Here is a 55364-nt window from a genome sequence, read left to right as displayed (position 1 = left end):
GCCGACGCAACTGCTCGCCGCGGCGGTATTCGACAAACAGGGCGCGCGCAATGCCTACACGCAGCATCCGGTCCCTTACACCGGCTATCTGGACGTGCCCGGCTACGGCGACCACGTGCGCGCCCAGCTGCGCGAACTCATCGCCGGATACCACCCCGACCTGCTCTGGGCGGATGTCGGCGGGCCGGAAGCGTATTTCCGCGGCAACGACATCATCGCCGAGTTCCACAACCAGGCCGCGACCTTCAACCCCGACGGCGTCCTCGTGAACGACCGGTTCGGCGACCACACCACCCACTTCGACTATCAGGTGCGCGAGCAGGCGAGCCTCTACCAGATCCCCGCCCGCGGCGCGGTCGGCGTACCGGTCGAGGTGGCGCGCGCCATGGGATTCTCCTGGAGCCACAATGTCGCCGACATCCTCGACCCCGCCGAGAAATTCATCGGCGAACTGATCGCGGCCGTCGCGGACGGGTCCAATTACCTGCTCAATATCGGCCCCCGCGCCGACGGCACCATTCCGGAGGAGATGGTCGACCGGCTGCGGGTGGTCGGCGAATGGCTGCGCGTCAATGGCGAAGCCATCCACGGCACCCGCCCCTGGCATCAACCCAGCGCCGAATCCTCCTCCGGCACGGTCTATTTCACGATGACCGACACTGCGGTATACGTCCTCGCGACCACATGGCCGGGTGCCGAACTCACGGTGCGGACGGCTCTTCCCGTCGGCGCGGACACCACCGTCACGCTGCTCGGCGCGGACCGCGCGCCCCTGGCCACCCGGTCGGTCCCCGGCGGCGTCACCATCGCGCTGCCCGACGGCGGCAATCCCGCCGCCACGGCCAGTCGACACGCGTACGCACTGCGCATCACCGGCTGAGACGCGGCCATACTCCGTCATCGGTCATGGCGCGAACCTTCTCGACCGATGAATTCCCTTGCGGCGAAGGCGAGTTTGTCCTCGGCGGCGATGGTGCGCAGCGCGACCACGCGATCGCCGTCGAGTTCCAGGGTGAGAATCGCGCCGAGTGCGCCGTCGTCGAAGACCAGTAGGGCGGGCGCGCCGTTGACGGCCGCCACAGCGGTGGTGATGCGGGTGGCCTCGGGGCGGCGGCGGATACCGAGCAGATAGCGCAGCACCCGCTCGCGGCCCTCGATGGGGCGCCGCGCCGCCGTCGCGCCGCCGCCGTCGATCCACGACACCACCTCGTCGGCCAACAGCCGACGGAGCCGGTCGGCGTCGCCGGAGCGGGCCGCGGCGATGAATTCGACGACCATGCGCCGATGCTGGGACTCGCTGGCCGCGTACGTGTTTCGCCGACCGCGCAGATGCGCGCGGGCACGGTGGTGCAGCTGACGTGAATGCGCGGGATCGATATCGAGGATCTCGGCGATCTCGCGGTGCGGATAGTCGAACGCCTCACGCAGCACGAAGACGGCGCGTTCGGCGGGCGTCAGACGTTCGAGCAGCACCAGCAAGGCCAGGGAGACCGATTCGCGCTGCTCGGCGGTCTCCAACGGTCCGAGCGCCCCGGACTCGGTGAGCACCGGTTCGGGCAGCCACGGTCCGGGATAGGTTTCGCGCCGCGCCCGCGCGGAGGTGAGCTGGTTCAGGCACAGATTCGTGACCACCTTGTTCAGCCACGGCCCGGGCGCATCCACCCAGTCCGCGTCGTGCCAGCGCAGATACGCGCTCTGCACCATGTCCTCCGCATCCGTCGCGGAGCCCAGCAGCCGGTACGCCAGCCCGAACAGGCGCTGCCGATGTTCCTCGAACACGGCGGCGCGTGCGGCGCGGTCGGTGGCGGTCGAATCCATGTCTCGCGACACTATGTCACCCGTGCCGCCGCCCGTGCCGCTGCGAGCCGCGTCACACCCGCCCGCGTCCTGTCACATTCGCGGCCGCTGTCCGGTTCTGAACTCGTGAATCGACCACCACCGCGGAAAGAGGTCAGTATGAGAACAGTGTTGATCACCGGCGGCACCGGGAAACTGGGCCGGACCGTCGCGGCCCGATTGGACAACGGGCAGTCCGAAGTTCGGGTGCTGAGCCGACGCCCGGCCCCGGGCCGCGTCGTGGGCGACCTGCGCCGGGGCACCGGACTCGATGCCGCCGTCGCCGGAGTCGACGTCGTCGTGCACTGCGCCACCACCTACGGCCGCGGCGATGTGGCCGCCGCCCGCCACCTCGTCGACGCGATCGGCCGCACCGGCGGCCGACCACATGTGGTGAACGTGTCCATCGTCGGCGTGGACCGGATCCCGCTGCCCTACTACCGCGCCAAATTCGCGGCGGAGCAGACGATCTCGACCAGCGGCCTGCCGTGGACCATCCTGCGCGCCACCCAGTTCCACGACCTGCTGGCCACCATGTTCGCGAGACCACGCTGGCTGCCGTTCACCCTGGCCCCCGCCGGATTCCGCTTCCAGCCCATCGACATCCGCGATGTCGCCGACCGGCTGGCCGCCCTCGCCACCGCCGAACCCCTCGGTCGCACAGTCGATCTCGGTGGCCCGCAGGTGCGCGACGTGCGCGAGCTGGCCCGCGTCCACCACGCGATCACCGGTCGCCGCCGCCCGGTGCTCTCGCCCCGCCTGCCCGGCGCGATCGCGCGCGGATACCGCGAAGGCCACCACCTGGCGCCCGAAAACCCCGGCGGCACCATCACATTCGAGCAGTTCCTGCTCGACCGTACCGACAGCGCATCATGACCGGCACCCGAGCGCGTGTGGTGCGCGGCGGCCTGGCCTTCTTCGCCGCCGTCTCCGCTGTCCTGGGCAGCTGGATTCTCGCCGCCCCCGAATCGTTCTTCGCCCTGTCCTGGGTCAACTTGGGCATGCCCTACAACCCCCACCTCATGCTCGACTACGGAGCCATGAACCTCGCGGCGGCCATCCCACTCGCCGCGGCCGCGGTCGCCGCGAGCCCGTTGGTGGTGCGCAGCGCACTGGCCTCCTACGCGGTCTGGACCACCGCCCACCTCGGCATCCACCTGCGCTTCCACGACCACCTGGCCGCCCACACCTCCGCGACCAGCGCCAGCCTGCTGCTCGCCGTTCTGGCGGCCGGAGCGCTGCTCGCCCTGGCCCTGCTGGCACTCTCGCTGACCTCGGCCGCTACGAAATGATCCGCAGCGACTGCGGCAGCGGATCCGGACGGTCGGGTTCGTCCGGATCCGTATCCGGCGGGTCCGCATCCGGATCGGGCCGGTGGGTGTGGCGGCGCGCGCTCCACCACCGCTTGATCTGCGCCCAGCGGGTATCTCGGGCGGGCCAGAACTCCTGGACGCTGGCATTGAACTCGGCACCGAGAATGACCGCGAAGCCCAGGAAGAACGTGAACAGCAGAAAGGCGATGGGCGTGGCGAGCGCCCCGTAACTGATACCCGTCCGGGTGATCCAGGACAGATAGCGACGCAACCCCTCACTGGCCGCCATGAAGAAGACACCCGCCACCAGCGCGCCGCCGAAGAGCCGATGCCAGGGCAGCGTCCGATGCAGGGCCAGCTTGTACAGAGTGGTCAGCCCGACGATGAGCAGCAGCGCCGTGCCCGGGTAGTAGAAGCTGTCGATGAGGCGCAGCCCCGGCTCGCGCCAGCCGTCGGGCAGCGCGCGCCCCACGATGGACGGACCCAACGCCACCAGCGGCAGAATCAGCACCGCCGCGATGAGGAATCCCACGTACAGCAGCAGCGCGAACAGCCGCTGCCAGACCGGATGCCGGGCATCGGCCTGCCCGTGCGCCGCCGTGATCGCGTCCACGAAGGTGGCCATGGCCGAGGACCCCGCCCACAGCGACAGCACGAAGCCCACCGACACCACGCCGCCATGACCCTTCTGCAGCACATCGGTGACGGTCGGCGCGATCAGATCGTCGACCACGCTGGGGCTGAACAGCTTCCGACTGAAGCTCACCACCTTGGACTCCACGATCTGCACGGTGTCGGGCCCGAACAAACCGCCCACATAGCCGAGCGCGCCGAGCAGACCCAGCAGCAGGGGCGCGAGCGAGAGGGTTTGCCAGAAGGCCGCCGCCGCCGATTTGGCGAAAATGGAGTCGTCCCACGCCTTCACCGCCACATGGGCGATCAATTCGCCGATCCGCCGCAGCTTGGCCCGCCCCCGAGCGATACGGGTGGGCGAGGTCACCTCGCCGGAGAAGGCGGGAGCGGTCGGGTCGCGATCGTGGTCTTTCATCGTGGGTACAGCATCGCGGACGGGTAACTCGCGTGCGCGGCGACCAGCCATTGTGTCGTGAGCCACTTTTCGATGCTGTGTCGGATTGGTGCGCGGTCGGTCGGCATCGCTACTCTTCTTCGAGTGACTTCGGGTGGTGGCGGTTCGCTTCGTGCATGGCAACGCAGAGCTCTCACCAAGTATCTGACGACCAAGCCACGAGACTTCCTCGCCGTCGCGACCCCGGGTGCCGGTAAGACCACTTTCGCGCTGCGCATCGCCGCCGAACTGCTCAACGACCGCACCGTCGACCAGGTGACCGTGGTCGCCCCGACCGAACACCTGAAACACCAGTGGGCCGAATCCGCGCAGCGCGTCGGCATCCAGCTCGACTCCAACTTCTCCAATTCCACGGGCTCCACCTCTGCTGACTTCCACGGTGTGGTCGTTACATACGCGCAGGTGGCCTCGCACCCGTTCAAACACCGGGTGCGCACCGAGAATCGGCGCACGCTGGTCATCTTCGACGAGATCCACCACGCCGGTGACGCCAAGAGTTGGGGCGAGGCGGTCGAGGAGGCCTACGGTGACGCCACCCGGCGACTCGCGCTCACCGGTACCCCGTTCCGCAGTGACGATTCCAAGATCCCGTTCGTCACCTACGAGCCCGACGAATCCGGCTTCGAGAAGTCGCGCGCCGACCACGCCTACGGCTACGCGGAGGCCCTGGCCGACGGCGTCGTGCGGCCCGTGGTCTTCCTCGCCTACTCCGGTGAGGCGCATTGGCGCGACAGCGCGGGCGAGGAGTACACCGCCCGGCTGGGCGAACCGCTGAACGCCGAGCAGACCGCCCGCGCCTGGCGCACCGCCCTGGACCCGGCGGGCGACTGGATGTCGAAGGTGCTCACCGCCGCCGACACTCGACTGCGGCAGCTGCGCGCCACCGGTATGCCGGACGCGGGCGGTCTGGTCATCGCCACCGACCAGGACAAGGCGCGCGATTACGCCGAACTGCTCGAACACATCTCGGGCTCCCGGCCTACCGTGGTGCTCTCCGACGATCCGGGCTCCTCCGACCGCATCGGCGAGTTCAGCCGCAGCACCGATCCGTGGATGGTCGCGGTGCGCATGGTCTCCGAGGGTGTCGACGTACCCCGCCTGGCCGTCGGCGTCTACGCCACCAGCGCCTCCACCCCGCTGTACTTCGCCCAGGCCATCGGGCGCTTCGTGCGTGCCCGCAGACCCGGTGAGACCGCCAGCGTCTTCCTGCCGTCGGTGCCGGTGCTGCTCGACCTCGCGGCGCAGCTCGAGGTGCAGCGCGACCACGTGATCGGCAAACCGCATCGCGAGAAGAGCGATCTCGACGACGAACTGCTCATCGACGCCAATCGACAGAAGGACGAACCGGGCGAAGAGGAGCGCAAATTCGTCGCCCTGGCCGCCGACGCCGAGCTCGACCAGGTCATCTACGACGGCGATTCCTTCGGCACCGCCACCTTCGCGGGCAGCGATGAGGAGGCCGACTATCTCGGCATCCCCGGCCTGCTCGACGCCGACCAGATGCGCGCGCTGTTGCGCGACCGCCAGACCCGCCAGCTCCAGGACCGCAGCGCCGCCGCGGCGGCGGGCAACCGCACCGAATCCGGTGCCGGGGTCCTCGCCGCCACCGAACGCGCCGCCACCGCCGACCGGCTCGGTGAACTGCGCCGCGAACTCAACAGCCTCGTCGCCATGCACCACCACCGCACCGGCAAGGCGCACGGCGTCATCCACGGTGAGCTACGTCGCGAATGCGGCGGCCCGCCAACGGCTCTGGCCACCGCCGACCAGCTCGAGCAGCGCATTGCCGCGCTGCGCCGCATGTGATTCACACCGCCGGGCCGCATGTGATTCCCACCCCCGGCTGATGCGAGTTTGCCGCCCGGTTGCCCTTACGATTGGCCGGTGACAGAACCGAGCACCCTGCGATCCGGTGCGCTCTCCCTCGCCTCCAGCGTCGTCATCGGCGTGGCCTCGACCGGACCGGCCTACAGCATTACCGCCACCCTCGGCCTGGTGGTCGCGGCGGTCGGCCTGCAGGCCCCGATCATCGTGGTGCTGGCGTTCGTGCCCATGCTGCTCGTGGCCATCGGATATCGGGATCTCAATGCGGTGGAACCGGATCCGGGCACCACCTTCGTCTGGGCGACGCGCGCCTTCGGCCCGTTCACCGGCTGGATGGCCGGATGGGCCATCGTGGTCTCGGATCTGCTCGTCATGGCCAGCCTGGCGCAGATCAGCTCGCAGTACACCTTCCTGCTGATCGGCGCGCAGGGCATCGGCGCGGATCCCACCAGTCCCTGGGTGCTGTTGCTGGGAATTGTCTATCTGGTGGTCATGACGTTGGTCGCGGTCGCTGGCATCGATGTGTCGGCGCGCTTGCAATCCTGGCTGCTGGCGGTCGAATTCCTCATGCTGGTGCTGTTCGCCGTGGTCGCGCTGGTGCGGGTCGTCTTCGGGAACGTGTCCACGGGTGCGGGCCTGCCGACCTGGGAATGGTTCAACCCCTTCGCGATCGGGTCGTTCAACGACTTCGTCACGGCCCTGCTGCTCATGGTCTTCATCTACTGGGGTTGGGATTCGGCGGTCTCGGTGAACCAGGAGACGGTGGACCCGAGGCGCACGCCAGGCCGGTCCGCCGTACTCTCCACCATCACCCTCGTCGCGCTGTACCTGCTGGTGACAGTGGCGGCGCAGGCCTTCGCCGGAATCGGCGAGGAGGGTTTGGGGCTGGCGAATCCGGCCCATGTCGACGATGTCCTCGGCGCGCTGGGCACCGCGGTGTTCGGCGAAGGGCCGATCGGCTCGGTGCTGGTGCATCTGCTGTTCCTCATGGTGCTCACCTCCGCCGCGGCCTCGACGCAGACCACGATTCTGCCGACCGCGCGCACCACCTATTCGATGGCGCTGCATCACGCCCTGCCCCAGGCGTTCGGCCGCATCGACCCGCGCTTCCGCACTCCGGTCTTCGCCACCGTGGTGTTCGGCGCGCTGTCGGTATTGCTCTATGTCGCATTGAATTTCGCGTCCGGCGGACGGCTCATCGCCGACGCCGTGACCGCCATCGGCATCTCGATCGGCGTCTACTACGGCCTAACCGGGCTCAGCTGCGCCTGGCTGTACCGGCGTCAATACGCCTCAGACACAAGGGCTCTCGTCATGAAGGGCATCCTGCCCGCACTGGGCGGCTGCATGCTGCTGTTCGCCGCCGCCTGGATGGCCGTGGCCTCCTGGCAGGCGGATTACGGTGACTCCGCCTGGCATCTGCCGTTCCCGCCGCATTGGGCGGTGGGCGGGGTGTTCCTGCTCGGCGTCGGCACGCTGCTGCTCGGCATACCGCTGTATGTCCTGCTGGCCAAGGCCATGCCGCCGTTCTTCCGCGGAGAAGTGCTGGCGCGCAAGCTGCCCCAGCCCTCGGAGCGCATCATCGAATCGGATGCCCTGCCGCGCGGCTGATCACGCGGGCCACGCCGACAGGGCGGTGTCGATCGAGCGTCCCAGCTCCTCGAGCGACGCGCCGTCGCGGGCCTGAATCGACAGGCCGTACAGCACCGTGGTGTAGAAGGACGCGAGGGCGGCGGTATCGGTCTCGGCGGGCAGATCCCCTTCGGCCACACCGCGTTCCAGGCGTCGGCGGATGTCTTCGGTTGTGCCCTTGCGCATCTCGACGAGGAAGTCGCGAATGGCGGTATTGCGGGTGGTGTAGCTGGACCCGGCCAGCACCACCATGCAGCCGTGCGGTTTGTCCTCGGCGGTGTAGACGAGCGCGTTGTCGCGCAGCATGGCCTCGATACTGGCGCGCGCGGTCGGCTCCTCGCGCAGCGCCCGCGCCGTGAGGCTGCCGTCGGTACGTCCGTAGAGCTCGATGGCCTCCCGGAACAGTGCCTCCTTGCCCCCGAACGCGGCGTACAGGCTGGGGGAGTTGATGCCCATGGCTCCGGTGAGATCGCTCATGGACGTGCATTCGAACCCGTGCTCCCAGAACACCTCCATGGCCCGTCGCAGTGCCTCGTCGCGATCGAAGGCGCGGGGCCGTCCGCGTTCCGCCATGGCCGACTCCTTTCTGTGTCGATCGTTAAATATACCCCTTGACGCGACCGGGGATCTCTGCTTGGGTTATTTATGTATTGATTGACACAAAATTGTGAGGAGTTCCGATGTCGGATCTGACGGGCAAGGTGGCGTTGGTGACCGGTGGCAGCCGGGGGATCGGCGCCGGGATCGCCCGAGCCCTCGCCGCGGCGGGCGCGGATGTGGCGCTGACCTACCAGAACAACGAGGACTTGGCGAAGTCGGTGGTCGCCGAGATCGAAGCGCTGGGCCGTAAAGCCGTTGCGGTGCGGGCCGACAGCGCGAACGCGGAGGAGGTGATCGCCGCCGTCGACCGCGCCGCGGCCGAGCTGGGGCGGCTGGATGTGCTGGTCAACAACGCGGGCATCTTCCCCGCGAAACCGTTCGAGGACTTCAGCGTCGAGGAGATCGACAACGCCCTGCACATCCACGCGCGCGCCGCGTTCGTGGCGGCGCAGACCGCGGTGAAGTACATGACCGACGGCGGCCGCATCATCAGCATCGGCACCAACCTCACCGATCACGCGCCCTTCGGCGGCCTGGCGCTGTACAACCTCAGCAAGTCGGCGCTGAACGGTTTCACCAAAGCCCTTGCGCGCGAACTCGGTCCGTGCGGCATCACCGTCAATCTCGTGCAGCCGGGCTCCACCGACACCGATATGAACCCCGCCGATGGCGAGCACGCCCCCGACCAGGTCGGCTACACGGCGCTCGGGCGTTTCGGCGCGGTGGACGACATCGCCGCCGCCATCACGTATCTGGCCGGACCGTCTGGGCGCAGCGTCACCGGCACTTTCCTGACGGTCGACAGCGGCACGAATGCCTGATCAGCCGAAGTAGCGTCCCGGCGACACGCCGACCTCGCGGCGGAAGGCCGCCACATAGGCGCTGGGCGTGGCATAGCCGACCCGTCCCGCGATGCGGGCGATCGGCATGCCCGCCGCCAGCAGGGGCAGCGAGGCCGCCAGCCGGATCTGGGTTCGCCACTGCCCGAAGGTGATTCCGGTGTCCTCGCGAAACAGCCGGGCCAGGGTGCGGGGACTGGTGGCGACGGCGGCGGCGAACGCGCCGAGCGTGCGGTCGTCTGCCGGATCGGCGAGCAGGGCGTCGGCGACCTCGCGGGCGCGCGCATCCGTGGGCGGCGGCGCGCCGATGGGAATCACGTCCACCGGTTTCAGCAGGTCGAAGACCACCGCCTCGGCGCGGCCGCGCTGGTCCGGGGTGGTGGTGTCGGCGGTGAGATGGTCGAACAGATCGTGCAGCAGCCGCGTGACCCGCAGCATGGTCGGCCGGGCGAACGCGATCGGCGTCCGGCTGGGCTCCAGATAGATGCCCCGCATATCCGCTCCCTCGACGGTCCCGGTGCGATGCCGGATCCCGCCCGGCAGCCACAGCGCGCGCGTCGGCGGCAGCACCCAGTGCCCGCCCTCGGTCTGCACGAGAATGACTCCCCGTGCGGCCCAGGCGATCTGATGCTGGGGATGCTCGTGCGCGTCGAACCAGAGCCCGGCCGGGAGCGTCCCCGTCCCGAACACCATGGCGGTGGGGCCCGGGGGCGCGGCGATTACCAGCGGTTGGCCGTTCGGCGACACGATCTGTCACTGTAGTCCGTCGCGGTAACGGCACGGCGGTCCTAGCGTCGTGGCCATGGGGATGAACTTCTTTCACCAGCTGTGCTGCCGCTCCTCGGCCTGGGAGTACGCCACCACGAAACGCTTTGTGCCCTGGGCGCTCTCGGGGCTCGACCTGGGTGATTCGACCCTCGAGGTCGGCCCGGGCTACGGGGCGAACATCCGCGCCTTGGGCGAGCGCACGCCCGCGCTGACCGGATTGGAGATCGATCCGGTCCTCGCCGCCCGCCTGCGCGAGCGCGCCGCCGACCGGATGTGGGTGCTCGACGGCGACGGCACCGCGATGCCGCTGCCGGACAACGAATTCAGCGCCGTCGTCTGCTTCACCATGCTGCACCACGTGCCGAGCCCGGCCCAACAGGACGATCTCTTCGCCGAGGCGTGGCGGGTGCTGCGCCCCGGCGGCGTCTTCGCCGGAAGCGACGGCCGCGACAATATCGCCTTCCGGCTCATGCACCTCGGCGACACCTGCGTCCCGGTTCCGCCGGACACCTTGCCCGAGCGCCTCGCCGCCGTCGGCTTCACCGATATCGAGGTGCGCTGCGACGCCGCGAGCTTCCGTTTCCGCGCCCGCCGCCCCTAGCGTTTCCGGTCGCGTTTGCGCCGATTGGCGACCCCGCCGAATCCGTCTGGGCCACAATGGGATTGTTCTCGAATCCGAAGGCCCCGCATATGGAATCCCAGCTGCACATAGTCGCCGACTCCACCACCACCCCGGAGCACGCCGACGAATACGGCGCTGCCCTGCAACGCCTCGCCGAAGCGACCCGCACCGAACCCGGCTGCCTGTTCTTCGACGTCTTCCGCTCGGTCGAGCGCCCCGAACGCTATGTCACCCTCGAGGGCTACGCCGATTCGGCCGCGCTCACCGCGCACCAGGCCGCCGATCACTTCCAGAAGATCGTGCTCGACGAACTGGTGCCGCTCATGCGTACCGGCGACGCGCGCGTGTACGGCACGCCGATCGACGTGCCGCCGCGCGACTGATTCCCGCGTTCAGCCCAGGAACTGGGAGAACCGCAGGTGGTTGCCCCAGGGGTCGGCGAAGCCGCAGTCGCGCACGCCGTAGGGCTGGTCCACGAGGGGCTGCTCGACCCGCGCGCCCGCGGCCTCGAGCCGGGCGAAGGTGGCCTCGACATCCTCGACGGTGAAGATGAGCGTGCCCTGCGCCCCGCTGGCCAGGCGCGCCTCATTGGCCTGCACGGCGGCCGGGGTGGGGTTCATGCCCGGGAATTCGAGCAGGAATTCGATGGTGGGCTGGGCGGCGGGCCCGACGGTGAGCCAGCGACCACCCGCGAACGGCAGGTCCTGGCGAACCTCCATACCGAGTACGTCGCGGTAGAACTCGAGGGCCTGCTCCTGGTCGCCCACCAGGATGGAGACGTGGGTGAGGGCGAGGTCCTTGCCGTTGCTCATTTTTCTCTCTTCTCGTCGCACTGAGCAGTTGCCAATCGAGACGGCCGACATCGAAGAAACTAATCGGTCTTGTCGAGCTCGTCCCACCGAACGGGCAACCCGGCTCAGATCGTAGGGATATCGAAATACGCTGCGGGATCCAGTGTGTCGATGGGCGTCCAGCGCGCGGGCGGCACCTCCACCGGATCCTCGGCGGAGCCGCCCGTGCGGTAGCCGCGCAAATCCAGTGCGAGCCAGGGGTTCTCGTCCACCAGCCGGGCCAGCGTGTAGTAGGTGGCGAAGATGTGCAGGCACCGCTGGCTGCGGGCGCGGCAGGAGCAGTCGGCGCTGACCACCGTCGGCGCGAGCGTGACATCGGCGGCCCGCAGCGCGGCGTGCACCTCGTCGGCCAGGCTCAGCGCGTCGGCCGGAACGAGTTCGGCGATGGTGCGGACCTCGGCGGAGGTCAGGGGCGCGAACTCCAGGTAGGTCACCGAGGCCTCCGCGCCGCGATGTATGGTGGCCTTCACCACGGTGTTCTCGATCTCGGTGCGCACGCCGCCGTTGCGGGCGATGCTGCGGGCACGAGGCAGCAGCGGCTCCGGTTTGGTCACCGACATCGGTTCGGCCAGCCGCACCCAGTCCATACCCCAGACGGTGTACCCGAATTCGTTGTCGGCCATCTCAATTGCCTCGCTTCCGGCGCAGCAGTTCCATCAGGCGGTCGTCGTCGAGGCGGGCGAAGGCCGCCACCCCGGCGGTATCCGTCAGGTCGGTGAGCGCCGATTTCCGGTCGTGCATTCCGGCGATGTGCTCCTCGATGGTGGTACCCGAGGTCAGCGTGGTGACGGTGACGGTGCGGGTCTGCCCGATGCGGTGGGCCCGGTCGGAGGCCTGCGCCTCCACCGCCGGATTCCACCAGCGGTCGAAATGCAGCACATCGGCGGCGCGGGTGAGCGTCAGACCCGTACCCGCGGCCTTCAGGCTCAGGATCAATACCGGTGGGCCGTCGGGGGATTGGAAGCGCGTGACGATCTCCCCGCGCTCCTCGGCATTCAGCCCGCCGTGGAAGAACGGCGCGGTCACGCCCAATTCCTCGGCGCAGTAGCGCACCAACAGCTCCCCGGTGCGCCGGTACTGGGTGAACACCAGCGTGGGCGCGCCGACCTCCACATTGTTGGCGAGGATATCGGCGCACACATCGAATTTGCCGGAGCGCCCGAGCAATTCGTCGAACTCGCCGGTGATCAGCCCCGGATGGTTGCACACCTGCTTCAGCTCGGTGAGCACCGCCAACACCCGGGTGTGGCGCTGCGCGCCCGAACCGAAGCCCTCGGTCTCGGCGCGGTCGAGCAGCTGGTCGTAGAGCTTCTCCTGCTCGGCGGTCAGATCGCAGACGATATCGGTCTGGATCTTCGGCGGCAGCGAGGCCGCGACCTGGGCCTTGCGCCGCGCCATGAGCACCGGTTCGAGGGTGTCGCGCAGGCGCAGTACCGCCTCGGCCGAACCCTCGTGAATGGGCCGCACGAACCGCCGCCGGAACTGCGCCTTGTGCGTGAACTCCTGCGGCACCACGAGATTCAGCAGCGCCCACAGTTCGTCGAGGTGGTTCTCCACCGGCGTACCGGTCAGCGCCACCCGGGCGTCGGCGGTGATCGCCCGCGCCGCCTTGGACACCTGCGTGCGCGGATTCTTCAGCACCTGGGCCTCGTCGAACACCACACTGGCCCACCGCGATTCGCTCCGGCTATTTCGGACCGCAAGCGCCCGAGCGTGCCCGCGCAGGGTCGGATAGCCGGTGACGACCACCGTGCCGGTCCCGGTCTCGGGTAGCTCCCCGCCCCGCCACGCGACCGCCCGCAGACCGGGGGCGAATCGCTCGATCTCGTGCACCCAGTTGCCGACCAGTGAGGTGGGACACACCACCAGCTGCGGTCCGCGCTCGGAACGACCGAGCAGAAAGCCGATGGCCTGCACGGTCTTTCCCAGGCCCATCTCATCGGCCAGCACCGCGCCGCCGTGCGTCGCCACGGTCTCGTGCAGCCAGGTGATGCCGCGCGCCTGATACGGCCGCAGCTCGGCCTTCAGGGCCGACCGCAGCTCCCCGCTCAACGCCACGGTCTCGCGCAGTGTCCGCACCGCCCGCTCGGCGGTGACCACCGCCGTTCCGGCCGCGTTCGGCACCGCGTGCGCGGCCGCGGGCAGCGGACCCGGTGTCTCACCGAAGGCGGCGCGCCAGGCGGTCACCGACGCGGCGGCCCCCTTCGGCCGCAGCGCCGGGAACCGCTCGGGCTCGACCAACGCGCACTCGATATCGGTGACCGCGATCCCGTCCTCGGACGGCACGGCGAGCGCCACGGTCTCCTGTTCCCCGAGATCGCGCGGCGGCGCCCCGGGACCGTTTCGGGTCCATGTCCACAGGGCGAACATGTGTCGGTCCGGCAGGTAGGTGGCTTGGGTGGCGGACAGGGGACACCTCATTTCGGAAAAGTCAAGTTCGTGGGCCGAGACCACGACAGCGGGCGACCTGGTGGTCGCCCGCTGTCGGGTGTTCTGTTGGGAAGATTCAGTTGTCGAGCGGACCCCTCGCGTTTCACGAACCGCGAGGCGGAGGAGCTGTTTACAGCGCCGGTGCCGACTCCGTGTCGATCACGGCTTCGAGCTCACGAAGACGATCCATGTGCTCATTGGCGTGATGCTGGCAGAAGAGCAACTCTCCACCGGCGGGCAGGGTGGCGCGTACGCGTGCTCCTGCACCGCAGCGGTCGCAACGGTCGACCGCGGTCAGTGGGGTGCTAGTCAGGGTTCCTGGCATGACTCCTCCGTCCTGGCTCCGGGTGTTCGCACACCGTTCGCCTGGTGTGGGGCCCACGGACCTCTCCGTGGACTCTCTACCGCTACTTCCCAGCAGTGGTGATGACTACTTTGTCAGACGTTCGGGACGGGGTCTTTGTTCCCGAAGATGTTTCTTTGTGTTTTCGCTAACACGACCTGCGGTTTCGCTGAAAGCGAACATCCCAGGCCGATGCCCGCGAACCGCCGAAACCATCCTCGAGAACAGCCGATCCATTTGTCTTACGGGGAGACTACCCGGGGGCACCGACACTCACACTCTGATTGGATAACGGCCCGGACCCAGTAGCAAACCCGAGTAGCACGTGTTTCAGAACGGTCTCAGAACCAGCTCTCCACCATGTCGAGGGTGGTGCGGTCGCGCGAGTCGAGCAGATCGAACAGCGGTCCGGTGCGCGGCAACTCCCAGGCGTAGAAGTAGCGAGCGGCGGCGCGCTTGCCGAGGTGCATCGGCGTATCGCCGCGCGCGGCGAGGGCCTGTTCCAGCCAGATCCAGGCGATGACCACGTGCCCGACCGCTTCCAGGTACGCCGCGGAATTGGCCAGTGCCGTTTCGGGATTCATGTCCTGCCACAGCGTGGCGGTGGTGGCGGCCACGCGCCCGGCGGCTCGGTCGAGGGCGTCCGCGAAGCCGGTGAGCTCCTCGTCGGAGGTTTCGCGCGCGGTCCGAACCGTGGTGGCGATCACATCCAGGAGGCTGCCCAGGGCCGAGCCGCCGTCGGCGGTGACCGCGCGGCCCAGCAGATCGAGGCTCTGAATGCCGTGGGTGCCTTCGTGAATGGGGTTGAGCCGATTGTCGCGGTAGTGCTGCTCGACGTCGTAGTCGCGGGTGTAGCCCGCGCCGCCGAGCACCTGGATCGCGAGATCGTTGGCCTGCAGGCACCATTGGGACGGCCAGCTCTTGGCGATGGGGGTGAGGATGCGCAGCAGCGTCGCGGCGTGCTCGGCGTCGGTGCCGGTGCGCAGATCGTCGACGAGCTTCGCGCAGTAGAGCTGTAGCGCCAGCGCGCCCTCGGCATAGGCCTTCTGGGCCAGGAGCATTCGCCGGACGTCGGGGTGGCGGACAATGGGCACCTGCGCACCGTCACGGACGCCCTGGGGGCGGCCCTGCGGCCGATTGCGGGCGTAGTCCAGGGATTTCAGGTATCCGGTGTACCCGAGGGCGGTCGCGGCCAGGCCGACGCCCAGACGCGCCTCGTTCATCATCGAGAACATGTAGGCCAGACCGCGATTCGGCTCGCCGACCAGGTAGCCGACCGCGCCGGGCTGGCCGCCGGGCGTGAACCGGCCGTCGCCGAAGACGGGCGCGGTATTGACCGTGCCGCGCCAACCCATCTTGTGATTGATTCCGGCCAGCACCACGTCGTTGCGCTCGGCCGGATCGCCGTCGGCGGCGGGCAGGTACTTGGGCACAATGAACAGCGAGATGCCCCGGGTGCCCTCCGGTGCGCCGGGGACCCGGGCCAGCACCAGGTGCACGATATTGTCCGAAAGTTCGTGGTCCCCACCGGAAATCCACATCTTGCGGCCGAAGATCCGGTAGCTGCCGTCCTCCTGCGGCACCGCCTTGGTGGTGATGTCGGCGAGATTGGATCCGGCGTGCGGCTCCGACAGCGCCATGGTGCCGAAGTTGCGCCCGTCGAGCATGGGCTTCATGAACGTCTCGACCTGCTCCGGGCTGGCATGCGCGGCAAGCAGATTCGCATTGCCGACGGTGAGCAGCGCGTAGCCGGTGGTGCCCACATTGGCGGCGTGGAACCAGGACATGCAGGCGGTGAACACGGTGTAGGGCAGCTGCATGCCGCCCACCTCGTAATCCATTGCCGCGCCGACCAACCCGGCGTCGGCGAAGGCCCGCAGCGCCTCGCCGACGGCGGGGACGATATGCACCTTCTCGCCGTCGAAAGTGGGCTCGTGCAGGTCGTTTTCGCGATTGTGCGGCGCGAAGTACCGGGTCGCCAGCTCCTGGCTCAGCCGCAGCACCTGATCGAAGGTCTCCCGGGAGTGGTCGCCGTAGCGTTCCCGGGTCGTGAGCGACTCGACATGCAGCCAGTCGTAGAGCAGGAACTCGATATCGCGGGCCGACATGATGAGCGACGGATTCATGGCTCCCGGTCTATCAGAGACCGGGCTATCGTGGCAGCCGTGGCTACCGAACCGCTCGCGCACACCGGCCCGCTCGTTCACATCTGCGCCCGCGCGGACTGGGAGGCGGCCCGCGCGAGCGGCGAGTACCGCGCGCCGTCGCTGGCCGAGGTCGGATTCATCCATCTGTCCGCGCCCTATCAGGCGCACTATCCGGCCGATCGCCTCTTCCATGACCGTCAGGATCTGGTGCTGCTGTGGCTGGATCCGGCGCGGTTGGCGTATCCGGTGAAATGGGAGCCCGGCGTGCCGACCGATCCGGAATCGATGGCCTTCCCGCACCTCTACGGGCCGCTGCCGGTCGCCGCGGTCGTCGAGGTCACCGAGTTCACGCCGCGCGCGGACGGGTCGTTCGCGCCCTTGGCGGTGGAGTGATTCGACCTGACCTAATCTGGACAGCGTGAACGTCGACGTTACCGCGCTGCCCGGCATTGGTGTCCGGAAGGATTTCGAGTCCCGCAATGGACGCCGGATCGGGGTGGTGGTGCACCGCGACGGCGGTATCGACCTCATCGTGTCGCAACGCGACGACCCCGACGCCTGCCTGGCGCAGGTGCCGTTGACGACCGACGAGGCCGCGGTGCTGGCGAATCTGCTGGGCGCGCCGCAGCTGGTGGAGAGCCTGCGCGAGGATCACCGGGATCTGCCCGGCATCACCACGCGGCAGCTGCCCATCTCCACCAAATCGCCGTACCACGGGCGCATGCTCGGCGAGACCGGAATGCGTACCCGGACCAAGGCGTCCATTGTGGCGGTCATGCGCGCGGGGCAGCTGCATCCCTCGCCCGGACCGGATTTCGTGCTCGACTCCGGGGATCTGCTCGTCGTCGTCGGAACACCGCACGGTCTGGATGCCGCCGCGCGGGTCCTAGCCGACGGCTGAACGCGTGGATTCGACTGCGCTAGGCCTGGTCGAACTCGGCGCGATCTTGTTCGCGCTCGGCATGTTGGGACGGTTCGCCGGTAGATTCGGCATGTCGCCCATCCCGCTGTACCTGCTGGGCGGTCTCGCCTTCGGTACCGGCGGTGTCGTGGAGATGAAGGCCGCCGCCGAATTCGGCCACCTGGCTGGGGAAATCGGCGTCATCCTGCTACTTCTGCTGCTCGGGTTGGAGTACACCGCCGCGGAACTCGTGACTGGTATGCGAAGATCCTGGCTGGCGGGCCTGCTCGACATCGTCGCCAATGCCACCCCGGGCGTCTTGGTAGCGCTGTTCCTCGGTTGGGGTGCGGTGGGCGCGGTCACCATGGGTGGCGTCACCTATATCTCGTCCTCGGGCATTGTCGCGAAGGTGCTCAACGACCTTGGCCGACTGGGTAACCGCGAAACGCCGGTGATCCTGTCCATCCTGGTGTTCGAGGATCTGGCCATGGCGGTGTACCTGCCGATTCTCACCATGGTGCTGGCGGGGCTCAGCTTCGCCACCGGCCTGAAATCCCTCGCCATCGCGCTGACGGCCATCGCCGTCGTCCTCGTGGTGGCGCTGCGCTACGGCAGGTACGTCTCGGCCATCGTGGACAGCGAAGACCGAGAAGTGTTCCTGCTCAAGCTGCTCGGGGCCGCGTTGCTGGTCGCGGGTGCCGCCTCCGCGCTCAATGTCTCGGCGGCGGTGGGCGCGTTCCTCCTCGGTATCGCCATCTCCGGCTCGACGGCGCAGCAGGCGGCCAAGCTCCTGGAACCGCTGCGCGATCTGTTCGCGGCCATATTCTTCGTCGCCTTCGGGCTCAATACCGATCCGACGGCCATACCGCCGGTGCTCGGCTGGGCGGTGGCGCTGGCGATAGTGACCGCGCTGACCAAGATCGGCACCGGCTGGTGGGCGGCCCGGCGGCAGGGTATTCGTCGGATGGGCCGGGCCCGTGCCGGTGCGGCGCTGGTGGCGCGCGGCGAATTCTCCATTGTCATCGCGGGACTCGCGGTGAGCATGGGTGCGGTGGACGGCGAATTCGCGGCACTGGCCTCGGCCTATGTCCTACTGATGGCGATACTCGGTCCGGTCGCGGCCCGGCTCGTCGAGCCCCTGGTCGGTCTGGTCAAGCGCGACCGCCCCGCCGCCCCCGATCCCGTCGGACCCTGACCGGCCCAGCGCGCGTTCGATTCGCCGCGAGCCGAAGCTGGCCACCGCGCCGATCATGAGCCCGATCAGCAGGGCGAGGACGTGGCCGTAGTCGGTGAAGGTGCGCCCGTCCACCATGGCCGCCCCGTAGATCAGCACCAGCAGGGCCAGCCACGCCCAGCGCGGCCAGCCCCGCAGCCGGAACGTGAGCGCGGCGAGCACCGCCGAAATGCCGTAGCTGGGGCCGACATCCGAGGCCACCGCCACGCGCAGCGGGATGACGTGGCGGTCCACGGCATGCGCGATACCGGTGACGGTGATGAGCGTCGCCCCGATATGGCCGGAGGCGAAGACGAAGATCCAGCGCAGCGTGCCCAGCCAGCGTTCCGCGGCGGCCATCACCACCAGGAACACGATGATGAACTCCCACGGGAACGGGCCGTCCACCCAGAACGCCGAGGCCACCAGCACCTGGATCGGATCGCGGCGCATATTCGCCAGATTCGTGGAGGCCGAGAAGATCAGGCGGTCGCCGGTGAGCTCGCTTGCCCCGCGCAGCGTCCACCAGGTGACGAAGAGGGTGAAGGCGTAGGCGACGCTGGCGGGCGCGCCCGCCAGGTGGTCGCGGAGCGCGCGGCGCGCCCGGGCGAACCGGTGCGGGTGCCGCCACCAGTCGCGCAGGTGGCGCAGTTCGTCGTCGAGCCCGACGGTGCGGGTCCACGGCGAGTGGTACCAGCTGGGCGAGGGCGTCATGTCTGCGATTCTGCGCGACCTGCGGTGATCGTGCGCGTGGCGGGGCCGTAACGCGGCGTCATCCGGCCGGAAAGTCGTAGTTACACATCAGCAACATGCCTGCGGAGGATGTGAGAGGTCAGCCCACTGGGCGGATGACCAATCGATATGCGAGGAGTGCGGGTTACCGGTATGGCGACTGCGACACGGCCGACGGCGGGCGAGACCGCCGAGGACTATTTGGCCAAGAGAACCCTGCGCTCCGGATCGGCGGGCTGGCTGCTGCTGGCCGGACTCGGCGTCAGCTATGTGATCTCCGGGGACTACTCCGGCTGGAATTTCGGTCTGGCACAAGGTGGTTTCGGCGGGCTGCTGATCGCCACCGTGCTCATCGCGGGCATGTATCTGGCCATGGTGTTGGGCATGGCGGAACTCTCGGCGGCGCTGCCCGCGGCGGGCGGCGGCTACACCTTCGCGCGCCGGGCGCTGGGTCCGTGGGGCGGATTCGCCACGGGGGCGGCCATTCTCATCGAATACGCCATCGCGCCCGCGGCCATCGCGACGTTCATCGGCGGGTATGTGGAGTCGCTGGGGTTGTTCGGCATCACCGACGGGTGGTGGGTGTACCTGGCGGTGTACGCGGTCTTCATCGGTATTCATCTGACCGGTGCTGGCGAGGCACTCAAGGTGATGTGCGCGATCACCGTGATCGCGTTGCTGGGGCTGGTGATTTTCGCGGTATCGGCTTGGGGCAGTTTCGATCTGGGCAACCTCACCGATATCCCGGCCGATCCCGACGCGCTCGGCAGTTCGTCGTTCCTGCCGTTCGGGGCGTTCGGCATCTGGGCCGCGGTACCGTTCGCCATCTGGTTCTTCCTGGCCGTGGAGGGTGTGCCGCTGGCCGCCGAGGAGGCGCGCGAGCCCGAGAAGAATGTGCCCAAGGGCATTATCGCGGCCATGCTGGTGCTGCTGGTGACGGCCGGGGCGGTGCTGGTGCTCTCCACCGGAGCCCTTGGCGCGCAAGCCCTGTCGAGTTCGGGCAACCCGCTGGTGGAGGCGCTCGGTGACGGTCGCGCGGCGACGGTGGTGAACTACATCGGATTGGCGGGGCTGGTCGCCAGCTTCTTCTCCATCGTCTACGCCTATTCGCGCCAGACCTTCGCGCTCTCGCGGGCCGGATATCTACCGACGTCGTTGTCTGTCACCAACTCTCGCAAGGCTCCGGTGCTGGCGCTCGTCGTGCCCGGGGTGATCGGTTTCGGGCTGTCGCTGACCGGTGCGGGCGCGATGTTGTTGAATATGGCGGTCTTCGGGGCCGCGGTGAGTTACGTGCTCATGATGGTGAGCCATATCGTGCTGCGGGTGCGCGAGCCCGGTATGCGACGGCCGTACCGCACCCCCGGCGGTATCGCGACCACCGGATTAGCGCTGTTCGTCGCGTGTATCGCGGTGGTGGCCACCTTCCTGGTGGATCCGGTCGCCGCCGGATGGACCCTGGCCGCGTTCTGCGGGCTGCTGCTCTACTTCGGCCTCTACAGCCGTCACCGTCTGGTCGCCAGCTCCCCGGACGAGGAGTTCGCCGTGCTGGCGCGTGCCGAGGAGGAGCTCGAATGACGGTGTACCAGCAGCGCGTCGGCGGCGTGAGCTACCGCTTCGACGGGCTCGTGGACCTGCTCGCCAGGGCGACGCCCCGGCGCAGCGGCGACGAATTGGCCGGGTGCGCGGCACATTCGGATGCGGAGCGGGCGGCGGCGCAGTGGGCGCTGGCCGAGGTGCCGCTGGTGACGTTCCTGAACGATCCAGTGGTGCCCTACGAGAGCGACGAGGTGACCCGGGTCATAGTCGACAGCCACGATCGCCTTGCCTTCCAGGCGGTTTCGCATCTCACCGTGGGCGGATTGCGGGATTGGCTGTTGGAGGTCGCGGCTCGTGACGACGCGGCGGTGACCCTCGCGGCGGTGTCGCGTGGGCTCACCCCCGAGATGGTGGCCGCGGTGAGCAAGCTCATGCGCAATCAGGACCTCATCGCGGTGGCGCGGGCCGTCCAGGTGCGCGCGGGTTTTCGGACCACCGTCGGGCTGCCGGGCACCCTCGCCACGCGGTTGCAGCCCAACCATCCGACCGATGATCCGCGCGGGGTGGCGGCGGCCATTCTGGACGGGCTGCTGCTCGGCTGCGGCGATGCGGTGATCGGCATCAATCCCGCCACCGATTCGCCGCGGGCCACGGCGGATCTGCTGTACCTGCTCGACGAGGTGCGGCAGCGGTTCGACATTCCGACGCAGTCGTGTGTGCTCTCGCATGTCACCACGACGCTCGAACTCATCGAAGCGGGTGCGCCGGTGGACCTGGTGTTCCAGTCGGTGGCGGGGACCGAGGGCGCGAATTCCGCGTTCGGCGTGAACATCTCGCTGCTGCGCGAGGCCAATGCGGCGGGCAGGTCGCTGCGGCGCGGGACCGTCGGCGACAATGTCATGTGTCTGGAGACCGGGCAGGGGTCGGCGCTGTCGGCCGGTGCGCATCTGGGCACCGGCGGCAGGCCGGTGGATCAGCAGACCCTCGAGGCCCGCGCCTACGCCGTCGCGCGCGACCTGGATCCGTTGCTGGTGAACACCGTGGTCGGTTTCATCGGGCCCGAATACCTCTACGACGGTAAGCAGATCATCCGCGCCGGGCTCGAGGACCACTTCTGCGGGAAGCTGCTCGGCCTGCCCATGGGCGTGGACGTCTGCTACACCAACCACGCCGAGGCCGACCAGGACGATATGGACAATCTGCTGACGCTGCTCGGTGCGGCCGGATGCGCCTTCGTCATCGCCGTGCCGGGAGCCGACGACGTCATGCTCGGCTACCAGAGCCTCGCCTATCACGATGCGCTGTACGTGCGAAAGGTATTGGGGCTGCGGCCCGCTCCGGAATTCGAGGGATGGCTGGATCGGCTCGGCATGCTCGACGCGCACGGGCGGGTGCGGGCGGTCGAAGCGCTCGCGTCGCCGCTGCGCGCCCTGGCGAGTTGAGAGAGGTGGAGCGATGACAGCGATCGAGCCGGGTGCCGCGCCGGAAAGCGCTGCGGCGGAGGAATTCTGGGCCGTGCTGCGGCGTACTACGCAGGCGCGCGTAGGCCTCGGTCGGACAGGTGACGCGCTGCCCACCCGTCGGGTATTGGAATTCCGGGCCGCGCACGCGGCGGCCCGCGATGCCGTGCACACTCCGCTCGATGTCGGGGAGTTCGGCGCGCGGGTGGCCGAGGTCGGGTTGGGAACGCCGGTGCACGTGCGCAGTCGGGCGGCGGACCGCTCGGAGTATCTGCGTCGCCCCGATCTGGGACGGTTGCCCGCCGAGTCGGAATCCGCCGTCGGAGAGGGACTTTCGACTGTTCCGGCGACCAGCGCGGATATCGGATTCGTACTGGCCGACGGACTCTCGCCGCGTGCCCTGGCCGATCACGGCGTACCGATGCTGCGGGCATTGGTGGCGGCGCTGGGGGAGCGGTACACGCTCGCACCGCCGGTCATAGCCAGTCAGGCGCGTGTCGCGCTCGGTGACCACATCGGCGAAGCCCTCGGCGTGACAACGCTGCTCGTGCTCATCGGGGAGCGGCCCGGCCTGTCGGTCGCCGACAGCCTGGGCATCTACCTGACGCATCGACCCCGGCCCGGTCGTGTCGACGCTGAACGCAACTGCATCTCGAATATCCACCCGCCGGAAGGGCTCGGCTACGATCGCGCCGCCCGGGTCGCGGTCGGGTTGGTCGACGATGCCCGACGCCTCGGCCGGTCGGGTGTGGACTTGAAGGACACCGTGGGCGATGCCGCGATGATATCCAGCGCGCGGGTCGTCGAAGTGGGGTAGACGGCACGGTGCCCCGCCACCCAGGGGAGCGGGGCACCGTTGTCGGCCTTGTGAATTCAGAACGCCGCGAGGACGCACGCGCCGAGGAACACCGCCTGAACCACGGTGCGTGCCGGAAGCGGCATGGTCTTGATACCGCCGCCCGCCCGCGCGGCCCGGATATTGGCCGGGAACATGACCAGCAGCAGCACCGCCAGGCAGATCGCGGCGACCGGAGCCACCGGCGGAATCAAAAGACCGATGGCACCGGCGATTTCGAGAACGCCGGTCAACGTCACCATGGCGGCCGCGTTCGGGAAGCTCGGCGGGACCATGCGAATGAGCTGTTCGCGCTTGGGATTCAGGAAATGCGCGCTGGCAGTGAGCGCGAACATGACGGCCAGACCGATCCGGGCCGCATGCGGCCACGAATCGAGCCAGGCCACACCCAGCCACCCCGCGAGACGGGCCGATCCGGTGACGACGATGAGGGCGATGAGTGGTGCCATCGGGGGCTCCTGACGGTGCGCGGTGAAACTTGACACTGGCTAGATTAGGGTTCACCTGGAAACTTGTCAATGTCTAGATTCGCGGGCAGGATGGTGGCGTGACCAAGAGCGGATACCACCATGGCGACCTGCGAGCCACCCTGTTGCGGGCCACCGCCGACCAGATCGCCGCCGAGGGCGTGGACGCGGTCTCTTTGCGCGCCTTGGCGCAGCGGGTGGGCGTCTCCCATGCCGCGCCCGCCCATCACTTCGGCAATCGGCAGGGGTTGCTGACCGAACTCGCCATCGAGGGCTTCGGTCTGCTGGCCGACGAACTGCGCGCCGCCGCAGGCGATTTCCGAGCCGTGGCCCTCGCCTACATCGGATTCGCGCGCGAATATCCGGGGCATTTCGACGTCATGTTTCGATCCGATCTGCTGCGCTCCGACGATGAGCGGCTGGCCGCCGCCCGCCGCACCTCGGGCGCGGAATTGCGTTCCGGCGTCACGGGATTGGGTCTCGATCCGACGGCGGGCCGGGCCGCCCAGCTGGCCGCGTGGTCGCTGGTGCACGGGTTCGCGTCGCTGTGGCGCGAGGGCGCGCTGGACGGTTCGGAGCTCGGCGGCGACGATCCGGAGGCGCTGGCCAGGGATATGGTCGCCGCCGTCGAATTCGTCGGTGCGCGAACGGATTCCGCCTGAGCCATCGATCGCTGCGCATCGAGCCGCTCGGTGCGGTCAGCCCATCGAGTTGGGGCGCAGATCCAGGCGGCGCATGACCCGATCCACCACATCCGGCGGCACGCCAGGTTCCCGCCGTGCCGCCAGGGCCTCGGCGCGTCCGGCATCGACGACCTCGTTGGTGACGCGGCGCATGGTCTTGGTGAGTTTCAGGGTGCGGTCGGTGGTGAGGCGGGCGTTCTCGTCCGCCGCCTCCGGGTCGGCCTGGGCGAGCCGGTGCTCGAAGGTGTCGCGCAGGCGGTGGTAGACCTCGTCGGGTAGATCCTCGGTGGTCGAGAGTTGTTTCAGCCGAGCCAATTCGGCATTGAGCACCCGGGTCCACAGCTGCCGTTCGAGCTGACGCTCGTCCTCGGTATTGGCGTGCACCCCGGTCGCGCGCACCACCGAGGGCAGCGTCGGGCCCTGCAGCAGCAGGGTGAACAGCACCACGGCGAAAGCGGTGAACAGTATCTCGGTGCGGCCGGGGAACGCCGCGCCGCTGTCGGTGGTGAGCGGCACGGCCAGAGCCAGTGCGACGGTGGCGACTCCGCGCATACCGGCCCACCAGGTCACCACCGTCTCGCGCCAGGTGTAGGGCTCGTCCGCGTCCCGCCTGCGCCACCAACCCCGGAAGGTGAACGTGGTGGCCAGCAGCCAGACCAGGCGCAGACCCACCACGACCGCCACCACGGCGGCCGCGCCACCGAGAAAACGGCCCCAGTCCGGGCCGGTGGCTCCCAGCACGGTGCTCAGCTCCAGGCCGATGAGGCCGAAAGCGAAACCGGTGACCAGCATTTCGGTGATCTCCCAGAAGGAGTCGCCCACGATCCGGTAGGAGCTGTCGCTGAAATCCGTTGCGGCATCGGTCAGATACAGCGCGCACACCAACACCGCGAGCACCCCGGAGCCGCCGCGGGCGTCGGCGATCCCGTAGGCGGCGAAGGGCAGCAGCAGGGCCAGCGCCACCTGCCAGGTGGCCTCGTCGAGGCGCTTCATGATGTTGCTGCCCGCCCAACCGAGGAACAGGCCCACCGCGATCGCGACCAGGGCCGACAGCAGGAAGTCCAGGGCGACATGCCAGGCCGAGAAGGTGCCGGTGACCACGGTCTGGATCGCCACGGTGTAGATGACGATGGCGGTGACGTCGTTGAACAGGCCCTCACCCTCGAGCACCGCCACCAGGCGACGCGGGAGCCCGAGCTTTCCGGCCAGCGCCGACACCGCCACCGGATCGGGCGGGGCGACCAACGCGCCCAACGCGATGGCCGCGCCGATCGGCACGTCCGGGTAGAACCGGTGAAAGACCCAGGCCACGGCCACGGTGGTCACGATGACCAGCACCACCGCCCGCATGGTGATGGCTCCCCAGTTCTCGGCGAACTGCCGCCACGAGGTGCGCCGCGCCGAGGCGTAGAGCAGGGGCGGAAGAACCAGCGGCAGGATGAGCTCGGGATCGATGTGGATCTCCGGCACCGCCGGAATGAGCGCCAGCACACATCCGAAGGCGGTCATGAGAACAGCGGGAGCCTGCCCTATTCGCTTGCCCAGCGGCTGCGCCAGGATGGTCGCGAACAGGACCAGGAAGATCAACTCCAGCTGGTGATGCACCTCAGCCAGTTTGCTGACAATGCGCTGATTTGTCGAACAGCCACGCGCGGGGGAGCGGGGCTACCTGCGACTCCACTGGTCGTCGCGCTGGCCGCTCGATTGCCAGTGGCTCTCGGGGCGCGGCGGCCATTCGCTCTGCGGGCGCGGCCGCCAGGAGGGTTGCGGGGATTGCCAGGCCGGGGTCGGCGCGGCCACCGGCTGCGGTTGCCGTCCGGGATCCACCGCCGTCGGGGCGAGGGACCACGAGGCGGTTTTGGCGACCGGCAGCGGCTCCGGCTTGCTGCGCTCGTCCACCTCGGTCAAGCCCACGTGAATGAGCAACACCATGGTGACCATCGATACCGAGATCATCAGCGGGGCAAGCAATTCCATCGCACCCGCGCCCGCGGGCAGGGTCGGCTGCGCGGCGTGGTGCGCGCTCATCGACGCCATCCCGGTGTAATGCATGCCGCAGACCGCCACGCCCATGATGAGTGCGGCCGCGCCGGTCGCGAGAATCCCGTTGACGTGCAGGGTGAACCACAGTGCCGCCGTCGCCGCCACCACCGCGATCAACATGGACAGCGCCACGATGCCCGGGTCGTATTCGACGATCGCATCGGATTTCATGGCGTACATGCCCGAGTAGTGCATGGCCCCGACGCCGAGCCCCGTCACCGAGCCTCCGGCGGGCAATTCCCAGCCGCCCCACCGCCCGCGCGCCACGATCGACAGCCCCAGCCACACCACCGTCATGGCGATCACCGCGCTCAACAGCGTGATCGGCACGTTGTACCGAATACTGGCCCCCCGAATCGAAAACCCGAGCATGGCAATGAAATGCATGACCCAGATCCCCGTGCCGCCGATCGCCACCGCCGCCGAGATCAACCACCCCCGCTGCCCCTCCCCGGCCCGCGCCCGCGCCGTACACCGCAACCCGAGCAGCGACCCGGTGACGGACATGACGTAGGCCAACACCGGCGTGACCCACCCATAGGTGAAGTGGTGAATTTCCAGCACTCGAACCCCTTGCCAGAACACGTTTTTCGCGCCCCGACCGGCCGCGATCGAGCGAACCCTACAGTCCGCCAACACCAATGCGCAATTGATAGGGCAAGTTTCCTCGAAAATATTTCCGGCTGGGTGTAACCATCGTGTTGCGCTGTGGCCCAAGGGATTACCGCTGCAACGCAACCGTCAGCGCCATGGTTGCGACGGCAGTGATGCGAAACCCGTTCGCGGCGGTACTGTTCGACTCCGAAGGAACCGGCGACACAACGGCCGGAACGGGAGAGATGGGGAAGATCCCACAGTGGATTTCAGCAAGAACACCGATGCGACCAGCGGCCAGTACGAGCCGTATCCGATGACCAATCACGATGCCCACATGCCGCCGGTGCCACCGCCAGGCTACGACCCCTACGGCTACCAGCCCTACGCCCAACCCCCGACCCACCCCACCACAATGCCCGGCCCCGTCCGAGCCGCCCAGATCATCTCCTGGCTGTTCGGCGGCACAGGCCTCGCCCTGGCGATACTGGCCGCCGCACTGGGCAAATACGAACTCTGCGGCATGCTCGTCGCAGGCTTCCTCCCCGCCTTCTTCCTAGCCCTGTTCGCCTTCGCCTACAGCGTGAACGGAAACGGCCTCCGGGTCGCTTCCATCATCTTCGCGAGCATCGGCATCCTGTGGGGCCTCAGCGGCATGTCCCAACAAATGCCCCCGGGCCTGCTGGGTTTCGCCGCCAGCCTGGCAATTGTCATCCTGCTCGCGCAGGGCAGTGCGGGAGCGTGGTTCAAGCGGCCGCAGTGAGTGCCGATTTGGCCTAACCGGTCGAAATTCGATGCGACACGACAATATTCGGCACCTGGCATCGATTTTCGACCGCTCAGCTCACACAACAAGGGCCGCCGAGCACCAGCTCGGCGGCCCTTGTCGAAAACACTTAATCCAGGTAGTCCCGCAAAACCTGCGACCGGCTCGGGTGCCGGAGCTTGCTCATGGTCTTCGATTCGATCTGGCGGATGCGTTCACGGGTGACGCCGTAGACCTGGCCGATCTCGTCGAGGGTGCGGGGCTGGCCGTCGGTGAGGCCGAAGCGGAGGCGGACTACGCCTGCTTCGCGCTCGGAGAGGGTCTCGAGGACGGACTGGAGTTGGTCCTGCAACAGGGTGAAGCTGACCGCGTCCACCGCGACCACGGCTTCGGAGTCCTCGATGAAATCGCCGAGTTGGGAATCGCCCTCGTCGCCGATGGTCTGGTCCAGCGAGATGGGCTCGCGGGCGTACTGCTGGATCTCCAGGACCTTCTCGGGGGTGATGTCCATTTCCTTGGCGAGCTCCTCGGGGGTGGGCTCGCGGCCCAGGTCCTGGAGGAGTTCGCGCTGGATACGGCCGAGCTTGTTGATGACCTCGACCATGTGCACGGGGATGCGGATGGTGCGGGCCTGGTCGGCCATGGCGCGGGTGATGGCCTGTCGAATCCACCAGGTGGCGTACGTGGAGAACTTGTAGCCCTTGGTGTAGTCGAACTTCTCGACGGCGCGGATCAGACCGAGATTGCCTTCCTGGATGAGGTCCAGGAACGCCATGCCACGGCCGGTGTAGCGCTTGGCGAGCGAGACGACCAGTCGGAGGTTGGCCTCCAGCAGGTGGTTCTTGGCCCGGTTGCCGTCGCGCATGATCCACTGCAGATCGCGGCGCGACTGCACCGGCAGCTTCTCACCCTTGTCGGCGAACTCGCGCAGCTTCTCGGTGGCGTAGAGCCCCGCCTCGATGCGCTTGGCGAGCTCCACCTCCTCCTCGGCATTGAGCAGCGCGACCTTGCCGATCTGCTTGAGGTAGGCGCGCACCGAGTCGGCCGAAGCGGTCAGCTCGGCATCCTTGCGCGCCTGGCGCAGGGCCTCGGATTCCTCCTCGTCCCAGACGAAGTCGCCGGACGCCTTGTCCTTGGCGGTCGGCTCGTCGGCCTCCTCGGCTTCCGCCTCGGGAGCGACGGCCTCCTCCTCGTCGTCCTCGACCTCGATCTCCTCGTCGCCGAGATCGCTCTCGTCGACCTCGAGATCACCCAGATCGTCGATTTCCAGCGATTCGTCTTCGACGGTCTCGTCGACCTCGACGCCCTCGGCGCCTTCGGCCTTCTTGGAGGCAGCCTTCTTGGCTCCGGCCTTCTTCGCCGGGGCCTTCTTGGCGGCGGTCTTCTTGGCGGCCGCCTTCTTGGCAGCGGCCTTCTTGGCCGGGGCCTTCTTCGCGGCAGCCTTCTTGACCGGCCGTGCTGCGGTGGTGTCTGCGGAGTCGGCAGCGTCGGCCGATTCGGCGGTCTCTCGGGTATTCGTGGCTACCACGTACGCCCTTTCGTGACGGTCTCGTGCGGCGTCACGCCAGAGTGGTGATCCGGCGGAGCGGTTCGGTCGGGGGGTACCGGCAATCGCCGGGTTGGTTTTCCGGCTCACCGCCGGGCTTGTTCCATTGTAACGATCGAACCAGCCTGCTTACGGTGCGATACCGGCTTCGACGGCCATGGCGGCTCCGACGATGCCCGCGGTGTTCTTCAAATGGGCCGCCACCACCGGAGTTCTGTTGGTGAGCAACGGGATCCACTGCTCGTGGTCACGGCTGATGCCGCCGCCCACCACGAACACGTTCGGCCAGAACAGGTTTTCCAGCGTGATCAGGACTTTGCTGACCTCGGCCGCCCACTCCGGATAGGTCAGCCCGTCCCGGTCCTTGATGGACGCGGCGGCGCGGTGCTCGGCCTCGCAGCCGTCCACCTCGAGGTGCCCGAGCTCGGTGTTGGGCATCAACACGCCGTGGTACATCACAGCCGAACCGATACCGGTTCCGAAGGTGAGCAGTATTACCTGACCGGTGAGATCCTTTGCCGCGCCGTAATGATCCTCGGCGAGTCCCGCCGCGTCGGCGTCGTTGAGCACGGTCACCTTGCGACCGCCGAGCGCCACCGAGAACAACGCGCGGGCATCGGTGCCGATCCAGGATTTGTCGATATTCGCGGCGCTGCGGGCCACCCCGTCGATCACCACGCTGGGCAGCGTGACACCGACCGGCCCTTCCCATCCGGCTTGGGCCACCAGCTTCGCCACCGCCTCCGCCACCGCGTGCGGCGTCGACGGATGCGGGGTCGGAATCTTTATCCGCTCGTGCACCAGCTCGCCGGTGGCGAGATCCACAGCCGCGCCCTTCACGCCACTGCCACCGATATCGATACCGAATGCTTGCCCCCGAGCGGACATGACGACTCCTCGTTCTCTCCCATACCTGGCGCATGAGCTGTGTCGTGCACGACAAGCCTAATGCGCGTTCCGTCGGATCTATGTTGCGATGGACTCGTGCCGGACTCCTATTTCACTTCGACCGCATCGAACACCACCAACCCCGCCGACGAGGCCGATATCGCCGAACTTCGTCGTGTCGCGGTCCATCTGGCCGAGACCGCGGCCGCGCACGTCCGCGCCCGCCGCCCCGAGGTCTTCGGCCCCGACGCGCGCGAGACCGACGCGGTACAGGCCAAGAGCACACCCACCGATCCGGTCACGGTGGTCGACACCGAGACCGAACAACTCATCCGCAAGCTACTCGACGAACTGCGCCCCGGCGACCGCGTGGTCGGCGAGGAGGGCGGCGGCGCACTCGACGGCGACGCCGTGCACTGGGTGCTCGACCCCATCGACGGCACCGTGAACTTCCTCTACGGCATCCCGGCCTACGCGGTCTCGGTGGCCGCCATGCGCGACGGACGCTCGCTCGCGGGCGCGGTGGCCGATGTGGCGCACGGGGTGATCTACAGCGCCGGATTGGGTCAGGGCGCGCACCGCGTCCAGCCGGGTGCCGAGCCGATTCCGTTGCGCTGCAACGAGGTGGACACCGCCGCCATGTCGCTGGTGGCCACCGGCTTCGCCTACAACCAGCGGCGCCGCACCCGGCAGGGGCAGCTCATCGCCGAACTGTTGCCGCATATTCGCGATATTCGGCGTGTCGGCGCGGCGGCGCTGGATCTGTGCATGGTGGCCGAGGGCCGGGTGGACGCCCACTACGAGCACGGCCTGAACCTGTGGGACTGGGCGGCCGGTGCGCTCATCGCGGCGGAAGCCGGTGCGCGCCTGCGTCTTCCGGCCCCGGAGACCTCCGGTGCGGCGGGCGCGCTGGTGGTCGCCGCCGCGCCCGGCGTCGCGGACGAACTGTTCGGTCTGCTGGAACGGCTGGGCGCGACCGCCGACATCCCCGAGAACTGAACTCCGGCAATACGATTCGATAACGGTCCGGAAATGCGTGCGAGGCTGTGAACCCCGGTTCACAGCCTCGCATTCATCGGACTTGACGGTCGGTCAGCTCAGCACTTGGCCTGTCGGGCGGCGTCGAGCAGGGTCGGGTCGATGGCCGGATTGCTGCCCGGAGCCGGATTCTTCAGCGAGCGCAGCACCTCCTCGGCATCGGTGCTCGGGCGAATATCGCGGAAGAGCGAGCCCAGCACCAGATCCACGCTGTCGTCGGTGCGCTGATCCTGGATCAGCTCCGCGCACGGTGCCACCAACTGCACCGCCGCGGCCGCCGGGCGACCGCTCACGCCGAACCGAATCTGCCCGGTGCACTCGAGATCGCCATTGACGTACACCGTGTCGTTACCGAACGCCTCGGAGGCGGGCGCGAAGCCGAGATCGCTCAGCTGCGAGGCGATATGGGTCGCCTGGCCGCGTTGGCCATTGGCATTGAGAACGCGCACGTGCGTCGCGGCCAGGGCCGAGGGTTCCACATCCCGCAGCAGCGACGGCGACATCCGGGTGCCCAGCTGGGTCGGCTGGGCCACGGCCGTGCCCTGCGCCGGGCTGGGCGAGTTGCAGGCCATCGCCCCGGTCGCGTCGTCCTCGGCGCTCAGCGCGCCCCACCAGACGACCACGCAGATCACGAACAGCGCGCCGACCAGAGCCCCCCAGGGCTCCCAGCGACGTCGAAGGAACGGTCGACCTTCCCGGTCGGTCGCTTTGCCTTGGGTGATCAGTGAAACCACGCCAACACTCTACGAAAAGGTCGCGCGAACGGTGCGGAAGGTCTCGGCGAGTTCGAGCGCCGGTGACGATTGCCCCTCAGTTTCGAATCACGTGTGTTTTGATTGCGACTTTTGCCATGGGGTCCGCTATTGTCTGGCGGCCAGATCGGATCATCCGAGGTGAATCGGGGGTGCGATTTCGGGAACAACGAGGGCATGTCCTGCGTTGACCGAGCGCGATCCGGAACGGATCTACCGGATCCGGGCCGATCAGTGACAGGTGTACGTCGTGATGTACACCACGGGCGGGGCGACGCACCCCGAACCGACAGTAGTCGGGACGGTGTGTGTCGGTCCGGGATATACGGAGTAAGGACGAGGGGAAGACGACATGGCAACCGACTATGACGCACCGCGGCGCAGTGAAACGGACGAAGTTTCGGAGGACTCGCTGGAGGAGCTGAAGGCTCGACGCAACGAGGCCGCGTCCGCTGTCGTGGACATCGACGAGTCCGATACCGCGGAGTCGTTCGAGCTTCCCGGCGCGGACCTGTCCGAGGAAGTGCTCTCGGTGCGGGTGATTCCGAAGCAGGCCGACGAGTTCACGTGCTCCAGCTGCTTCCTGGTGCACCACCGCTCCCGGCTGGCCGAGGAACACGGCAACCAGCTGATCTGCATGGATTGCGCGGCCTGAGAGCCGACGATCCTCGGGAGAGAGATATGGGTCCGCGCTCGGTGCGCCGAGCGCGGACGGGACCTCGTGCGGCGCGCGGCGCGGCCGCGGGGGTGACGAGCACAGCGTCGCACCACACTGTCGGACCAGCAGCGCGGTCCGCTCCAGTTACAGCCCGAGCGCTGCGATGACCTCTTCGGGCCGACGCGTACTGACCAACCAGTACGGCGTCGGGTCGTCGGGGTCGTCCAACACCAACAGCACCATCGAGCCGATCCAGGCGCGATGCTGCACATACGCGGCGGGGTCGAGCTGACGACCCAGCGCCGCGCTCTTCGCACTGGCCGGTACGGCCGCCGCCCGCGCCACGAACGTCGCGGGCAGATGCGCGCGCTCCAGACGCAGCTCCGGGGCCCCGTCGCCGGTGCGGGTCACCTCCACCCGGTGCCGCGACATCCACAGCAGCACCCAGACCGGAATCGGCAGCAACACCACATAGGGCAGCCAGGCACGCAAACCCGGTGCGCCCATGTGGATTTCGGCTGCGAGCAGGCCGGTCACGACGAAGGCGACCGGCCACCACCACAGCGGCACCCAGAGGCGCTCGCGGTAGAGGACGCTCGTCTGTTGCTGATCCATGGTCACCGGGGTGGGGGGCTGGTCGGACACGACATCAGACTAAGTCAGTCTCGGTCGGGGTGAACGCGTAGGCTCGGCCTACGTGACCGGTATTCCACCTATCCCCCTGCTGCGGCTCGATCCCGGCATCCCCGTACCCATGCGCGCCCATACCGGCGACGCGGGCGTGGACCTGTGCACCACCGAGGACGTCATCATCGAACCCGGGGAGCGGGTACTCGTCGGCACGGGGATCGCCGTCGCGCTACCGCTCGGCACCGTGGGCCTCATCCATCCGCGTTCGGGGCTGGCGGCCAAACACGGCCTGTCGGTTGTCAACACCCCCGGCACGGTCGACGCGGGCTACCGCGGCGAGATCAAGGTGTGCCTGATCAACCACGATCCGCGCACTCCCGTCGAGCTCCGGCGCGGTGACCGGATCGCGCAGCTGCTGGTGCAGAAGGTGGAGCTGGTCGACTTCGTCGAGGTCACCGAACTCGACGACACCGCGCGCGGCGCGGGAGGATACGGATCCAGCGGTGGGCACGCGAGCCTGTCCGGGGTGTCCGGTGGGGCGGGCGACGTGACCGGCAAGGAGGCATGACGAGATGTTCGGACGCAAGAAGAACCGGGGCGCGGCGCCGGAGGAGAGACACGACGGCGAGTACGCCGAGTACGACGATGCCGAGTACGGCTACGACGATGCCGAATACGACGCGGAGTACGACGAATCCGAATACCAGGCCGCCGAATACGACGACGGCTACGACGAGGCGGCCGCCGAATTCGCCGAGCGCACCGGGCCCTACGACTTCAACGATGTCTCCGAACTGCTCGACAAGGTGGCCGACCAGCGCCTCGACCTCGGCTCGGTGATCGTGCCGGTGCCGCCGGGTGGGCAGCTCCAGGTCGAGATGACCCCCGAGGGCGCGCCGCAGGCGGTGCACCTGGCCACCCAGCACGGCCGCATCACCGTGGCCGCCTACGCCGCCCCGAAGTCGCCGGGCCAATGGCGTTCGGTGGCCGCCGATCTCGCCGACACCCTGCGCAACGACGGCGCGCAGGTCTCGGTCCAGCAGGGGCCGTGGGGTCGCGAGATCCACGCCGTCACCCAGGGCGCGGATCTGCGCTTCATCGGCGTGGACGGACACCGCTGGATGGTGCGCCTGGTCGCCGCCGGACCCTCCGGCGCGGCCAATGAGGGCCAGCCGCTGGTGGCCGCCGCGCGCGCCATCCTCAGCGAGACGATCGTGCGCCGCGGCGACGATCCCATGCCGGTGCGCGAACCCCTCCCGGTGGTCCTACCCCAGGAGCTGGCCGATCAGCTCGCCGCCGCCCACCAACAGCAGGTGGCGGCCCAGCAGCAGGCGGTCGCCGCCCAGCTCGCCGCCATGAACACCGGCCAGCACCCGGTGATCCCGCCCTCCCCGGAGGACACCCAGCCGCGCCGCGGCGCCGAGGGTTCGGCCATGCAGCAGCTGGGCTTGAACGGATAAGTCGCGCAAGAGGATACGGCCCGCTCACCCGAGGGTGAGCGGGCCGTTGTCGTCCGTCGTCCGTGCGTGATCGTGGCGACACGAATCGGCCGCGGGGATGCCCGCTACGTGATTGTGTTGCGACTCACAAGGTTTCGCATCAAGGCCGAGACGCCGCGCGCGCCGAGCACCGCGGGGTCCGCGCCGAGCTCGTCGAGCGTGATGCGGTGCAGTTCCGCCTGGGGGAGCAGCGCGCTCCACTGCTCGGCGACCGCGATGGGGTGCACCGGATCGTCCACCGCGCCGATGACCGCGACCGGGGTGGCCAGCGCGGCGAGCACGGGCGGTTCGGGCCAGCGGTAGGCCGCCGCCTCCTCCAGGGCCTGGGGCAGATCCGGCCACTGCGAGCGCCAGGACTGGGCCAGCGCCGCGGCCAGCCACGCCGGGCTGGAGGCGCGCATGCGCGTGGTCACGGCCTCGAGTCCGTCCGCGCGCAACTGCGCCGCGGTGACGGCGGCGCTCAGTGCCGCGGGGCATTCGGAGGTTTCGGCGCCGGTCCACGCGGGTAGGGCCGCGACCACCCCGAAGGCGGCCTGTGGATTTCGCGTCGCCCACTCGATCGCGACGGCCGCGCCGAGTGAGATTCCGGTTACCAGAACCGGCCCGACCGCGGCCGCCGCGTCCAGGGCGGCGTGGTAGCTCGCCACCACCGCGCGCGGATCCGGATCCACCGCCTGAAACGGCAGATCGTATGCGGCGCAAGCGGATTCGAAGGCGCGGCGGGCGAAGTCGGCATCGGATCCGGTACCGGGCAGGGCGACCGCGATCGCCGGACGTGTGGGGTCGGACACCCGGCCGAGCGTACCCACGGCGGGCACGCGTGGCGGGTGCGGGCCCACACCTCTACAGTGGCGGTGTACGGCCACAGCCGGTCGTGCGGGAACCCGACGACGTGAGACCCGCGCCGTCTTGCTCTACAAGGAAGCGTGCGAGATGCCATCCTCGGGTGGGAAGGACACACCCTCGGGCTATTTCCGGCGGCTGAGCCGCCGATTGACCGAGGATCTCGATCGGTTGGATGCCGAGGAACTCGCCGAGACGTCAGAAGCGTCGGGCGCGTGTCGGGCATCGGAGTGCCGACGCGGTGAAGAAGTGACGATGTTGGGACGGCTGCGCAGTGTAGAAGCCTGTCCCAAATCAGCCGGTGCCGAGATCGAGGCGGAGTTCTTCGATGGCACCGACAGCGTCCGGCTGGTCTGGATCGGCCGCAGACGCATCCCGGGACTGCATCCGGGCCGTAGGATTCTGGTTCGCGGCCGGATCGGCGACCGAAACGGCGGCAAGGTGATCTTCAATCCCTACTACGAACTCCGCGAGAACTCCTGACATATATGCCGATTCCGAGCAGCAACGACAAGGGCGTCGACCGCGTCGCCGAGGCCAGCGAGGCGGATACCGCGGTCTTCGCGGCGGTCACCGACTCCGCCCTCGCCGACGCCGAGCGTGAACTCGCGGCGGGCGACCCGGTGGCCCGCGAGCGCGACCGCGCCCTCGCCGAGGAGCGCGAGGAGGCGGCCGAGCAGACCATGCTCGAGCAGATGGGCGGTTTCAGCGGCCTCATCTACTCCTCACTGCCCGTGCTGGTGTTCGTGCCTGTCAATACCCTGCGCGGCCTGACCACCGCCGTGTGGGCTGCCCTGGGCGTCGCAACGGCCATCCTGGTGTGGCGGCTGGTCCGCCGCGACAAGGTGCAGCCCGCCATCTCCGGATTCCTGGGCGTGGGCGTCTGCGCCTTCATCGCCTACCGCATGGGGGAGGCCAAGGGCTTCTTCCTGTTCGGCATCTACGCCAGCCTGGTCTACGCGGGCGCGTTCGTGGTGTCGCTGCTGGTGCGCTGGCCCCTGGCGGGCGTCATCTGGGGCTTCCTCAACGGGCACGGCACCGACTGGCGCTCCGACCGCCGCGCCATGCGCCTCTACGATCTCGCCACCCTGGTGTGGGCGGTGGTCTTCGGCGCGCGCTATCTGGTGCAGAACCACTTCTACGACACCGATGCCACCGGCTTGCTGGCCGCCGCCCGGATCGGCATGGGCTGGCCGCTGACCGCCGTGGCCGTCCTGGTGACGGTGTGGGCGGTGCGCCGCGCGGGCCATCTGCCCGCCGCTCGCTCCTGAGGACGTAGCGCCAGACCCCGGTTCTCGGGGCACTTATCGCGCGAAACGCGCCGAACGCAACACCTTTGGGGGCAGCAGGGGTAGCCCACCCCACCCCTGGGGTACCTATTTCGACGACCCGGTTCATCGCACGATCGTTTCTAGAAAGAAACGACGGAAGGACACCGGAGTTGGTTACCGAAAGCAAGGCAGTGGCAGCGTCGGAATCCCGCGACGAGGGGCGCGGTGCGGCGGTGACCGGAACGGCCTCGCGGCGGCATCTGGCGGGGCGGGCGAAGAACAGTGCGGCGACCTCGGAGAGTCGGCGCGCCGCAGCGGAATTGGAGAAGCTGATCGGTCCGGCCGCGAGCGGGGACAAGGCCGCGGTCTCCGACATCCTGAAGATCGTCTACCCCTTGGTGCGCCGCTACTGCGCGGCCCGCATGAACGGCGCGGGCCATCTGCACGTCACCACCGACGACGTGGCGCAGGAGATCCTCATGGCGACCGTGCAGGCGATCCCGCGCTACCGCGATCAGGGCAAGTCGTTCCTGGCGTTCGTGTACGGCATCTCCGCCAACAAGGTGGCCGACGCCTACCGGCGGGCGCAACTGCACCCGGCCTACCCGGTGGCGGAGTTCCCCGACGAGCCGATGAACGAGGCCGGACCCGAGGAACGGGCGTTGCAGTCCGAAATCCGGGCCGCCACGCGCGAACTCATGAAGGTGCTGGCCCCCACCCACCGCGAGGTGCTGGTCATGCGCATCGTGCTGGGCTGGACCGCGGCGCAGACCGCCGAGGCCATCGGCACCAGCCCCGGCGTGGTGCGGGTCATGCAGCATCGCGCGCTGAACAAGCTGCGCGCCGAGCTGCGGGCAGCGTCCTGACCGGCGGCGCGCGCATCGTGCGACAGCCGGTGCGCGCGGGAACGCGGTCCGGCGCATCGGGCGCGGGGGAGTGCGCCCGATGCGATCCGGTTCAGCTGGCGAAGTCGGCCCCGGCGGAGAACTCGCCCGCCGCGGCGACCGTGCCGCCGCCACCGAAACCGTTGACGCCGAGGGCCTTGCGCAGATCGTCCTCGGCCTCCACCGAGGTGACGAACAGCAACTCGTCCTCGCCTTCGAGAGGATCGTCGCCCTGCGGCACGATCACCCGACCACCGCGCAGAATGGTCACCAGCGCCGCGTCCTTGGGGATGGCCAGCGTGCGAACCGCCTTGCCCGCCAAGGGCGTATCGGTCGGCAGGGTGATCTCCACCAGATTGGCCTGACCCTGGCGCAGGGTCATCAGCCGCACCAGGTCGCCCACCGACACCGCCTCCTCGACCAGCGAGGCCAGCAGGCGCGGGGTGGAGACGGCCACATCCACACCCCACGAGGTGTCGAAGAGCCACTCGTTGCGCGGGTCGTTGACGCGGGCCACCACCCGGCGCACCCCGAATTCGGTCTTGGCGAGCAGGCTGAACACCAGATTGACCTTGTCGTCGCCGGTGGCGGCGATGACCACCTCGTAGGTCTCGAGGTCGGCCTCCTCGAGCAGCTCCAGCTCGCACGCGTCGGCGTGCACCCACACCGCGGTCGGCGCGATGGTCGGATCGATGTGGTCCAGGCGGCGTTCGAGCAGCATCACCTCGTGTCCGCCGCGCAGGAGCTCCTGGGCGATGCTGCGGCCGACTGCTCCGGCCCCGGCAATGGCTACCTTCATGATCAGTCCTCGTGGGCGGGGGCAGTGGTGGCCAGAGCGACGGCCTCGCCGACGCTGCCCGAGGTGGCGGCGATGTACACGGCGTCATCGGCCTGCAGCACCGTTTTGCCGGTGGGTAGCAGGCCCTGTCCGAAGCGGATGATGAACGCCACGCGCGCGCGGATCGCCTCCTCCAGACTGGTGACAGTACGCCCGTACCACTCCTCGTGCAGGGTCAGTTCGGTGACCGCCACGGTGCCCGTGGGATCGCGCCAGGACGTGCTGGCGTCATCGGCGATGAGGGTGCGCAGGAAACGGTCGGTGGTCCACGGCACGGTGGCGATGGTGGGGATCCCGAGCCGCTCGTACACCGCGGCGCGCTTGGCGTCGTAGATGCGCGCGACCACGCGCTCCACGCCGAAGGTCTCCCGCGCGACGCGCGCGGAGATGATGTTGGAGTTGTCGCCGGAGGAGACGGCCGCGAAAGCGCCCGCCCGTTCGATACCCGCCCGGGTCAACACATCCCGGTCGAAACCCACTCCGGTAACGCACATTCCGGGAAAATCGCGGCCCAGCCGCAGGAAGGCACTGGAATTCTGGTCGATCACCGCGACCTCGTGACCGATGCGGACCAGGGCTCGAGCGAGCGAGGAACCTACTCGCCCGCACCCCATGATCACTACGTACACCGTTCGAACCCCATTCCCGAAAACCGTGGTGTGCGGTCTGGTTGCTTGTTCGGGGGGCAACCGTACCGCTCGTGTTCCTCCGAGGCCACGTTCCCCCTCCTGAATGCTTTCAAACCGGAACGTGAAAAGTTCACACACCGGTACCGCGTGTATTCGCGACCGGCCGCGCCGCGAATTGATCCGCACTCGCGGTCGCTTATGCTCGCTCGAGTGTCGAAGTTGACGACGGCCGCCAAACGCATGTTGGTGGGCCGCCCCTTTCGTAGTGATTCGCTGGGGCACACGCTGCTCCCCAAGCGGATCGCTCTGCCGGTCTTCGCGTCCGATGCCCTGTCGTCGGTGGCGTACGCGCCCGAGGAGATCTTCCTCGTGCTGTCGGTGGCCGGTCTCTCGGCGTACACCTACGCGCCGTGGGTCGGTATCGCCGTCGCCGTGGTGATGGCGGTCGTGGTGGCCAGCTACCGGCAGAACGTGCACGCCTACCCGTCGGGCGGCGGCGACTACGAGGTGGCCACCAAGAATCTCGGGCCGACAGCGGGGTTGACCGTCGGCAGCGCGCTGCTGGTGGACTACGTGCTCACGGTGGCGGTGTCGATCTCCTCGGCGGCGTCGAACATCGGCTCGGCCGTCCCGTTCGTGGCGACGCACAAGGTGCTGTTCGCCGTGGTGGCCATTGTCGCGCTGACCGCGATGAACCTGCGCGGGGTGCGCGAGTCGGGAACGATGTTCGCGATTCCCACCTACGCCTTCATGATCGGTATGTTCGCCATGCTGATCTGGGGATTCGTGCAGACCGAGCTGATGGGCGAGCAGGTGCGCGCCGAGTCCTACGGCTTCGAGCTGAACGCCGAGGAAGACCACCTGTTCGGTATCGCGCTGATCTTCCTCATCGCCCGGGCCTTCTCCTCCGGCTGTGCCGCGCTGACCGGTGTCGAGGCCATCAGCAACGGTGTGCCCGCCTTCCGGAAACCCAAGTCCCGCAATGCGGCCACCACGCTGCTGCTGCTCGGTGTCATCGCCATCACATTGTTCATGGCCATGATCATGCTGGCCCAGAAAGTGGGCATCGTCTACGCGGAGGACACCGCCGATCTGGTCGGCGCACCCCCGGGATACGAGCAGAAGACGCTGATCGCGCAGCTGGCGCACGCGGTGTTCGCGGGCTTCCCGCTCGGCTTCTACTTCATCACCATCGTCACCGCCCTGATCCTGGTGCTGGCCGCCAACACCGCCTTCAACGGGTTCCCGGTGCTGGCCTCGGTGCTGGCGCAGGACCGGTTCCTGCCCCGGCAGCTGCACACCCGCGGCGACCGACTGGCCTTCAGCAACGGCATCATCTTCCTGGCGGGCGGGGCCGTGGCCTTCGTGGTGCTGTTCGGCGCGGAGGTGACCCACCTCATCCAGCTCTACATCGTCGGCGTGTTCGTCTCGTTCGTGCTGAGCCAGACCGGCATGCTGCGGCACTGGACGCGACTGCTGCGCACCGAGACCGACCCGGAGCAGCGGGCGCGGATGAAGCGCTCGCGCGTGATCAACGCGGTGGGCCTCACCATGACCGCGACCGTGCTCGTCATCGTGCTGGTGACCAAATTCCTGGCGGGCGCGTGGATCGCCATTGTGACCATGGCCGCCATCTTCGGTCTGATGAAACTCATTCGCCGCCACTACGACACGGTGGCGCGTGAACTCGACGAAACCGAATGGGACGGCGTGCTGCCCAGCCGGACGCACTCCATCGTGCTGGTGTCGAAGTTGCATCTGCCGACCAAGCGGGCCATCTCCTACGCCCGCGCCACCCGCCCGGATACGCTCGAGGCGATTACCGTCAATGTCGACGAACCCGATACCCGAAAACTCGTCCGGGATTGGGAGCGCAGCGATATCACGGTGCCGCTCAAGGTAATCGAATCCCCGTATCGCGAAATCACCAAGCCGGTGGTCGATTACGTGAAGCGGCTGCGCAAGGATTCCCCACGCGATGTGGTGACGGTCTTCATTCCGGAATATGTGGTCGGCCGGTGGTGGGAACAGTTGCTGCACAATCAGAGTGCGCTGCGGCTCAAGGGCCGCCTGCTGTTCGAACCCGGTGTGATGGTGACCAGCGTGCCGTGGCAGCTCAGCTCCTCGGCCAAGGCCCGCGGCGATGCCGCGGTCAACGCGCCCGGCGCGATCCGGCGCGGATTCGGAGACGGCTCGTGAGCGACTGGCGCGGAGCCGAATTCGAGGTGCGTCTGGGCGCGCCCGGACACGGCGGGTTCTGTGTCGGCCGCCACGAGGGCCGCGTGCTGTTCGTCCGGCACGGGCTGCCCGGGGAGTTGGTGCGGGCCCGGGTGACCGAGGACAAGGGCGGCTCCTTCTGCCGCGCCGACGCGGTGGAGATTCTGGAGGCGTCCCCGGATCGGGTCGAGCCGACCTGCCCGGTCTCCGGTCCGGGCGGCGCCGGATGCTGTGACTTCTCCTTCGCGACGCCGCCCGCGCAGCGCGGGCTCAAGGCCATGGTCGTCGCCGAGCAACTGCGACGGCTCGCCGGGTGGGAGAAAGATATTGTCGTCGAACCGATTCCGGCGGGCGAGCGGGCGGAGCCGACCCGGGGGTGGCGCAGTCGGGTGCGGCTGGCGGTGGATGCCGACGGACGGGCCGGGGTGCACCGGTTCCGCAGCACCGATGTGATCGCCGATCTGCGCTGCCCACAGCCGATGGCCGGGGCCATGGACGGAATCGCCGACCGCAAGTGGACACCGGGTGCGGACCTGGTGGTGGCCGTGGACGGGGAGGGCCAACGCCACATCGTGGAACTCGCACCGCCCGAGCACGAACCCGGCACGGGTCGCCACGACCGGCGCGGTGACCGGGCCCGCGGCTACGGCGGGCAGCGCCGGGACGGGCGTGGCAATCGCGGCGCGCGCGGCGGTGACGACCGTCGCAAGGCCGCCGCGCGCCGGGCCGCCGCGCACGCTCCGCGCCCCGAATACGTGGTCGAGGGTGACGGTCGGGCCGTGCAGTATGTGGCGGGCCGCCGCTGGGAACTCGCGGCCACCGGATTCTGGCAGCCGCATTACGGTGCCGCGCAGTGCTATTCGGATGTGGTGGCCGAGTGGGCCTACGCGTCGCCCGGCGCGCTGGCCTGGGATCTCTACAGCGGGGTCGGCGTCTTCGCCGCGCGGGTCGCCGAACAGGTGGGCGCGGACGGTGTGGTGCATGCCGTCGAATCGTCTCGCTCCGCCGTCGCCGACGGTGCCGAGGCGCTGCGCGATCTGCCGTGGGTGCGGTCGAGCGCCGCGCGCGTGGAGCGCTGGATCACCGAACAGCCCTACACCGCACCGGAAGTGGTGATTCTGGATCCGCCGCGCGCCGGTGCCGGTAAAGAGGTGATCGCGGCCCTGGCCGACCGCTCGCCGCGCCGCATCGTGCACATCGGCTGTGATCCGGCGGCCTTCGCCCGTGATATCGGCCTGTACCGCGCCGCCGGATACCAGGTGACCGAATTACGCGCCTTCGACGCCTTCCCCGGCACCCACCATGTGGAATGCCTTGCCCTGCTGGAGCTTTAAGCGGTAGTTAAGCGTTTCGTGAGGTGTCACCGGTCACGATAACGTCATGACCACGTTGTCCGATCCGACGCTCGAGCTCGTCGTGGAACGCATTCACGGTGACCAGTCCAAGTTCCACTCGCTCGAGGGACTGCTGATGCGCACCGATCTCAAGCGTCCGGAATGGCACACCGATCTGTGGGTCAATACCGAAAGCTATTGGGGCCGTTTGGTGATCCCGGCCTACGGGGCGCGGCTGGCCTCGCGGGCCGGTGACGCGGAAGCCGATCGCGCGGTGCTCACCCTGGTGGAGTTCACCGTGGAACGAATACTGAAGGGGCAGTCGGTGGCGCGAAAAGAGCTGCCGCCGTGGATCGCCGAGCTGCGCGCCGCCCTGCTCTTCGACGGCTACGAGCTCTACATCGACACCGTCGACGAGCCCGAGGACGGTACCGTGCGCTGCCGCCTGCGCCCCACCGACGTGCTCCCGGTACCCCTCGCGGAGAAGGTGGCGCTCACCGAGATCGAACTCGAGCTGCGCGGCCAGCAGGCGGTGCTGGAACAACTGCGCGAGGCCACCGAATGCTATCTGCGCCGGGACTATCCGGCCTGCGACGAACATCTGGCCACCGCCATGGAACTGCTCGTCACCTACACCGTCGGCGGCGCGGACGACGATCTCACCGAGAACATCCGCCACCTGGTGGACACCAATCGCCTGCCCATCGCCGAGGCCACCCGGCTGCTGCGCGATATCCGCACCATGACCGCCGAGAACCCGCACCCGCATCGCACCAAGGCCGACGCCTCGCGCTTCCGCATCCAGCTGGTCACGGTGCGGGCGGCGAGACTGCTGTCGCTGGTGAACCTCTGGGGCGAATCGGTGGGCGCGGTGGCCGAGAAGCGCTGAACTGGCTCAGGCCAGTCGCCAGGTGACGCGGATGGTCGCCGACAGCTCGCTCTCACCCAACTCGATGGCCATCTCGGGCACCCCGCCGCCGTTCGCCTTGGCGGCGACGGCGTAGGCGCGCGGGATCGGATTCGACGGGCTGATGTCCTCGGTGACCTCGAGCACCGCTCCGAGTGTCCGTCCGGCCCGCGTGGCGTACTGCGTGGCCTTGGCGAACGCGTTGTCCCAGGCGGCATCTCGGGCCTCGGTCAACAGCGCCTCCTCGTCGGAGACGGTCAGGGTGAGCCCGCCGAGCCGCACATCGTCGCCGCCCGCGTCCACCGCGTGCGCGATGACCGTCGCCGCCGGGGTGGCGGATTCCGTTGCCGCACCGGCGGGTCCGATATCGCGCAGCACCACCGTCAGCGCGGTGCTCGCGATATAGCCCACGACGCGCTCGCGATTGTTGTCACCCCACACCGTGTCGGTGCGCACCGACAGCCCGCTGGTGGCGATATCGGCCGGGCGCACCCCGTCGGCGCGCAGCGTGCCGATGACGGCGTGCGAACGCTCCCCGGCGCGGGTGTAGGCGGCCGAGACGGTCTCGTCGCGCGATTCGATGGAGATGGTCACCCGCATGAGATCCGGTGTGGCCCTCGCGGTTCCGCTGCCGAAGGTGGTGACGGTGCCGATATCGGTCACGGGAATTCCTTTCAGTAGGCCCCGCCGTGGGCGGCGAGGGCGCGGACCGCCGCGTCGGCCTGCCCGTAGGCGGCCGCCGCGAGACGTTCCAGGAGAGCGACTTTCAGCTCGGGAGCCTGCTCGGTGAGGGTGTCGAACCGGTGCGGGGCGAGCACCGCCAGCCGCACGGTCGATTCGGCGTGCACGTCATGGGTGAACGGTTCGTCCAACAGCATCGAGATCTCGCCGAACGACATGCCCTGCGACAGCGAGACGAGGCGGTGGCGGCGACCGTCGCGGCCGCCGAAGCTGATGCGCACCCGGCCGTCGAGAATGAGGAACAGACCCGAGCGGGGGCTGTTCTTGGCCACCACCAGCTCACCGCGCGCCAGCGTGCGGATCTCGAATTCCTTTGCGAGGCGCTGGCGTTCGTCCTCGGGCAGTCCGGCCAGCGCCGGATGCTCCGCGACCGTGAGCGCCGTGTGCTCGGGTCGCCGCGGCCCGTGGCGGTCCAGAATGATCTGCTCACACCATTCGGCCGCGGTGTCGCGGTCGATGAATACGCGCCCGCGCGGATCGGCCGGATCCAGGCTCGATTCCAGATGCCCGAGTTTGGCGTCCGGATCGACCAGCGCGACCCGGCATCCGGAGGCGGCGAGGTCGGCCTGCAGATCCTCGAGCATGCGCACCGCGATGGCGCTCACATCACCCACCTCCCGCACATCCAGGACCAGGGCCTCCAAGGGACCGCTGAGCTCCTCGACCGCGCGCACCGCCGACTCCGCGCCCGCGAACAGCAGGTCACCGTGCAGTTCGACGATGCGGGCGCGATCGCCGAACTGCCGCAGCAGCGCCAGCTCCTCCGGATCGCGGCGCAGTCGCGAGGGGGCCTCGGCCACCGAGTATGCAGCGCGAATGGCGGTGTGCGCGGCGCGGGTGACGTGCAGGAAGTGCAGTCCGAGCCGAGTCGACAGCTCCCGGCAGGCCAGCACCCCGCGCACGCTACTGCCGTGCGCGTCCAGCCGCGGCGAGTACACCGCGATCCCCAACTGACCCGGCAGCACCGCCAGAATCCCGCCGCCCACACCGCTTTTCGCGGGCAGCCCGACCGTGGTCACCCAGTCTCCGGCCGCGTCGTACATGCCGCACGTGGTCATGACGCTGAGCACCTGCTCCACCAGCGGCGCGGTCAGCGCGCGCTCGTGGGTCAGCGGATGGACGCCGTTGTTGGCCAGCGTGGCCGCCATCAGCGCCAGATCCCGGCAGGTGATATCGATCGAGCACTGCCGGAAGTACCGGTCCACCGCCTCGTCCGGGTCGATGTCGATGATTCCGGCCCCGCGCAGCAGATAGCCGATGGCCCGATTGCGGTATCCGGTGCGCGCCTCGGAGGCGTACACCGCGCCGTTGAGTCGCAGATCGCGTCCGGCGAACCGGCAGTAACTGCGGCGGATGCGCTCGAATCGGTCCTCGGCATCACGCCCTGTGATCAAGGACGCGGCCGTGATCGCGCCCGCATTGATCATGGGGTTGCGCGGCCGCTGGGTGCGCGGGTCGAGACTGATCTCGAAAAACGGTTCCCCCGAGGGCTCCACGTCGATCCGCTCGGCCACCGCGGCCGGGCCGCGATCGGCCAGCGCCAGCGCGTAGGTGAACGGTTTGGAGATCGACTGAATCGTGAAGGCGGTATCGAGATCCCCGCTGCCGTACACCCGCCCGTCCGCGGTGGCCACGCACAGGCCGAACGAATCCGGTTGCACCGCAGCGAGTTCCGGAATGTAGTCGGCGAGCGCTCCGGAATCGTCGGCGCGGCACAGCCGGTACACCTCGTCGACGATGCGGTCCACGACACCGCTGGTGGACGGGGGCGCAGCACCGAAGGAGACCACGTGCCCCACTGTATCCACGCGCCCGCCCGGACCCGGGGAGGTCGAGGAGGCGTGCCAAACCGCCAGGGATGTCCGGCCCAACGACGCGACGGGAACATAACGGCCGGGTATCGTGTGTGGAGCCTCACATTCGAAGCCGATGTCGCAGGTGGCGTTTCATTCCCGGCATCGGGAGCCGGTACGGGCTCCGTAGACTGTTGCAAACACAGGAGACATGCCGGAGGGAGCAATAGCCGTGGGAGTGCTTTCCCGGGTCGATACGCCCGAGGACCTGCGTCGGCTGTCGGTGCCGGAGCTGCGCGATCTGGCCGAGGAGATTCGCGAGTTCCTGGTGCGGAAGGTCGCCGTGACGGGCGGGCACCTGGGGCCGAACCTCGGCGTCGTGGAGCTCACCATCGCGCTGCACCGCACCTTCGACTCGCCCGCCGACCCGATCATCTTCGACACCGGCCACCAGGCCTATGTGCACAAGATCCTCACCGGCCGCAAAGACGGGTTCGACACGCTGCGCAAACAGGGCGGCCTGTCCGGATATCCGTGCCGCGCCGAGAGCGCGCACGACTGGGTGGAGTCCTCGCACGCCTCGGCGTCGCTGTCCTACGCGGACGGGCTGGCCAAGGCGTTCGCGCTGACGCGGCAGAAGCGGCATGTGGTCGCCGTGGTCGGCGACGGCGCGCTCACCGGTGGCATGTGCTGGGAGGCGTTGAACAATATCGCCGCCGGGCAGGACCGTTCGGTCATCATCGTGGTCAACGACAACGGCCGCTCCTACGCGCCGACCATCGGCGGTCTCGCCGATCGGCTCACCGCGCTGCGCATGCAGCCCGCCTACGAGCACGCCCTCGACGCCACCAAGCGGATCGTGCAGTCCATTCCGCGCGTGGGGGATTCGGCGTATTCGATGCTGCACGCGTTGAAGACCGGGATCAAGGACGCCGTCGCGCCGCAGGAGCTGTTCGGCGATATCGGGCTGAAGTACGTCGGTCCCGTCGACGGCCACGACACCGTCGCGCTCGAGGCGGCGCTGCGGCGCGCCAAGGATTTCGGCGGCCCGGTGGTCGTGCACGCGGTCACCCAGAAGGGGCGCGGATTCAAACCGGCCGAGGACCATGTGGCCGATCAGATGCACGCCGTCGGCCGCATCGATCCGCTCACCGGCGATCCGGTGGGATCCTCGGGGGCCAAGAGCTGGACCTCGGTCTTCTCCGAGGAGCTCATCGAACAGGCCGAGCAGCGCGACGATATCGTCGCCATCACCGCCGCCATGCCCGGGCCGACCGGATTGACCGCCTTCGGAAATCGCTTCCCGGAGCGCATGTTCGACGTCGGCATCGCCGAACAGCACGCGGTCGCCTCGGCGGCCGGGCTCGCGCTGGGCGGTATGCATCCGGTGGTGGCCATCTACTCCACCTTCCTCAACCGCGCCTTCGACCAGCTGCTCATGGATGTGGCGCTGCTGAAGCTCCCGGTCACGCTGGTACTCGACCGTGCGGGCGTCACTGGCGACGACGGGGCCTCGCACAATGGCATGTGGGATATGTCGGTGCTCGGCATCGTCCCCAATATTCGGGTGGCGGCCCCGCGCGATGCGGCGACGCTGCGCGAGGAGCTGGGTGAGGCGCTGCTCGTCAGCGACGGACCCACCGCCATTCGCTTCCCCAAAGGCACTGTCGCCGAGGATATCTCGGCGGTGGAGCGGCACGACGGCATCGATGTGCTGCGGCTGCCCGACGGTCAGGACTCGGTCCAGGCCGTGCACGGCGACGTGCTGCTCGTCGGCGTCGGCGCGTTCGCGGACCTGGCGCTGAAGGTGGCGGAACTGCTGGAGCCGGAAGGGATTTCGGTCACCGTCATCGATCCGCGCTGGGTGCTGCCGGTCAACGAGGGCATTGTGAAGCTGGCCGAGAACTACCGCATGGTGGTGACGCTGGAGGACAGCGGCCTGCACGGCGGTATCGGCTGTACGGTCTCGGCCCGCATTCGCGCCGCGGGATTGGATGTGCCGACCCGGGAACTCGGGGTGCCGCAACACTTCCTGGACCACGGCTCGCGCGCGCAGATCCACGCCGAACTCGGTCTCACCCCGCCCGACGTGGCGCAGCGCATCACCGCCTGGCTCGGCGGCGGCACCCTGGCCCCCGCGCCGGAGATCGCCCCGGAACAGGCCGCTTCCTGATCGCCTCGTGAAGTGTCGCCGCGGTCGCGGCTTCTCGCGTACATTCTAGAACCGGTTCCAGTTTTTCAAGTCGCCGGTTCAGGAGTTGGCATGTCGTTCGTGCTCGTCGAGAAGCCGCGTCCGCGGATCGCGCTCATCACCCTCAATCGCCCGGAGCGGATGAACGCCATGGCCTTCGACGTCATGGTGCCGCTGCGCGAGACCCTGCACGCCGTCGCCGCGGACAACGACGTGCGCGTGGTCGTGCTCACCGGAGCCGGGGAGGGCTTCTGTTCGGGCGCGGATCTCCAGCACTCCGGCGGTGTCCCGGGCGTCGCCGGGCTGACCCGCACCTCCATCGCGCGCCGTTCGATGGATATCTTCAACGACGTCATGCTGGCGCTGCGCCGCATGCACCAACCGGTCATCGCCGCCATCAACGGCGCGGCCATCGGCGGCGGCTTCTGCCTCAGCGTCGGAGCCGATATCCGCATCGCCGCCAAGGACGCCTACTTTCGCGCGGCGGGCATCAACAATGGCCTCACCTCCGCCGAACTCGGCTTCAGCTATCTGCTGCCGCGCGCCATCGGCTCCTCCCGCGCCTTCGAGATCATGCTCTCCGGCCGCGACGTCGACGCCGCCGAGGCCGAACGCATCGGCCTGGTCTCCCGCGTGGTCCCCAGGGACAAGCTCCTGGAGACCAGCTACGACCTGGCCGACCAGATCCTGCGCTACAGCCGCGTCGGCACCGAACTGACCAAACGCATGCTGTGGAGCGGGATGGAGGCGGGCAGCTTCGAATCGCATATGCAGCAAGAAGGTATGGCCCAGCTCTACGTCCGGCTCACCACCGACAATTTCGACGAGGCCATGCGCGCCCGCAAGGACCGCCGCCAGCCCTTCTACGAGGACTGACCGGGCTCGGCCTTCTCGACCGGGAACAGGGCTTCGGCGAGGCGGGGGACCGCGAGCTCGCGCTGCCACGGCCGTGCGCCTCCGGCGGCGAGGTATTCGTCGATCATGGCGGGGCCGTTGCCGTTGGTGACCGCGCGGGGCAGACCGTCCCAGCACATGCGGCGCAGCAGATCGGGCGTCAGCAGATTCTCGACGGGGACGGACACCTCGCCGGAGAGGTCGGTCATGGCGGCGCGGGCGGCCTGGAGGCGGGCCGCGGCGGCCGGGTCGCGGCGCTCCCAGCGGTTCACCGGGGGCGGGCCGTCGAAGGGCTGAGTCAGCGGCGGGAGCGCATTGTCTGGGAGGGTTCGGGCGCGTTCCACCGCGCCGAGCCATTCGCGCGAGTAGCGCCGTTGCCGGGGGCCGCCGAAGACGGGCAGGGTGCGCAGCTGCGCGATGGTCTTCGGGTCGTTCTCGGCCGCGGCGATGATCGCCGAATCCGGGAGGATGCGGGCGGGGGCGACATCGCGCAGCCGGGCGAGTTTGTCGCGGGTGGTCCACAGTTCGCGCACGATGGCCAGTTGGCGGGTGCGGCGCAGGGCGTGGATGCCGGAGGTGCGCCGCCAGCGGTCGGCCTTGGGTGCGGCGGGTTCGAGGCTGCGCACATGCTCGAATTCCTGGGCGGCCCATTCGGTTTTGCCCTGGGTGTCGAGTTCCAGGGCCACCGCGTCGCGCAGTTCGAGCAGCAACTCCACATCGAGGGCCGCGTAGTTGAGCCATTCGGCGGGCAGCGGCCGGGTGGACCAGTCGGCCGCACCGTGGCCCTTGCGCAGTTCGCGGCCGAGCAGGCGCTCCACCATGGCGGCCAGGCCGACGCGCTCGAATCCGGCCAGACGCCCGCCGAGTTCGGTGTCGAACAGCCGCGCGGGGCGCAGGCCCAGCTCGGCCAGGCCCGGCAGATCCTGGTCGGCGGAGTGCAGTACCCATTCCAGATCATTGACAGCCGCCGCCAGCGGCTCGAGATCGCGGTCGATCGGCACCGGGTCGATGAGGAAGGTGCCCGCACCGGCGCGGCGCAGCTGGATGAGGTAGGCGCGGGGGGAGTAGCGGAAGCCGGAGGCGCGTTCGGCGTCGACGGCCAGCGGACCGGACCCGGCGGCCAGGGCACGCGCGGCGGCGGCGACTTCGGCGGCGGTGTCCAGTACCGGGGGTACACCGTCCACTGGCGCGAGCAAGGGAACCGCGACAGTGGCTTCGGAATCGTCTGGTACGGACATGGTCTTGAACTTTACGGGTTGGGCACGACCGGTTCCGCGCCCCATTCGGAAATGCTCAGGGCAGGAGGCCGCGCCGGACTGATCGGTATCGTACGTCCCCGGCGCGGATTTCGTTGCAGTACAGAAAGTTTGATGTCCAGCCTTCTGGACGCCGCGGCCGCGCGGATGTGACGAGGGTGATAGCGACGAACCTATCGACGCGTGTCGTCCGCGCCGCCGGGTCGCACCTCGAGCTGGGTCACCCCGGCGGGCGGCAGACCGGCCGCGTAGGCGAGCACCTCGCAGAACGCCTCCACGTGCGGGCGCATGGCGGTATCGCCGACGGTCCAGGAAGCGCGCAGCTCGAGCTGCTGCGCGCGGGGCGGTCCGGCGATATCGCCGAAGCGCACCGAACTCGTCGCGGTGACCGTGCCGCCCAGCGCGGTGAAGGGCGTGCGCGACTCCAGGGCGTCGACGAGCCAGCTCCAGGCGACCTCCGGCAGCAGCGGGTCGGCGGCGAGCGCGGCGTCGATATCGGCCTGGATGTAGGCGACGAGGCGGAACACGCCGTGCCAAGCCTCCTGGCCATCCGGGTCGTGCAACAGGATGAGCCGTCCGAACGCGTCACCGTCGGAGTCGACCGGCACCACATTGGTGTCGCCGTGCGTGACTTCCGCCCCGAGTGCGTAGGAGTAGGGGGCCAGGCGCTGCGGCGGGCGGATCGGGGCCAACTCGATCCGAGGATGCACATTCGCGGTACCCATCGCCTCGACCGCAGCGCGAAACCGGGCGGGTTCATCGGGTTCCGGGGTCGGTGCGGCGCCGTCGCGGAAGTCGAGCGGTGTCACGTTCACCGACGGTAGACCTCCGAGACCCGGCGTGGTCGGAGGCGCGCCGCCCCGTGACCTTTACGATGGCCTCGATGAGCACTCACACCCGCCGCAGTTTGGCCGATGCCCCGTTCCTCGCCGCCGCCACCGGTGGCACGCCGCATCGGCGTCCCGTGTGGTTCATGCGCCAGGCCGGGCGGTCGCTGCCCGAGTACCGGGAGCTGCGTGCCGGTATCGGTATGCTGGAATCCTGCTTCGATCCGGAGCTGGTCTGCGAGATCACCATGCAGCCGATCCGCCGCCACGACGTGGACGCGGCAATCCTGTTCTCCGACATCGTGGTTCCGCTCAAGGCGGCCGGTATCGATCTCGATATCGTGCCCGGGGTCGGCCCGGTGGTGGCCAATCCGGTGCGCACGCTCGCCGATATTCGCGGGTTGCCGCGCCTGCGCCCCGAAGAGGTCGGGGCCGTGGTCGGCGGTATCGAGTTGCTGCTCGACGCCCTGGGCAAGACGCCGCTGATCGGGTTCGCCGGAGCGCCGTTCACGCTCGCCTCGTACCTGGTCGAGGGCGGTCCGAGCAAGCATCACGAGCGCACCAAGGCGATGATGCTGGCCGATCCGGCGGCCTGGCACGAGCTCATGGGCGTGCTCACCGATATCACCATCGAATTCCTGCGCGCGCAGTTGAACGCGGGCGTGGACGCCATGCAGCTGTTCGACTCCTGGGCTGGCGCACTGCCTTTGGCGCAGTACCGCGAGTACGTGCTGCCGCACTCCGAACGCGTCTTCGCCGAACTGGCCGCCTATGGTGTGCCGCGTATTCACTTCGGGGTGGGCACGGGAGAACTGTTGGGGGCCATGGGCGAAGCGGGCGCGGATATCGTCGGCGTTGACTGGCGGGTGCCGCTCACCGATGCGGTGCGCCGCGTCGGACCCGGAAAAGGCTTGCAGGGCAATCTCGATCCGGCGGTGCTGTTCGCCGGTGCGTCCGCCATCGACGCCGAGGTGCGCCGTATCGCCCACGAGGCCGACGAGGCCATCGCCATGGGCGCGACGGGTCATATCTTCAACCTCGGCCACGGGGTGCTGCCGGATACCGATCCGGGCGTCATCACCGAGACGGTCGCGTTGATCCACAGCTTGGCGATGCCGCTCTGAGGGCGAGCCTCCTACGAGGCCTACCAGCTGCCAAGGCTTTTCATATTCCACGACAGCCCGATCGTGGGGCGCGTCCGGAGTTCGAGCGGTTCGCGGCCGGTATCGCGAAACCACAGTCGCAGGGTTTCGCGATCCGGGTGTGAGCGCTCGATCGACAGGTGTTCGAGGGTGCGCAGCCGATGGAGTTCGACGATCGGCTCGCCGTCGACCACGAGGTCGACATACGCCTCCCCGGCGGTCGGGTCGAGGGAGAAGACGACGGTGGTCGAACCGCGAGTGAGTCGGAAGGTGTGCAAGCCGACCGGCCAGCGCAGATCCTCGAAGTCGGGTTTCGGCTCGTCCTCGAAGAGCCAGATGAGGTCGGCGAGTTCGGGGATCTCCATCTCGGCGACGATAATCCCGTTCGACGATTCCGCGGCGGCGGCGTAGCGCGGGTCACAGGAGTTCGCGGAGTAGGTTGCTGATCGGAGCGGCTCGCCGGTGAGGTGCGATGCCGCGTTCGCCGTGCCGTATTCGGTCGGGGCGGCGGTCGCCTGGGTGAGGAGTGGTCGATGCGGGTCGCGGTGGTCGGTGGCGGGATCAGTGGGCTGGTGGCGGCGTACCGGTTGCGCACGGCGCTGGGCGTGGCGGCAGACCTGGTGCTGGTCGAGCGGTCCGAGCGGGTCGGCGGGATTCTGCGGACCACCGATATCGAGGGCGATCCGGTCGATCTGGGGGCGGAGGCGTTCGTCGGGCGGCGGCCCGAAATCCCGGAGCTCATGCGGGAATTGGGGATTTCCGACCAGCTGGTGCACCCGGCGGGGCGGCGTCCGCTGATCTGGTCCGAGGGGGTCGGGCATCGGCTGCCGGAGAACACGCTCATGGGGATTCCGGCCGGACCGGAGGCCGTCGAGGGGCTGGTGGACTCGGAGTCGTTGGCGCGCATCGCCGCCGAGCCCACCCGGGCGCTGCGTTGGGAGCGCGGCGGCGATATCTCGGTCGGGGCCTTGATCGCGGATCGCTTCGGGGAACAGGTCGTTCGCCGCAGCGTCGACCCGCTGCTCGGCGGTGTGTACGCGGGCACGGCCGAATCGATCGGCGTGCGCGCCGCCCTGCCGACCCTGGCCGCCGCCCTCGACGCGGGTGCGTCCAGCCTGACCGAGGCGGTGTGGAAGGCGTTGCCGCCCAAGTCCGATACCCCTGTCTTCGGCGGCATCCGCGACGGCTACCGGGTACTGCTCGACGCCCTGCGCGCCGCCGCCGCTGTGCGGATCGAAACCGATACGGCCGCAACCCGTCTCACGCGCACCGCCGAGGGCTGGCAGCTCGACCCCGTCGGCCCGGTCGACGCCGTCGTCCTCGCCACCCCGGCTCCGGTCACGGCCGACCTGCTGCGCGAGGTGGCTCCGCGGGCCGCCGATATCGCGGGTTCGATCGAACTCTCGTCCTCGGCCGTCGTGGCGCTCGCCCTCCCGCACGACGCCCCCCTCCCCGACAACTCCGGGATCCTGGTGGCGACCGGAGAGCCCCTGCGCGCCAAAGCCTTCACCCTCTCGAGCCGCAAATGGCCGCACCTCGCCACCCGCGACGTGGCCCTGGTCCGCGCCTCCTTCGGCCGCTTCGGCGACCCGACCCCACTGTCGTGGCCCGACGCCGACCTGATCACCGCCGCCACGGAAGACCTCTCCACGGTCATCGACGCCCCCGTCCACCCGATCACCGCCGTAGTCCAGCGCTGGCCCGGCGGCCTGCCCCAATACGCCCCCGGCCACACCGATCGCATTGCCGCCCTCCGAGATTCGATCGCCGACCTCAATGGCCTGGCCCTGGCCGGTGCGTACCTCCACGGCGTCGGCGTCCCCGCCTGCGCCGCCTCCGGCACCGCCGCCGCCACCCGCATCACCACCCACCTGATCGGTTGATCACCAGGTAGTGGTGGCGGCATCGGGCGAGAGGATCCCGCCACCATTACCTGGTGATCATGGTGCCGTCCCCGGCGCGGGGGCGCGGGGAGCGAGTGGCACGATGGGGGTATGGCGCGACTCGATTACAAGGCCCTCAACGACACCATTCGGTACCTGATGTTCTCGGTGTTCCAAGTGCAGCCCGGCGTGTTGGGGGAGGAGCGTGCGGCGATCGTCAAGGAGGCCACGAGCTTCTTCGACGGGCTCGAGGACAAGGGGGTCGTGGTGCGCGGGCTCTACGATGTCGCGGGGATGCGGGCCGATGCCGATTTCATGATCTGGTGGCATGCGGAGAACATCGAGGAGTTGCAGGCGGCTTACGCGGATTTCCGGCGCACCACCGAGCTGGGGCGCGCCAGCGCACCGGTGTGGAGCAATGCCGCGCTGCACCGGCCCGCCGAGTTCAACAAGTCCCACATCCCGGCCTTCCTCGCCGGTGAGGAGCCGGGCAACTACATCTGCGTGTACCCGTTCGTCCGGTCCTACGACTGGTACCTGCTGCCCGACGAGGAGCGTCGCAAGATGCTCGCCGACCACGGCAAGGCCGCGCGAGGCTACCCGGATGTGCGCGCGAACACCGTGTCCTCCTTCGCGCTCGGCGATTACGAGTGGATCCTCGCTTTCGAGGCCCCGGAACTGCACCGCATCGTGGACCTCATGCGCGATCTGCGGGCCACCGAGGCGCGCCTGCACGTCCGCGAGGAGATCCCGTTCTTCACCGGTCCGCGCGTGGATATCGAGAAGCTCGTCAACGCCCTGCCCTGACAGCAGACGCACAGCAACAGCCCGGCCGCTGCGAGCGGCCGGGCTGTTCGCGTCCCTGGATGTGAACCAACGATGCTTCAGCATTGGCGGGGGACGGTCGTGGCCGGTCCGTTTCGACCCCGCCGCCCCTCGGTTGCTGTCGGGTAGCTACCCCCATGCCCAGAAAACTAGGGGCATGCGAGGAAATGCCTGCTCTCCGTAGGGTTTCTGCGACTCGTCTCTTCGTCTCGCTAGTCTGCTGCGGGATCCGAGGGGTGCAGGCGCAGCGAGATCGAGTTGATGCAGTACCGCTTGTCCGTGGGCGTGGGATATCCCTCGCCCTCGAACACGTGGCCCAGGTGACTGTGGCAATT

57 protein-coding genes (2 of these 57 cut by a window edge) are annotated in these 55364 nt (G+C 68.7%); 31 read left to right on the top strand and 26 right to left on the bottom strand.

What is annotated here, in order from left to right; all coding sequences use genetic code 11:
• Nucleotides 1–880: the 3' portion of an alpha-L-fucosidase gene (locus tag ACIBH2_RS07495; protein ID WP_397114497.1), read on the top strand. Its footprint begins 650 nt before the window's first position; only the last 880 of its 1530 coding nucleotides appear in the window; its start codon lies off the left edge, out of view; it ends in the stop codon at nucleotides 878–880.
• A gap of 17 nt (nucleotides 881–897) precedes the next feature.
• Here the strand turns inward: ACIBH2_RS07495 and sigJ are convergent, their stop codons facing one another.
• The gene (sigJ, locus tag ACIBH2_RS07490; RefSeq protein ID WP_397114495.1) at nucleotides 898–1818 is read right to left on the bottom strand and encodes an RNA polymerase sigma factor SigJ; all 921 of its coding nucleotides are present in this window, start codon (nucleotides 1816–1818) and stop codon (nucleotides 898–900) included.
• 138 nt (nucleotides 1819–1956) lie between these two features.
• On the opposite strand from sigJ, the gene ACIBH2_RS07485 reads away from it, so the two are divergent.
• The gene (locus tag ACIBH2_RS07485; RefSeq protein WP_397114493.1) at nucleotides 1957–2712 is read left to right on the top strand and encodes an SDR family oxidoreductase; all 756 of its coding nucleotides are present in this window, start codon (nucleotides 1957–1959) and stop codon (nucleotides 2710–2712) included.
• Nucleotides 2709–3128 (top strand): hypothetical protein, encoded by a 420-nt coding sequence (locus ACIBH2_RS07480; protein WP_397114491.1) that lies wholly within the window; start codon nucleotides 2709–2711, stop codon nucleotides 3126–3128. Before ACIBH2_RS07485 ends, ACIBH2_RS07480 begins: the two co-directional genes overlap by 4 nt.
• On the opposite strand, the gene ACIBH2_RS07475 is transcribed toward ACIBH2_RS07480, so the two are convergent.
• A complete protein-coding gene (locus tag ACIBH2_RS07475) occupies nucleotides 3118–4197 on the bottom strand; it encodes a YihY/virulence factor BrkB family protein (RefSeq protein ID WP_397114489.1) in 1080 nt (359 codons plus the stop codon). The two genes, ACIBH2_RS07480 and ACIBH2_RS07475, sit on opposite strands and share 11 nt — an antisense overlap.
• A gap of 123 nt (nucleotides 4198–4320) precedes the next feature.
• Here ACIBH2_RS07475 and ACIBH2_RS07470 point away from each other — a divergent pair, with 123 nt between their 5' ends.
• Entirely contained in the window at nucleotides 4321–6042 is a 1722-nt protein-coding gene (locus ACIBH2_RS07470; protein ID WP_397114487.1) for a DEAD/DEAH box helicase, read from the top strand.
• A gap of 78 nt (nucleotides 6043–6120) precedes the next feature.
• Complete coding sequence (locus tag ACIBH2_RS07465) at nucleotides 6121–7671, top strand: APC family permease (RefSeq protein WP_397114485.1); 1551 nt, start codon at nucleotides 6121–6123, stop codon at nucleotides 7669–7671.
• Here ACIBH2_RS07465 and ACIBH2_RS07460 read toward each other — a convergent pair whose 3' ends face one another.
• On the bottom strand, nucleotides 7672–8265 hold the full coding sequence (locus ACIBH2_RS07460; protein ID WP_397114483.1) for a TetR/AcrR family transcriptional regulator: 594 nt from the start codon (nucleotides 8263–8265) through the stop codon (nucleotides 7672–7674).
• 107 nt (nucleotides 8266–8372) lie between these two features.
• Here ACIBH2_RS07460 and ACIBH2_RS07455 point away from each other — a divergent pair, with 107 nt between their 5' ends.
• Nucleotides 8373–9113, top strand: a complete 741-nt coding sequence (locus tag ACIBH2_RS07455; protein ID WP_397114481.1) for an SDR family NAD(P)-dependent oxidoreductase — start codon at nucleotides 8373–8375, stop codon at nucleotides 9111–9113.
• Here the strand turns inward: ACIBH2_RS07455 and ACIBH2_RS07450 are convergent, their stop codons facing one another.
• Entirely contained in the window at nucleotides 9114–9878 is a 765-nt protein-coding gene (locus tag ACIBH2_RS07450; RefSeq protein ID WP_397114479.1) for an AraC family transcriptional regulator, read from the bottom strand.
• A gap of 55 nt (nucleotides 9879–9933) precedes the next feature.
• On the opposite strand from ACIBH2_RS07450, the gene ACIBH2_RS07445 reads away from it, so the two are divergent.
• A complete protein-coding gene (locus ACIBH2_RS07445) occupies nucleotides 9934–10500 on the top strand; it encodes a class I SAM-dependent methyltransferase (RefSeq protein WP_397114477.1) in 567 nt (188 codons plus the stop codon).
• A 56-nt stretch (nucleotides 10501–10556) separates the two neighbouring features.
• A complete protein-coding gene (locus ACIBH2_RS07440; protein WP_397114475.1) occupies nucleotides 10557–10904 on the top strand; it encodes a putative quinol monooxygenase in 348 nt (115 codons plus the stop codon).
• A 9-nt stretch (nucleotides 10905–10913) separates the two neighbouring features.
• Here ACIBH2_RS07440 and ACIBH2_RS07435 read toward each other — a convergent pair whose 3' ends face one another.
• The 5 genes from ACIBH2_RS07435 to ACIBH2_RS07415 form a co-directional block, all read right to left on the bottom strand.
• A complete protein-coding gene (locus ACIBH2_RS07435; RefSeq protein WP_397114473.1) occupies nucleotides 10914–11333 on the bottom strand; it encodes a VOC family protein in 420 nt (139 codons plus the stop codon).
• 104 nt (nucleotides 11334–11437) lie between these two features.
• A complete protein-coding gene (locus ACIBH2_RS07430; RefSeq protein WP_397114471.1) occupies nucleotides 11438–11995 on the bottom strand; it encodes a hypothetical protein in 558 nt (185 codons plus the stop codon).
• Nucleotide 11996: 1 nt separating this feature from the next.
• Nucleotides 11997–13742 (bottom strand): DEAD/DEAH box helicase, encoded by a 1746-nt coding sequence (locus tag ACIBH2_RS07425; protein WP_397116872.1) that lies wholly within the window; start codon nucleotides 13740–13742, stop codon nucleotides 11997–11999.
• Between the two features lie 190 nt (nucleotides 13743–13932).
• The gene (locus tag ACIBH2_RS07420; RefSeq protein ID WP_231084934.1) at nucleotides 13933–14127 is read right to left on the bottom strand and encodes a hypothetical protein; all 195 of its coding nucleotides are present in this window, start codon (nucleotides 14125–14127) and stop codon (nucleotides 13933–13935) included.
• Between the two features lie 359 nt (nucleotides 14128–14486).
• Nucleotides 14487–16271, bottom strand: a complete 1785-nt coding sequence (locus tag ACIBH2_RS07415; protein ID WP_397114468.1) for an acyl-CoA dehydrogenase — start codon at nucleotides 16269–16271, stop codon at nucleotides 14487–14489.
• 39 nt (nucleotides 16272–16310) lie between these two features.
• Between ACIBH2_RS07415 and ACIBH2_RS07410 the strand changes: the two genes are divergently transcribed.
• Genes ACIBH2_RS07410 through ACIBH2_RS07400 form a run of 3 tightly spaced genes read left to right on the top strand, consistent with a single transcriptional unit; the run spans nucleotide 16311 to nucleotide 18388 of the window.
• The gene (locus tag ACIBH2_RS07410; protein ID WP_397114466.1) at nucleotides 16311–16685 is read left to right on the top strand and encodes a DUF952 domain-containing protein; all 375 of its coding nucleotides are present in this window, start codon (nucleotides 16311–16313) and stop codon (nucleotides 16683–16685) included.
• Between the two features lie 25 nt (nucleotides 16686–16710).
• Nucleotides 16711–17193, top strand: a complete 483-nt coding sequence (locus ACIBH2_RS07405) for a cation:proton antiporter regulatory subunit (RefSeq protein WP_397114464.1) — start codon at nucleotides 16711–16713, stop codon at nucleotides 17191–17193.
• A gap of 4 nt (nucleotides 17194–17197) precedes the next feature.
• Nucleotides 17198–18388, top strand: coding sequence for a cation:proton antiporter (locus tag ACIBH2_RS07400; protein ID WP_397114462.1), 1191 nt, complete (start codon nucleotides 17198–17200; stop codon nucleotides 18386–18388).
• On the opposite strand, the gene ACIBH2_RS07395 is transcribed toward ACIBH2_RS07400, so the two are convergent.
• Nucleotides 18284–19120, bottom strand: a complete 837-nt coding sequence (locus ACIBH2_RS07395) for a rhomboid-like protein (protein WP_397114460.1) — start codon at nucleotides 19118–19120, stop codon at nucleotides 18284–18286. The two genes, ACIBH2_RS07400 and ACIBH2_RS07395, sit on opposite strands and share 105 nt — an antisense overlap.
• 171 nt (nucleotides 19121–19291) lie before the next feature.
• On the opposite strand from ACIBH2_RS07395, the gene eat reads away from it, so the two are divergent.
• Genes eat through eutC form a run of 3 tightly spaced genes read left to right on the top strand, consistent with a single transcriptional unit; the run spans nucleotide 19292 to nucleotide 22951 of the window.
• Nucleotides 19292–20713, top strand: a complete 1422-nt coding sequence (gene eat, locus ACIBH2_RS07390; RefSeq protein WP_397114458.1) for an ethanolamine permease — start codon at nucleotides 19292–19294, stop codon at nucleotides 20711–20713.
• Nucleotides 20710–22116: an ethanolamine ammonia-lyase subunit EutB gene (locus tag ACIBH2_RS07385; RefSeq protein ID WP_397114456.1), complete on the top strand. Its 1407-nt coding sequence runs from the start codon at nucleotides 20710–20712 to the stop codon at nucleotides 22114–22116. Before eat ends, ACIBH2_RS07385 begins: the two co-directional genes overlap by 4 nt.
• Nucleotides 22117–22129: 13 nt before the next feature.
• Complete coding sequence (eutC, locus tag ACIBH2_RS07380) at nucleotides 22130–22951, top strand: ethanolamine ammonia-lyase subunit EutC (RefSeq protein ID WP_397114454.1); 822 nt, start codon at nucleotides 22130–22132, stop codon at nucleotides 22949–22951.
• A gap of 56 nt (nucleotides 22952–23007) precedes the next feature.
• Here eutC and ACIBH2_RS07375 read toward each other — a convergent pair whose 3' ends face one another.
• Nucleotides 23008–23439 (bottom strand): DoxX family protein, encoded by a 432-nt coding sequence (locus ACIBH2_RS07375; protein WP_397114452.1) that lies wholly within the window; start codon nucleotides 23437–23439, stop codon nucleotides 23008–23010.
• Between the two features lie 98 nt (nucleotides 23440–23537).
• On the opposite strand from ACIBH2_RS07375, the gene ACIBH2_RS07370 reads away from it, so the two are divergent.
• Complete coding sequence (locus ACIBH2_RS07370) at nucleotides 23538–24119, top strand: TetR/AcrR family transcriptional regulator (protein WP_397114450.1); 582 nt, start codon at nucleotides 23538–23540, stop codon at nucleotides 24117–24119.
• A gap of 36 nt (nucleotides 24120–24155) precedes the next feature.
• Here the strand turns inward: ACIBH2_RS07370 and ACIBH2_RS07365 are convergent, their stop codons facing one another.
• Both ACIBH2_RS07365 and ACIBH2_RS07360 read right to left on the bottom strand, forming a co-directional pair.
• Nucleotides 24156–25745: a Na+/H+ antiporter gene (locus tag ACIBH2_RS07365; RefSeq protein WP_397114448.1), complete on the bottom strand. Its 1590-nt coding sequence runs from the start codon at nucleotides 25743–25745 to the stop codon at nucleotides 24156–24158.
• 60 nt (nucleotides 25746–25805) lie between these two features.
• Nucleotides 25806–26747: an MHYT domain-containing protein gene (locus tag ACIBH2_RS07360; RefSeq protein WP_397114446.1), complete on the bottom strand. Its 942-nt coding sequence runs from the start codon at nucleotides 26745–26747 to the stop codon at nucleotides 25806–25808.
• 292 nt (nucleotides 26748–27039) lie between these two features.
• Between ACIBH2_RS07360 and ACIBH2_RS07355 the strand changes: the two genes are divergently transcribed.
• Entirely contained in the window at nucleotides 27040–27540 is a 501-nt protein-coding gene (locus tag ACIBH2_RS07355; RefSeq protein ID WP_397114444.1) for a hypothetical protein, read from the top strand.
• A 133-nt stretch (nucleotides 27541–27673) separates the two neighbouring features.
• On the opposite strand, the gene ACIBH2_RS07350 is transcribed toward ACIBH2_RS07355, so the two are convergent.
• Nucleotides 27674–29071: an RNA polymerase sigma factor gene (locus tag ACIBH2_RS07350; protein ID WP_397114442.1), complete on the bottom strand. Its 1398-nt coding sequence runs from the start codon at nucleotides 29069–29071 to the stop codon at nucleotides 27674–27676.
• 147 nt (nucleotides 29072–29218) lie between these two features.
• Entirely contained in the window at nucleotides 29219–29977 is a 759-nt protein-coding gene (gene ppgK / locus ACIBH2_RS07345) for a polyphosphate--glucose phosphotransferase (protein ID WP_397114440.1), read from the bottom strand.
• Nucleotides 29978–30037: 60 nt separating this feature from the next.
• Between ppgK and ACIBH2_RS07340 the strand changes: the two genes are divergently transcribed.
• The gene (locus ACIBH2_RS07340; protein ID WP_397114438.1) at nucleotides 30038–30976 is read left to right on the top strand and encodes an inositol monophosphatase family protein; all 939 of its coding nucleotides are present in this window, start codon (nucleotides 30038–30040) and stop codon (nucleotides 30974–30976) included.
• 98 nt (nucleotides 30977–31074) lie between these two features.
• Here the strand turns inward: ACIBH2_RS07340 and cei are convergent, their stop codons facing one another.
• A complete protein-coding gene (gene cei / locus ACIBH2_RS07335) occupies nucleotides 31075–31749 on the bottom strand; it encodes an envelope integrity protein Cei (protein ID WP_397114436.1) in 675 nt (224 codons plus the stop codon).
• Nucleotides 31750–32119: 370 nt separating this feature from the next.
• On the opposite strand from cei, the gene ACIBH2_RS07330 reads away from it, so the two are divergent.
• Nucleotides 32120–32422, top strand: a complete 303-nt coding sequence (locus ACIBH2_RS07330) for a DUF4193 domain-containing protein (protein WP_397114434.1) — start codon at nucleotides 32120–32122, stop codon at nucleotides 32420–32422.
• A gap of 147 nt (nucleotides 32423–32569) precedes the next feature.
• Here ACIBH2_RS07330 and ACIBH2_RS07325 read toward each other — a convergent pair whose 3' ends face one another.
• Nucleotides 32570–33040, bottom strand: a complete 471-nt coding sequence (locus ACIBH2_RS07325) for a DUF3093 domain-containing protein (RefSeq protein ID WP_397116870.1) — start codon at nucleotides 33038–33040, stop codon at nucleotides 32570–32572.
• A gap of 82 nt (nucleotides 33041–33122) precedes the next feature.
• On the opposite strand from ACIBH2_RS07325, the gene dut reads away from it, so the two are divergent.
• Both dut and ACIBH2_RS07315 read left to right on the top strand, forming a co-directional pair.
• Complete coding sequence (gene dut, locus ACIBH2_RS07320) at nucleotides 33123–33623, top strand: dUTP diphosphatase (RefSeq protein ID WP_397114432.1); 501 nt, start codon at nucleotides 33123–33125, stop codon at nucleotides 33621–33623.
• 4 nt (nucleotides 33624–33627) lie between these two features.
• Nucleotides 33628–34515, top strand: a complete 888-nt coding sequence (locus ACIBH2_RS07315) for a DUF3710 domain-containing protein (protein ID WP_397114430.1) — start codon at nucleotides 33628–33630, stop codon at nucleotides 34513–34515.
• Nucleotides 34516–34619: 104 nt separating this feature from the next.
• On the opposite strand, the gene ACIBH2_RS07310 is transcribed toward ACIBH2_RS07315, so the two are convergent.
• The gene (locus ACIBH2_RS07310) at nucleotides 34620–35345 is read right to left on the bottom strand and encodes an alpha/beta fold hydrolase (protein WP_397114428.1); all 726 of its coding nucleotides are present in this window, start codon (nucleotides 35343–35345) and stop codon (nucleotides 34620–34622) included.
• A 142-nt stretch (nucleotides 35346–35487) separates the two neighbouring features.
• Here ACIBH2_RS07310 and ACIBH2_RS07305 point away from each other — a divergent pair, with 142 nt between their 5' ends.
• From ACIBH2_RS07305 to shbA, 3 genes are all read left to right on the top strand, one after another.
• On the top strand, nucleotides 35488–35880 hold the full coding sequence (locus ACIBH2_RS07305) for an OB-fold nucleic acid binding domain-containing protein (RefSeq protein ID WP_397116868.1): 393 nt from the start codon (nucleotides 35488–35490) through the stop codon (nucleotides 35878–35880).
• A 200-nt stretch (nucleotides 35881–36080) separates the two neighbouring features.
• Nucleotides 36081–36668, top strand: a complete 588-nt coding sequence (locus tag ACIBH2_RS07300; RefSeq protein WP_397116866.1) for a DUF3159 domain-containing protein — start codon at nucleotides 36081–36083, stop codon at nucleotides 36666–36668.
• Nucleotides 36669–36859: 191 nt separating this feature from the next.
• The gene (gene shbA, locus ACIBH2_RS07295) at nucleotides 36860–37534 is read left to right on the top strand and encodes an RNA polymerase sigma factor ShbA (RefSeq protein ID WP_397114426.1); all 675 of its coding nucleotides are present in this window, start codon (nucleotides 36860–36862) and stop codon (nucleotides 37532–37534) included.
• A 91-nt stretch (nucleotides 37535–37625) separates the two neighbouring features.
• Here shbA and ACIBH2_RS07290 read toward each other — a convergent pair whose 3' ends face one another.
• Complete coding sequence (locus ACIBH2_RS07290; protein ID WP_397114424.1) at nucleotides 37626–38351, bottom strand: potassium channel family protein; 726 nt, start codon at nucleotides 38349–38351, stop codon at nucleotides 37626–37628.
• Nucleotides 38352–38353: 2 nt separating this feature from the next.
• Nucleotides 38354–39019: a potassium channel family protein gene (locus ACIBH2_RS07285; RefSeq protein WP_397114422.1), complete on the bottom strand. Its 666-nt coding sequence runs from the start codon at nucleotides 39017–39019 to the stop codon at nucleotides 38354–38356.
• Nucleotides 39020–39229: 210 nt separating this feature from the next.
• Between ACIBH2_RS07285 and ACIBH2_RS07280 the strand changes: the two genes are divergently transcribed.
• The 3 genes from ACIBH2_RS07280 to ACIBH2_RS07270 are packed head-to-tail and all read left to right on the top strand — an operon-like array spanning nucleotide 39230 to nucleotide 43459.
• Nucleotides 39230–41218 carry an APC family permease gene (locus ACIBH2_RS07280; RefSeq protein ID WP_397114420.1) on the top strand — a complete coding sequence of 663 codons (1989 nt, stop codon included), beginning with the start codon at nucleotides 39230–39232 and terminating at the stop codon, nucleotides 41216–41218.
• Entirely contained in the window at nucleotides 41215–42570 is a 1356-nt protein-coding gene (locus tag ACIBH2_RS07275; protein WP_397114418.1) for a class I SAM-dependent RNA methyltransferase, read from the top strand. The genes ACIBH2_RS07280 and ACIBH2_RS07275 overlap by 4 nt, the downstream gene beginning before the upstream one ends.
• Nucleotides 42571–42616: 46 nt before the next feature.
• The gene (locus ACIBH2_RS07270; RefSeq protein WP_397114416.1) at nucleotides 42617–43459 is read left to right on the top strand and encodes a hypothetical protein; all 843 of its coding nucleotides are present in this window, start codon (nucleotides 42617–42619) and stop codon (nucleotides 43457–43459) included.
• A gap of 6 nt (nucleotides 43460–43465) precedes the next feature.
• Here ACIBH2_RS07270 and ACIBH2_RS07265 read toward each other — a convergent pair whose 3' ends face one another.
• Nucleotides 43466–44140 (bottom strand): SIMPL domain-containing protein, encoded by a 675-nt coding sequence (locus ACIBH2_RS07265; protein ID WP_397114414.1) that lies wholly within the window; start codon nucleotides 44138–44140, stop codon nucleotides 43466–43468.
• Nucleotides 44141–44151: 11 nt separating this feature from the next.
• Entirely contained in the window at nucleotides 44152–46008 is a 1857-nt protein-coding gene (gene glsA, locus ACIBH2_RS07260) for a glutaminase A (protein ID WP_397114412.1), read from the bottom strand.
• Between the two features lie 235 nt (nucleotides 46009–46243).
• Between glsA and dxs the strand changes: the two genes are divergently transcribed.
• Nucleotides 46244–48184 carry a 1-deoxy-D-xylulose-5-phosphate synthase gene (gene dxs, locus ACIBH2_RS07255; RefSeq protein ID WP_397114410.1) on the top strand — a complete coding sequence of 647 codons (1941 nt, stop codon included), beginning with the start codon at nucleotides 46244–46246 and terminating at the stop codon, nucleotides 48182–48184.
• Nucleotides 48185–48274: 90 nt separating this feature from the next.
• Nucleotides 48275–49078 (top strand): enoyl-CoA hydratase, encoded by an 804-nt coding sequence (locus ACIBH2_RS07250; RefSeq protein ID WP_397114408.1) that lies wholly within the window; start codon nucleotides 48275–48277, stop codon nucleotides 49076–49078.
• On the opposite strand, the gene ACIBH2_RS07245 is transcribed toward ACIBH2_RS07250, so the two are convergent.
• Together ACIBH2_RS07245 and ACIBH2_RS07240 are read right to left on the bottom strand one after the other, a co-directional pair.
• Nucleotides 49066–50334, bottom strand: coding sequence for an HRDC domain-containing protein (locus ACIBH2_RS07245; RefSeq protein ID WP_397114406.1), 1269 nt, complete (start codon nucleotides 50332–50334; stop codon nucleotides 49066–49068). The genes ACIBH2_RS07250 and ACIBH2_RS07245 overlap by 13 nt on opposite strands.
• Before the next feature lie 191 nt (nucleotides 50335–50525).
• Nucleotides 50526–51161 carry a DUF3000 domain-containing protein gene (locus ACIBH2_RS07240; RefSeq protein WP_397114404.1) on the bottom strand — a complete coding sequence of 212 codons (636 nt, stop codon included), beginning with the start codon at nucleotides 51159–51161 and terminating at the stop codon, nucleotides 50526–50528.
• A gap of 65 nt (nucleotides 51162–51226) precedes the next feature.
• Between ACIBH2_RS07240 and hemE the strand changes: the two genes are divergently transcribed.
• Nucleotides 51227–52303 carry a uroporphyrinogen decarboxylase gene (gene hemE, locus ACIBH2_RS07235; RefSeq protein ID WP_397116864.1) on the top strand — a complete coding sequence of 359 codons (1077 nt, stop codon included), beginning with the start codon at nucleotides 51227–51229 and terminating at the stop codon, nucleotides 52301–52303.
• Between the two features lie 20 nt (nucleotides 52304–52323).
• Here the strand turns inward: hemE and ACIBH2_RS07230 are convergent, their stop codons facing one another.
• Nucleotides 52324–52686: a hypothetical protein gene (locus ACIBH2_RS07230; RefSeq protein ID WP_397114402.1), complete on the bottom strand. Its 363-nt coding sequence runs from the start codon at nucleotides 52684–52686 to the stop codon at nucleotides 52324–52326.
• A gap of 168 nt (nucleotides 52687–52854) precedes the next feature.
• Between ACIBH2_RS07230 and ACIBH2_RS07225 the strand changes: the two genes are divergently transcribed.
• Entirely contained in the window at nucleotides 52855–54204 is a 1350-nt protein-coding gene (locus ACIBH2_RS07225) for a protoporphyrinogen oxidase (protein ID WP_397114400.1), read from the top strand.
• Between the two features lie 111 nt (nucleotides 54205–54315).
• Nucleotides 54316–55011 (top strand): hydrogen peroxide-dependent heme synthase, encoded by a 696-nt coding sequence (gene hemQ, locus ACIBH2_RS07220; RefSeq protein ID WP_397114398.1) that lies wholly within the window; start codon nucleotides 54316–54318, stop codon nucleotides 55009–55011.
• A gap of 230 nt (nucleotides 55012–55241) precedes the next feature.
• Here hemQ and msrB read toward each other — a convergent pair whose 3' ends face one another.
• A protein-coding gene (gene msrB / locus ACIBH2_RS07215; protein ID WP_397114396.1) for a peptide-methionine (R)-S-oxide reductase MsrB crosses the window boundary here: on the bottom strand, nucleotides 55242–55364 show its final stretch. 321 nt of this gene lie beyond the right edge of the window; only the last 123 of its 444 coding nucleotides appear in the window; its start codon lies beyond the right edge, outside the window; it ends in the stop codon at nucleotides 55242–55244.

Origin of the sequence: Nocardia sp. NPDC050406, from assembly GCF_044459025.1 — a bacterium.
In the GTDB taxonomy this organism is placed as follows: domain Bacteria; phylum Actinomycetota; class Actinomycetes; order Mycobacteriales; family Mycobacteriaceae; genus Nocardia.
Note: the sequence above shows the minus strand (reverse complement) of the source record. Positions and strands in the feature narration are given on the sequence as shown.

Bases quoted from the DNA above. Each gene is read 5' to 3' on its own strand.
- ACIBH2_RS07330 (WP_397114434.1), top strand. From the start codon at position 32,120: ATGGCAACCGACTATGACGCACCGCGGCGCAGTGAAACGGACGAAGTT.
- ACIBH2_RS07385 (WP_397114456.1), top strand. From the start codon at position 20,710: ATGACGGTGTACCAGCAGCGCGTCGGCGGCGTGAGCTACCGCTTCGAC.
- ACIBH2_RS07440 (WP_397114475.1), top strand. From the start codon at position 10,557: ATGGGATTGTTCTCGAATCCGAAGGCCCCGCATATGGAATCCCAGCTG.
- ACIBH2_RS07300 (WP_397116866.1), top strand. From the start codon at position 36,081: ATGCTCGAGCAGATGGGCGGTTTCAGCGGCCTCATCTACTCCTCACTG.
- ACIBH2_RS07325 (WP_397116870.1), bottom strand. From the start codon at position 33,040: ATGGATCAGCAACAGACGAGCGTCCTCTACCGCGAGCGCCTCTGGGTG.
- hemQ (WP_397114398.1), top strand. From the start codon at position 54,316: ATGGCGCGACTCGATTACAAGGCCCTCAACGACACCATTCGGTACCTG.
- ACIBH2_RS07485 (WP_397114493.1), top strand. From the start codon at position 1,957: ATGAGAACAGTGTTGATCACCGGCGGCACCGGGAAACTGGGCCGGACC.
- ACIBH2_RS07340 (WP_397114438.1), top strand. From the start codon at position 30,038: ATGCGCGTTCCGTCGGATCTATGTTGCGATGGACTCGTGCCGGACTCC.
- ACIBH2_RS07475 (WP_397114489.1), bottom strand. From the start codon at position 4,197: ATGAAAGACCACGATCGCGACCCGACCGCTCCCGCCTTCTCCGGCGAG.
- ppgK (WP_397114440.1), bottom strand. From the start codon at position 29,977: ATGTCCGCTCGGGGGCAAGCATTCGGTATCGATATCGGTGGCAGTGGC.
- ACIBH2_RS07460 (WP_397114483.1), bottom strand. From the start codon at position 8,265: ATGGCGGAACGCGGACGGCCCCGCGCCTTCGATCGCGACGAGGCACTG.
- ACIBH2_RS07290 (WP_397114424.1), bottom strand. From the start codon at position 38,351: ATGAAGGTAGCCATTGCCGGGGCCGGAGCAGTCGGCCGCAGCATCGCC.
- ACIBH2_RS07480 (WP_397114491.1), top strand. From the start codon at position 2,709: ATGACCGGCACCCGAGCGCGTGTGGTGCGCGGCGGCCTGGCCTTCTTC.
- eutC (WP_397114454.1), top strand. From the start codon at position 22,130: ATGACAGCGATCGAGCCGGGTGCCGCGCCGGAAAGCGCTGCGGCGGAG.
- ACIBH2_RS07270 (WP_397114416.1), top strand. From the start codon at position 42,617: ATGACCACGTTGTCCGATCCGACGCTCGAGCTCGTCGTGGAACGCATT.
- ACIBH2_RS07395 (WP_397114460.1), bottom strand. From the start codon at position 19,120: ATGACGCCCTCGCCCAGCTGGTACCACTCGCCGTGGACCCGCACCGTC.
- ACIBH2_RS07375 (WP_397114452.1), bottom strand. From the start codon at position 23,439: ATGGCACCACTCATCGCCCTCATCGTCGTCACCGGATCGGCCCGTCTC.
- ACIBH2_RS07420 (WP_231084934.1), bottom strand. From the start codon at position 14,127: ATGCCAGGAACCCTGACTAGCACCCCACTGACCGCGGTCGACCGTTGC.
- ACIBH2_RS07230 (WP_397114402.1), bottom strand. From the start codon at position 52,686: ATGGAGATCCCCGAACTCGCCGACCTCATCTGGCTCTTCGAGGACGAG.
- sigJ (WP_397114495.1), bottom strand. From the start codon at position 1,818: ATGGATTCGACCGCCACCGACCGCGCCGCACGCGCCGCCGTGTTCGAG.
- ACIBH2_RS07305 (WP_397116868.1), top strand. From the start codon at position 35,488: ATGCCATCCTCGGGTGGGAAGGACACACCCTCGGGCTATTTCCGGCGG.
- ACIBH2_RS07455 (WP_397114481.1), top strand. From the start codon at position 8,373: ATGTCGGATCTGACGGGCAAGGTGGCGTTGGTGACCGGTGGCAGCCGG.
- ACIBH2_RS07415 (WP_397114468.1), bottom strand. From the start codon at position 16,271: ATGAATCCGTCGCTCATCATGTCGGCCCGCGATATCGAGTTCCTGCTC.
- ACIBH2_RS07315 (WP_397114430.1), top strand. From the start codon at position 33,628: ATGTTCGGACGCAAGAAGAACCGGGGCGCGGCGCCGGAGGAGAGACAC.
- eat (WP_397114458.1), top strand. From the start codon at position 19,292: ATGGCGACTGCGACACGGCCGACGGCGGGCGAGACCGCCGAGGACTAT.
- ACIBH2_RS07425 (WP_397116872.1), bottom strand. From the start codon at position 13,742: ATGTTCGCCCTGTGGACATGGACCCGAAACGGTCCCGGGGCGCCGCCG.
- ACIBH2_RS07225 (WP_397114400.1), top strand. From the start codon at position 52,855: ATGCGGGTCGCGGTGGTCGGTGGCGGGATCAGTGGGCTGGTGGCGGCG.
- ACIBH2_RS07245 (WP_397114406.1), bottom strand. From the start codon at position 50,334: ATGTCCGTACCAGACGATTCCGAAGCCACTGTCGCGGTTCCCTTGCTC.
- ACIBH2_RS07445 (WP_397114477.1), top strand. From the start codon at position 9,934: ATGGGGATGAACTTCTTTCACCAGCTGTGCTGCCGCTCCTCGGCCTGG.
- ACIBH2_RS07435 (WP_397114473.1), bottom strand. From the start codon at position 11,333: ATGAGCAACGGCAAGGACCTCGCCCTCACCCACGTCTCCATCCTGGTG.
- ACIBH2_RS07250 (WP_397114408.1), top strand. From the start codon at position 48,275: ATGTCGTTCGTGCTCGTCGAGAAGCCGCGTCCGCGGATCGCGCTCATC.
- hemE (WP_397116864.1), top strand. From the start codon at position 51,227: ATGGCCTCGATGAGCACTCACACCCGCCGCAGTTTGGCCGATGCCCCG.
- ACIBH2_RS07430 (WP_397114471.1), bottom strand. From the start codon at position 11,995: ATGGCCGACAACGAATTCGGGTACACCGTCTGGGGTATGGACTGGGTG.